Genomic DNA, 55,586 nt, shown 5'->3' on the forward strand with positions numbered 1-55,586 from the left:
AGATCGAGATCGCGCCGCTCGCCTTCATGCGCGGCCGAACCCTCACCAACGCGGTGGTGCTGCTCGACGAGGCGCAGAACACCACCTCCATGCAGATGAAGATGTTCCTCACCCGCCTGGGCGAGGGCTCGCGCATGATCATCACCGGCGATCCGAGCCAGATCGACCTGCCGCCGGGCCAGAAATCCGGCCTCGTGGAAGCGGTCAGCGTGCTGGAGGGCGTCGAGGGGATCGGGCACGTGCGGTTCAAGGACGTCGACGTGGTCCGCCACGACCTCGTCCGCCGGATCGTGACCGCCTACGAGCGCGCCGCCCACGGCAGCGCGGAGGCCGACCGCAACCCGAATCCCCGCCGCCGGCCCCTGGCGTGACCATGCCCCACGAGATCGACCTCGCCGTCGAGGACGCGCGCTGGGAGACGGCGGTTCCGGATCTCGAGGCCCTCGTCACCCGCGCCGTCGAGGCCGGGCTCGCCGTCGCCCCCGGGAGGCCGGACGGTCCCGTCGAGGTCAGCGTCCTGCTAACCGACGACGCCGCCGTCCAGGAACTCAACAGGACCTGGCGCGGCAAGGACAAGCCCACCAACGTCCTGTCCTTCCCGGCCGCCCCGCAGCCGCGGCATGCCGGGACCGCCGCGCCCCTCGGCGACGTGGTCCTTGCGTACGAGACCCTGGTGCGCGAGAGTGCGGAGCAGTCGAAGCCGCTCCAGAATCACCTCGCCCACCTCCTCGTCCATGGCACCCTGCATTGTCTCGGTCAGGACCACGAGATCGGCGAGGCCGAGGCCGATGCCATGGAAGCCCTCGAGGTCGCGGCACTCGCGACCCTCGGCATCCCGGATCCCTATGCCTGAGCGCGCGACGTCCGAGCGACCCCAGACCCGAGAGACATGAGCAACGATCGAAGTCGCGGCGCGGCCCTGGCCGCGCCCAGTTCCACCGAGGGCGAGTCCCAGCACCGGGAGCCCTGGTACGACCGCCTGCTCCAGGCGCTCCATCTCAAGCCGCGCGATTCGCTGCGCGAGGGTCTTGAGGAGGCGCTGGCGGAGCCGGACGCCGGCGAGAGCGGCCTCACCCCGCTCGAGCGCGTCATGCTCAAGAACGTCCTCGGCCTGCACAAGGTGCGCGTCGACGACGTGATGGTCCCCCGGGCCGACATCGTCGCCGTCTCGAACGACACGAGCCTCGGCGAGTTGCTCAAGCTGTTCCGCACGGCCGGCCATTCCCGGCTGCCGGTCTACGGCGAGACCCTCGACGATCCCCGCGGCATGGTCCACATCCGCGACCTCGTCGACCACATCGCCGCCAAGGCCGAGCCGGCCCGGCGCAGCGCGCCCGCCGTCTCGAAGCCCGCCGAGGTCGCGGCCGACGGCGCGGCGGACGCGCCGGCCGCGCCGCGCCCGCGCCGGCCGGCGTCGCGCCTGCCGCGCGGCCTGGACCTCGGCAAGGTCGACCTGACGACCACGCTGGCGGCGGCGCGCATCCAGCGGCCGGTCCTGTTCGTGCCGCCCTCCATGCCGGCGATCGACCTGCTGGTGCGGATGCAGGCGACCCGCACCCACATGGCGCTGGTCATCGACGAGTACGGCGGCACCGACGGGCTGATCTCCATCGAGGATCTGATCGAGGTCGTGGTCGGCGATATCGAGGACGAGCACGACGTTGCCGAGGACAAGTACGTCCAGCGCGTCGAGGGCGAGGGCGAGGTCTTCGTGGCCGACGCGCGCACGCCGCTGGCCGAGGTCTCCGAGGTGACGGGCGTCGACCTCGTCGCGGCCGTCGGCGAGATGGCCGAGGAGATCGACACGCTGGGCGGCATGATCGTGACGCTGGCGGGCCGCGTCCCGTCGCGCGGCGAGCTGATCGCCGGCCCCGGGGACCTCGAGTTCGAGGTGCTCGACGCCGATCCGCGCCGCCTGAAGCGGCTCCGGTTCCACAAGGGCGCGGCGCGCATCGGCAACGTCGTGCCGCTCGCCCTGCCGCCGCCCGCGAACGCCCCGGTCGCCGAGACGCCGCACCCGTGACGGTCGCGGCGTGACGGGTCTGGTGGACGGTTTCGCCCGGTCGCCCGCGGCGGCCGGCGCACCGATGCGCGGGCCGATCCCGGGTCCCATGTCCGATCCGGAGCGGGCGCGCGTCCCCGGCGCGGTGCTGGCGATCGCGCGCCTGACCGGCTGGCGCCGGCTCGGGCTGGCGTGGCTCGCCGGCGCCCTGGGCGCGCTGGCGATGCCGCCCTACGGGCTCCTCCCGGCCCTCGCAGTTTCCCTGACAATCGCGGTCTGGCTGCAGGACGGGGCGGCCGCCGGCCGGACGACACTCCGGCGGTTCGCGCCCTGCTTCCTCATCGGCTGGGCCTGGGGCTTCGGCTACCTCACCGCCGGTCTCTGGTGGCTGGGCCAGGCCTTCCTGGTCGAGGCCGACGAGTTCCTCTGGGCCCTGCCGCTCGGCGTGATCGGCCTGCCCTTCGTCCTCGGCCTGTTCTACGGCGCCGGTTTCGGCGCCGCGGGCCTGCTCTGGGGGCGGGGCGCGGCGCGGATCGCCGCCCTGGCCTTCGGGCTCGGCGCGGCCGACTGGCTGCGCGGCCACCTGTTCACGGGGTTCCCCTGGAACACCCTCGGGATGGCGCTGGCCCAGAACCTCTGGCTGATGCAGGGGGCGGCGGCGATCGGGCTCTACGGCCTGTGCATCCTGGCCGCGCTGGTCTGCGCGGCGCCCGCGACGCTCGCCACCGGCGCGCATCCGCGCGCCCGGTTCGGGCCGAGCGTCGCCGCCGCGATCGTGCTCGCCGGCCTGGCGCTCTACGGGGCCGAGCGGCTCGGTCCGCCCGACCCGGTGGTCGCGGGTGTCCGGCTGCGGCTCGTCCAGCCCAACCTGCCCCAGGACGCCAAGTTCAGGCCCGAGAACCGGGCCGACATCGTCGACCGCTACATCGAGCTGAGCCAGCGCCCGACGGAGGCCGGTGCGCCGGAGCCGACCCACATCGTCTGGCCGGAATCGGCCTTCCCGTTCCTGATCCAGCGCGACCCCGACGCCCTGGCCAAGGTGGCGGCCGGCCTCAAGCCCGGGCAGCACCTGATCACCGGGGCGGCCCGCGCCGAGGAGCCGCTGCCGGGCGAGCGCCTGCGCTTCTACAACGCCGTCCTGGTGATCGGCCCGGACGGCCGGATCTCCGACAGCTACGACAAGGTCCACCTCGTCCCGTTCGGGGAGTACCTCCCCGCGCCTCTCGACGCCGCCCTGCGGGCCGTGGGGCTGCGCCAGTTCGTGGCGATCCCCGGCGGGTTCTCGGCCGGGACGCTCGCCGGGCAGCGGATCCTGACGGTGCCGGGCCTGCCGCCGGTCGCGGCGACGATCTGCTACGAGGCGATCTTCCCGGGCGCGATCCTGCCCGCCGGGCACGCCGCGCCGTCCCCGCAGCCGCCGGGGCTGATCCTGAACGTCACCAACGACGCGTGGTTCGGCGACACGCCGGGGCCGCGCCAGCACCTGGCGCAGGCGCGCCTGCGCGCCGTCGAGGAGGGTCTGCCGCTCGTGCGCGACGCCAATACCGGGATCTCCGCGGTGATCGACCCGCACGGCCGCGTCGTCGCCCGCACCGCGCTCGACACCGAGACCTGGCTCGACGCCGACCTGCCCGCCCGCATCGTCGGCGGCACGCTCTACGGTCAGTTCGGCGACGCCGCCTTCGCGCTGATGCTGGCCGCCTGCCTCGGCGGGGCCGTGATCGCGCGGCGGCGCCCGTGAGCGCGGACCGGGCGACCGCCAACCGGTTCCTGCTCGGCCTCGCGCTGATGCTGGTCGCGTTCAACCTGCGCCCGGCGCTGAGCACGGTCGGCCCCCTGCTGGCGACGATCCGGGACGGCACGGGGCTCGGCGCCGGCGGCGCCGCCATCCTCACGACGCTGCCGGTCCTGTGCCTCGGCATCGCCTGCGCGCTGGCCGCGCCGCTGATCCGCCGGATCGGGCCCGACCTCGCCGTGCTCGCCGGCTCGACCATCCTCGTCGCCGGCCTGACGCTCCGCGGTCTCGGCGGCCTCGTGCCGCTCTTCGCCGGCACGGCGCTCGCGGCCATCGGGATCGGGCTCGACAACGTCCTGCTGCCGGCGCTGGTGAAGCGCGATTTCGCCGGCAACGGCGGCCTGATGACCGGCCTCTACACGATGACCCTGTGCCTCGGCGCGGCCGCGGGCGCCGGGGCCTCGGTGCCGGTGGAGCACGCCCTCGGGGGCGGCTGGCCCTCCGCCCTGGCGATCTGGTCGCTGCCCGCGCTGGTGGCGGCCTTCGTGTGGATCCCGTTCGCCCGCCGGACCGCCTCGACCGCCGCGCCCTCCGCCGGGCGGCTGCTCCGCAACCCGCTCGCGTGGTGGGTGACGGGCTTCATGGGCCTGCAATCCTCGCTCGCCTACATCCTGTTCGGCTGGCTGCCGCTGCTGCTGCAGGGCCGCGGGCTGACGCCGCTGAATGCCGGGCTCTACGCCTCGCTGGCGACGCTGGTTCAGGCGCCGGGCGCCCTGCTCGTTGCCATGCTGGCGGCCCGCGCCCGGGACCAGCGCGCCTGGATCGTCGTGATACCCGGCCTGACGGCCGCCGCCTTCGTGGTCCTCGCCTTCGGGGCGGATTCTCTGCGGATCCCCGCCGCCTGCGCGCTGGGCTTCGGGATCGGCGGCTGCTTCGGGCTGGGCCTGACCCTGATCGTGCTGCGCGCCGCGGACGCGGCGAGCGCCGCCGGCCTCTCGGCCATGGCGCAGGGCATCGGCTACACCTGCGCCGCGCTGGGGCCGCTGGTCTTCGGTCTCGCCCACGAGGCGACCGGCGGCTGGGCCGTGCCAGGCGCCCTGTTCGTCGGCATCACCGTCGCGGCGATCCTGATCGGGCTCGCCGCCGGACGCGACCGGAAGGTCAGCGCGGCCGAACCCGAGCCGCGGGATCCGGCCGCTCAGCCGCTGACCGAACTCCAGCCGGCGAACCCGGCCAGCGGTTCCTGATCGTAGCGGGCCATCAGGTCGGTCATCGCGGCGGCGTCGCCGAGCCGTCCCTCCGCTGCGAGGCGGGCCAGACCCTCGAAGAAGCCCTCGCGGCCGAGCGCCGGCGCGAAGCTCAGCGTGAAGCGCACCGTGCGGTCGCCGCGATTGGCGAAGGCGTGCGCGACGCCGGGCGGGATCAGCGCGAAGTCGCCGGGTCCGAGGTCGTGATCCGCACCGTCGACGTGCAGGGCGAGCCGGCCCGCCTCGACCGAGAAGGTCTCGGTCAGCCGGGCGTGGCGATGCAGTCCCGCGCCCGGCGTCCGGGGATCCATCGCGACGCGGTAGATGCCGAGGCCGTCGCCGGTCTCGTCGCTGCGCGCGAGATAGGAGACCCGCATGCCGCCGATGACGGCGTTCGGGCCGGGCCCGCGGTGCACGACACTCGCCATCTTCGCCCCCGTCCGTTCCGCAAACGAGAACCCCGCGCGGCCGGGTGACCGCGCGGGGCTGTGTCGATGAGCGCGCGCGCGAGGCTTACTCGGCGGCGACCCGGTGCGCCTGCGAGCCGTCGGTCAGGGTCTCGGACTGCAGGCGCTTGCCCGGGGCGGCGCGACCCGGCAGCGGCGGCAGGGCCTTGGCCTTCTCCAGATCGATCCCGGCGCCTTCGGCGACGCGGCGGCCGTAATCCTCGTCGGCGTGCCAGAAGTGCCAGACCATCCGCAGCTGGATCGGCTCGGGGCACTGCTTCATGTCGGCCACGAGGTTGGCGATCAGGTCGTCACGCTCCCAATCCTGGAACGAGCGGTACCGGACGCCGGCTTGGGTGTAGTCGTCCTCGGTCCGCGAGGTCTGGTAGCGGCCGAGGCGGCCCTCCACCGGCTGGTGGTAGTCCTTGGCGGGCTTCGGCGCCTCGCGCAGGCCCTCGGCCAGCGTCGACGGCTCGTAGTTGATGTGCTTGTTCGGGCCGGTGCCGTCGACCGTGTAGGCCATCTGACCGTCGCGCTGGTTCGAGTAGACCTTCACGCCGGGCTGCGGCGCGTTGATCGGCAGCTGGAGGTAGTTGGCGCCGACGCGGTAGCGCTGCGTGTCCGAGTAGGACAGCGTCCGCCCCTGCAACATCTTGTCGTCCGAGAAGTCGATGCCGTCGACCAGCACGCCGGTCCCGAAGGCCGACTGCTCGACCTCGGCGAAGAAGTTGTCCGGCACGCGGTCGAGCACCATGCGGCCCACCGGCAGCAGCGGGAACTGGTCCACCGGCCACAGCTTCGTGTCGTCCAGCGGGTCGAACGACAGGTGGTCGTTCGGGCCATCCGGCATGATCTGGACGCAGAATTCCCACTCGGGGAAATTGCCGGCCTTGATGTTGTCGTAGAGGTCGCGGGTCGCGTGGCCGACATCCTTGGCCTGGATCTCGGAAGCCTGCTGCGAGGTCAGGTTGCGCACGCCCTGCTTCGGCTCCCAGTGGAACTTGCAGAGCACCGCCTCACCCTGGTCGTTGACCAGCTTGTAGGTGTTGACGCCCGAGCCTTCCATCTCGCGGTAATTGGCCGGGATGCCCCAGGGCGACTTCAGGTGCGTCACCATGTGGATCGACTCGGGGTGCTGGGCCACGAAGTCGAAGAAGCGCCACGCCTCCTGCCGGTTCGTCACCGGGTCCGGCTTGAACGCGTGGATCATGTCGGGGAACTTGATCGCGTCGCGGATGAAGAAGACCTTGAGGTTGTTGCCCACGAGGTCCCAGTTGCCGTCGACGGTCTTGAACTTGACCGCGAAGCCGCGCGGATCGCGCTCGGTCTCCGGGCTCTCCTTGGCGCCGGCGACCGTCGAGAAGCGCACGAACATCGGCGTCTTCACGCCGGTCTCGTTCAGCACCCGGGCGCGGGTGTACTTGGAGGCCGGCTCGTCGCCGATCTTGCCGTAGGCCTCGAACCAGCCGTGGGCGCCGGCGCCGCGGGCGTGGACGACGCGCTCCGGGATCCGCTCGCGGTCGAAATGCGTGATCTTCTCGATGAACTGGTAGTTCTCGAGCGTGGCCGGGCCCCGCTCACCGACCGTGCGGGTGCTCTGGTTGTCGCGGACCGGATGGCCCTGGCGGGTGGTCAGGATCGGGCGTTGATCGCTCATGCGTACCGTCTCTCCGTACTGCGAAGGCTCTCGGTGGACATCGGAGTCAGCCTGGAACCGTTCTGGTGAAGGGTTATGACCGGGGCGTGACCCCGAGGCAAATGCATCGTCACAAAGGTTCTGATAGACGCAGCCTATGAATCTGGCCGGCCTCTCCCTCCGCGATCTCGAATACGTCGTCGCCGTCGCCGACGAGGGGCATTTCGGCCGGGCCGCCGAGCGCTGCAACGTCAGCCAGCCGACGCTGAGCGTGCAGGTCCGTAAGCTGGAAACCGCGCTCGGCCTGACTTTGTTCGAGCGCTCGAACCGGCGGATCCTGCTCACCGAGGCGGGCCAGGCCATCGTCCGGCAGGCGCGGGTCGTCCTGGCGGAGGCGCAGCGGCTCCTGGCGCTGGCCAGCGAGGGCCGCGGCTCGCCGCTCACCGGGCGTCTCGTGCTGGCGGCGATCCAGACGCTCGGCCCCTATTTCTTCCCGCTGGTGCTGCGGCCCCTGCGCGAGCAGTACCCGCTGCTGATGCTCTCGCTGTCCGAATCGCGCACGGCCGACATCGTCGAGGGGCTGCGCGACGGGCGCATCGACGCGGCCCTGGTCTCGCTGCCGCTGCCCTCGCACGGGCTCGCGGTCTCGCCGCTGTTCGTCGAGCCGTTCTGGCTCGCCTGCCCGGCCGAGCACACCCTCGCCCGGGGCGGCGCGCTCTCCGCCAACGAGATCGCTGGGCCGGACCTGCTGCTCCTCGACGAGGGCAACTGCCTGCGCGACCAGACGATCGCCGCCTGCGGCGCCGGCTCCTCGGTCGGCCGCCACGCGACCAGCCTGGAGACGCTCCGTTCGATGGTGGCGGCGGGCGCCGGATACACGCTGCTCCCGGCCCTGGCGGTGCCGGCGAGCCCCGATCCCAGCGGCCTGACGGTCACCCGCGCCTTCGACGTCGACGGTCCCGGTCGGACCATCGCGCTGGTCTGGCGCGCGAGCGATCCGCGGACCGCCGGCCTCGCGAGCCTGGCCGCCTTCTTCCGGGCGCACGCGCCAGCGGGCACGGCCGCCTGCCGCGACGGCGAGGCCGTCGCCTGAGCCGCCGCGGACGCCCACCTTGAGCGGTTGTGAATAGGAAGAGGAGCCGCGACCGGTCTATCAGGACGGGTGACGACAGGGAGCGGCTCGATGCGGAGCACGATGGTCTGGGCCGTACTGGCGCTGCTGATCCCCGCGGGCGCGCGCGCCGAGCCGAAGGACAGCTTCGCCCGGATCGACCAGATCAACCGCGCCTCCCTGGTGATGACGGTGGAGACCGGCATCGTGCCGCGGGCGCTGGGCGCGACCGTCGCCCGCACCCTCGACCAGGTCGCCGCCGACGCCGCCAAGCCGGGCGCCGAGCGGCCGGACGATTACCTGCGGATCGAGCCGCTGATCACCGCCATCGCGGGGGCCGACGCCACGCGGATGCATTCCGGGCGCAGCCGCCAGGACATCATCCCGACGGTGCTGAAGCTCGAGCAGCGCGACCGGCTCCTGAACCTGGCCAAGGCGCTCGACGAGACCCGGGCGGCCCTGCTGGCAGTGGCCGAGCGCGAGGCCGACACGATCGTCCCGGCCTACACCAACGGGGTGCAGGCCCAGCCGACGACGCTCGGCCACGTCTACCTGGGCTACGCATCCGTCCTCGCCCGCGATGCCGACCGCCTCCGGGAGACCTGGGCGCGGCTGAACCTGTCGCCCCTGGGCGCGGCCGCCCTCGGCACGTCGAGCTTCCCGGTGGATCGCGAGAGGCTGGCAGCGCTACTCGGCTTCGACGCGCCGGTGGAGAACAGCTACGATTCCGGCCAGCTCGCGCCCATGGACATGGGGCTCGAGCTGACCGGGCTCGCGGCGAACCTCGCCACCACGGCCGGCAGCTTCGCGCAGGATCTCTACGCGCAGTACCACCAGACCCGGCCCTGGATCCTGCTGCGGGAGGGCGCGCTCACCGGGCCGAGCAGCATCATGCCGCAGAAGCGCAACCCCGTCGCGCTCTACAGCCTGCGCATGAAGGCCAGCGACGTCGTGGGGGCCGCCCAGGCCTTCGTCGTCATGGCGCACAACGTCGATTCCGGCATGCCGGACTACAAGCGCAACCAGGCCGAGCCGCCGGGGCGGACCCTGGCCGAGGCCGCCGAGATGTGCCGGCGCTGGACGCGCGTCCTCGACGGGCTGGTCGTGGACCGGGCGCGCGCCGCCGACGAGGTCGCGGCGGACTACTCCACCACCACCGAGCTCGCCGACACGCTCCAGCGCCAGGCCGACGTGCCGTTCCGGCTCGGCCACCACTTCGCGTCCGAGCTCGTGAGCTACGGCCGCAGCCACGACCTGCGCCCGGCCGACCTGCCCTTCCCGGAGGTGCGGCGCATCTACGCCGAGGCCGCGGCGGGGTCGGGGCTGAAGCCGGACCTGCCCCTCGACGAGGCCCGCTTCCGGGCGGCGCTGTCGGCCCGCGGCATGATCGACGCCGCGAAGGGGCTAGGCGGCCCGCAGCCCGCGGAGGTCCGGCGGATGCTGGGCGCCGCGCAGGCGCGGCTGCGGACCGACCGCGACTGGCTCGACGCCCGCCGCAAGGGCCTGGCCGATGCCCGGGCGCGCCTCGACGCCGCCTTCGCGGCCCTCACGCGCGAGCCCTGAGTTCCGCGCGGGGGCGCCGTGCCGAAACTCTGCCGTGACAGGGCCAATATTGCGGTATAGCGCGCGCCTGACGCCTGCCGGCTGAAGCGGGCCTCTCCCGATCGGTCGCCTTGCCCCCTCTCCGCACCCTCGGCCTCTGGGCCGCCCTCGCCGCCGCGTCGGCGGCCGTGTCGTACGGCCTGATGCAGGCGCAGTTCCCGGCCGCGCTGCTGCTCGGGCCGATGATCGCGGCCATCGCCTTCGGCGTCGGCGGTTCGCGCCTGCGCGTCCCGCGGCCCGCGTTCCAGGCCTCCCAGGCGGCGATCGGCTGCCTCGTCGCGCACGCCGTCACCGGGCAGATCGCCCAGACCCTGATGGAGGACGGGCCGCTCATCGTCGCGGTCGTGCTGGTCACCGTCGCGGTCAGCGGCCTCGTCGGCTGGATCCTGACCCGCCTGCGCGTGCTCCCCGGGACCACCGCGGCCTGGGGCTCGTCCCCCGGCGGCGCCTCCGCCATGGTGGCGATGGCCGAGGATTTCGGCGCCGATCCGCGCCTCGTCGCCTTCATGCAGTACGTGCGCGTCGCCGCCGTGGTGTTCTCGGCCTCGCTGGCCGCCCGCTTCCTGATGGAGGCCCCGGTCCCGGGGGCGTCGGCCGGCGCCGGCGAGGTCACCGGTCCGCTCTCGCTGCTGGCGACGCTCGTTGTCGCCGCCGTCGGCGCGGGCGCGGCGCTCGCCCTGCGGGTTCCGGCCGGCGCGCAGATCGGGCCGATGGTGCTGGGCAGCCTGCTCCACGCTACCGGGCTCGTCCGGATGGCGCTGCCGGTGCCGCTCCTCGAACTCGCCTACGCCTGCATCGGGATCTACGTGGGGCTGCGCTTCACCCGTGAGACGCTGCGCCTGACCGTCACCGCCCTGCCGGGCATCCTGGCGGCGACCTTCTCGGTCATCGCCCTCTGCGCGGCGTGGGGCTGGGGACTGACCCTCCTGCTGCCCATCGACCTGCTGACCGCCATCCTCGCCACGAGCCCCGGCGGCCTCGACTCGGTGGCGATCATCGCGGTCGGCTCGAAGGCGGACGTCTCCTTCGTGCTGGCCGTCCAGACCCTGCGCCTGTTCGTGGTGCTGCTCACCGGCCCGCTGCTCGCCAAGTGGATCAGCCGGTCCGTGCCGGAGGCCGCCATCCGATGAACGCCCTGGTCCTCGCCTTCCTCAATTCCTGGCGCGGCCTGCGCCACGGCGCGCGCACCGAGCGGGCCGTGCGCCAGGAACTCGTGCTCCTGGCGCTCGGGATCCCGGTCGCGCTGTTCCTCGGCGCGACGCTCTGGGTGCGCGTCGCCCTGATGGTCAGCCTGCTGCTGATGCTGGCCGCGGAGTTCCTGAACACCGCCGTCGAGAAGCTCTGCGACCACGTCCATCCGGGCCATCACCCGATGATCGGGACCGTGAAGGACCTCGCCTCCGCCGGCACGTTCATGGCGCAGATGGCGGCGCTGCTCGTCTGGGTGGCGGCGCTGGTGGACCGTCTCGGCTGACCTGCCGCGCGCGGGGCGCGCTCGCATCCGCGGGCCGGAGGGTCTATCTGGCCGGCATCGCCCCGCGCATCGGCCGAGACTGCACACCGTGACGGACTACATCCGCAAGATCCTCACCGCCCGCGTCTACGACGTCGCGATCGAGAGCCCCCTCGATCCGATGCCGCGCCTGACGCAGCGGCTCGGCCGGCCGGTCCTGCTCAAGCGCGAGGATCTCCAGCCGGTTTTCTCGTTCAAGCTGCGCGGCGCCTACAACAAGATGTCGGGCCTGCACCCCGACCAGATCGCCCGCGGCGTCGTCTGCGCCTCGGCGGGCAACCACGCCCAGGGCGTCGCCCTCGCCGCCGCCAAGCTCGGCGCGCGGGCCGTCATCGTGATGCCGCGCACCACCCCCTCGATCAAGGTCGATGCCTGCCGGGCGCGCGGGGCCGAGGTCGTGCTGCACGGCGACGCCTTCGACGAGGCCCTGGCGCAGGCCAAGATCCTCGAGGCCGAGCAGGGCCTGACCTTCCTGCACCCCTTCGACGATCCGGACGTGATCGCCGGCCAGGGCACCATCGGCAAGGAGATCCTGGAGCAGCATACCGGACCGATCGAGGCGATCTTCGTGCCGGTGGGCGGCGGCGGGCTGGCCGCCGGGATCGCGACCTTCGTGAAGTACCTGAGGCCCGGCACCAAGGTGATCGGCGTCGAGCCCGAGGACGCCGCCTGCATGGCCGCCGCGCTCGCGGCCGACACCCGGGTCAGCCTGCCGAGCGTCGGCCTGTTCGCCGACGGCGTCGCCGTGCGGCAGGCCGGCGAGGAGACCTTCCGGCTCTGCCGCGAGCATCTCGACGAGGTCATCACCGTGGACACCGACGCCATGTGCGCCGCGGTCAAGGACATCTTCGACGACACCCGCGCGGTGTCCGAGCCCTCCGGGGCGCTGAGCCTCGCCGGCGCCAAGCTCTACGCGGAGCGCGAGGGCGGCGACGGCACGCTGATCGCCATCTCGTCGGGGGCGAACCTGAACTTCGACCGCCTGCGCCACATCGCCGAGCGCGCCGAGATCGGCGAGCAGCGCGAGGTCCTGATCGGCGTGACGATCCCGGAACGTCCGGGCGCCTATCGCGCCTTCATCCAGGCCCTCGGCCCGCGCGCCGTCACCGAGTTCAACTACCGCCACGCCCCGGGCTCCGAGGCGCAGATCTTCGTGGGCATCAACGTCGGCGGCGGCAAGCGCGAGAAGCAGGCGCTGATCGGCTCCCTGCGCGACGCCGGCTACCGCGTCCTCGACATGAGCGACAACGAGATGGCCAAGGTCCATGTCCGCTACATGGTCGGCGGCCGGGCCGTGGGGGTGGCGCACGAGCGCCTGTTCCGCTTCCAGTTCCCGGAGCGGCCGGGCGCGCTGATGAAGTTCCTCGAAGCGCTGGGCCCGGACTTCGACATCACGCTGTTCCACTACCGCAACCACGGCGCCGATTACGGCCGGGTGCTCGCCGGGATCGCGGTGCCGCCGGCCGAGCGCGCCCGCTTCGACGCCGTGATCGAGGCGCTCGGCTACCCGGCCACCGACGAGACCGAGAACCCGGCCTACCGCCTGTTCCTCGACGGCGAGGGCGCCGGGGCGCTCTGAGCCCCGGCGGCGGCTCGCACCGCATCACCCGCCGTCAGCTCTCCGCCACGTCGACGGAGGTGACGTCCGGCATCGCCCGCAGCTTCGCCGCGATGGTCTCGAAGCTCGTCCGCGACAGGCGCACGAAGGTGACGGTGACCTCGTCGAGGTCCGGGTCGGGGCCCGGATGGACCGTGAAGGTCCGGACGCGCGAGGCACGCTCGCCGGTCGCCGCCTGGAGGGTGTCGATCGACATGGTGCCGCGCTTGGCGGTCAGCCGCAGCGTCTGGGCGCGCATCCGGTCGCGCCAGCGCTCCTCGAAGGGCTTCACGCCGGCCAGGATGCCGACGATGAGCGCCGTCGCGGCGAGGGCCGGCACGTAGAGGCCGCTGCCGATCGCCAGCCCGATCGCCGCCACACCCCAGAGGCTCGCGGCCGTAGTGAGGCCCTTCACGACTTCGCCCCGCAGCAGGATCGTCCCCGCGCCGAGGAAGCCGATGCCGGAGACGACCTGCGCGGCGATCCGGGACGGGTCGAGGACGACGTGCTCGGCGCCCAGCACGTCGGCGAAGCCGAAGGCCGAGACTAGCATGATCAGGCAGGAGCCGACGCAGACCAGCATATGGGTCCGCAGGCCGGCCGCCCAGAGCAGCCGCTCGCGCTCCAGGCCGACCACACTGCCGAACAGCGCCGCCAGCGCCAGCCGGGCCACCATCTCGCCGTTGCCGATCAGGACCGCCTCCGTGCCTCCGCCCCGTGCGGATGGCGCGGATCCTTGCGGCTTTACCGCGGGCGGATCAAGCGATCCCGAGGGCCGCCTTCTCGACCTCGTAGGCGGCCCGCACCGCGGCGGCCCCGTAGGCGCGCTCCAGGCGCCGCACGGTGAAATGCGCCCGCGCGGTCGATTGGAAGTGGTTCATGAAGGCGGTGTTGACCGCCGCGCCGCCGAAGGCGCCGAGGATCGGCACCGCCTGCGCGGCGACCTTCTGGGAGACGACCAGACCGAAGCGCGCGGCGATCTGGGCGGTGAAGCGGATCAGCGCCGGCGCCGACTGGTCGAGGAGCGTCTTGCTCCCGGCGTAGCGCGCCGCCTCCGACAGGGTCTTGGCCAGCGCGGCGCGGACCGCGAAGTAGCCGCTCTCGGTGAGCGCCGAGCCCGCCTCGGTCTCCGCCATGGCCCGGCCGCCGAGGGCGAAGACCTGCACGCAGGCGAGCGCGCCTTCGGGGGTCTCGAGATCCTCCCCCTCCTCCCGGGCGATCTCGGCGATCGAGCGCAGCATCAGCGTGGTCGAGACCGGCAGCTCGACCGCCAGCGTCGCGAGGCCGAACGCGCCGCCGACCGCGCCCGAGAGCGCCGCCATCGCTCTGTGCTTGGCGTCGCCCGAGCCGAGCAGCCGCGCGAGACGGCTCTCGGCCTTCGCGGCCACACCGCCGAGACCCTCGCCCTCGGCGGGGACGAGTTCCTTGCGCGGCAGCGTCGCCAGCGCGACGCGCAGCGCGCCCCGCATGGCCACCTCGGTGCTGCGGCTGACGGCCTCGGTGACCGGGGTCGGCAGCGATCGGCCGATGATGTCGAGGGGCGCGCCGGCCGCCGCGGAGAGCCGCGCCGCGAGGCTCGGACGCTCTAGCACCTGCACGGCGCGGCGCAGGGCGGCGAGGTCCGCGTCGCTCAGCGCTATCTCTGGCGTCTCGGCCGGCAGCGTCTCGCCGGCGCGGGTGAGGTCGCTCGTGCTCATCCGTCGATCCCTGGATCTGTCCCGCTCACGCGGCCCCGGGGGCGCGCGCCGTGGTAGGAAGCTCGGGCCCCGGGATGCGGTTCCCCGGCTCCTGGGCGTCCCGCGCCGGGGCCGCGGCCTCCACCCGACCGCTCCGGCGCCCGACCGCGAGGCAGAGCACGAGGACGGGGATTCCCACGAGGGAGGTCATGACGAAGAAGGCCGGGTAGCCGATCGCCGCGACCACGAAGCCCGACGAGCCCGCGATCAGCTTGCCCGGCAGCGCGTAGAGCGAGGAGAACAGCGCGTACTGCGTCGCCGCGTAGGCCGGGCTGGTGAGGCTCGACATGTAGGCGATCAGCACGATCCCCGCGAAGGAGCCGCAGAAGTTCTCGATCGAGATGGCCACGGTCAGGCGCCAGATCTCGGGCGCGCCGGCCGCCAGCCACGCGAAGGCGAGGTGGGAGGCGGCGGCCAGGAAGGCGCCCAGCAGCAGCGTCGGGAACAGGCCGAAGCGGGCGAGCGCCCAGCCGCCCGCGAAGCCGCCCGCGATGCCGACCCAGATGCCGTAGAGCTTGGTGACGGTGGCGATCTCCTTCAGGTCGAAGCCCAGCGTCCGGTAGAGCGGGCTCGCCATGACGCCCGACAGGAAGTCGGGCAGCCGGAACAGGGCCACGAGCAGGAGGATGCCCCAGAGCGCGCCGCCGAACCGGCCGTGCAGCTCGGTCAGCGGCTCCAGGATGGCGCGGCGCATCGACCAGAACCGGGACCGGCCGGGCGTCTCGGCGGGGGCCGCGCGCGGTCTGTCGAAGGCCGGGGCCAGCAGGGCGGCGATCATCCCGACCAGCATGAGGGCGGCCATGATCAGGTAGGCCAGCGTCCAGCCCCCCGCGGAGGCGATGAACAGCGCGCCCGCGCCGGCGCTGATCAGGCCGAGGCGGTAGCCGAGGTTCGAGGTCGCCGCCAGGATGCCCTGGAAGTCGCTGCCGGCGGCGTCGATGCGCCAACCGTCGATCACGACGTCCTGGCTCGCCGCGCAGAACGCCACCAGGAAGGCCCCGAGCCCGAGGAGGGCGAGGTTGGTCTTCGGGTCCGAGAAGGCCATCAGGATCAGGCACAGGGCGACCGCGGCCTGCGTCGTCACCATCCAGGCGCGGCGGCGCCCGAGCCGGGCGCTCAGCACCGGCACGTTCAGGCGGTCGATCGCGGGCGCCCAGAGGAACTTCAGCGAGTAGGGCAGCGCCACGTAGCTGAACAGGCCGATCGCCCGCACGTCGATGTCCGAGAAGGCGAGGCGGAGCGTGAACGTCCCCAGCACCAGGAGCAGCGGCAGTCCGGACGAGAATCCGAGTGCCAGCATGAGCGCGATCCGCCGGTCCTCGACGATGTCGCGGAGCCGGAAGCGACGCGTCGCCTGTGGCTGGTTCGCCATGGCATGGAACTCCTGAGCGTTCGTGGCCTTGATCCCGCGAAATCGTGGCAGCCTTACGCCGCACCTGTCTCCGCTGGATCGTGCTGTCTTGCGCCCCAATCTTGGTAGAAGCTTGCTTAACGCGGTGTCCACGTCCCGCGGTCGGAGCGCGATGGTGGCGCCGCCGGACGAACGGGGCCACCGCCTGACTGTGGAATGATGCGTTGAGTGCCCGATCCGAGACCGGTCCGCCCCTCGCGACGCTGGTCGACGCGTTCGCGTCGAGCCCGTCGCCGATGGTCATCACCGATGCGCGCGCGCCCGACAACCCGATCGCCTGGGCGAACGACGCGTTCCTGAGCGCCACGGGCTACGCCGCCGACGAGATCGTCGGGCGCAACTGCCGCATGCTGCAGGGGCCGGCCACGGACCGGTCGACGATCCAGCGGATCCGCGCGGCCGTCGAGTCCGCCGAGGCGATCTCGGTGGAGCTGCTCAACTATCGCAAGGACGGGTCGTCGTTCTGGAACGCGATGACCATCACGCCGGTGCGCGACGCCGAGGGGCTCGCCTACTTCTACGCCGCGCAGGCGGACATGACCCATGTCCACCAGATGGAAGTGTCGATGCGCGGCACCAACGACGAGCTGGAGCGCCTCGTCGCGGCGCGGACCCAGGACCTGACATCGGCGCTGGAGCAGAAGACCGCCCTCCTCCACGAGGTCGACCACCGGGTGAAGAACAATCTCCAGGTGATCTCGTCGCTGATGCTCCTGAAGGCCCGGCGCACGCCCGAGGGCGAGGCGCGCGACGCGCTCCAGGGCATGGCGGAGCGGATCGGCGCCCTCTCGACCGCCCACCGGATGCTCTACTCCGAGGGCGACTGCACGCACTTCAACCTCGGCGACTTCGCGGCCGAGTTCCTGGCCGACATGAATGCCGGCCTGGACCCGGAGCGGCGCCGGGTGGAGGCCGATGTCGAGCCGATCGCGGTGGCCGCCGCGATGGCGGCGCCTCTCGCGCTGATGATCCACGAATTGACGGCCAACGCCCTGCGCCACGCCTTCCCGGGCGAGCGCGAGGGGCGCGTGTCGATCGTCGCCCGCCGCACCGAGGGCGGGATGCACATGACGATCCGCGACGACGGCGTCGGCGTCGCCGCGGCGGCCCCGAACCCGGCGGGGTTCGGGCGCAATCTCGTGGAGATGGTGGTTCGGCAGATGCGCGGGACCATCGCCTGGGCGGATGCCGGCCCGGGCACGACCGTCGAGATCGACATCCCGCTCCAGCAGCCGGCTTGAGAAATCGACGTGGAGGCATCAAGCTCGTCGGCCGCGGGGCCGGAGGACGAAGAGCGCATGGGGACCGGGAACGCCGCCGCGGACGCCGCCCTCCGCATCCTCGTGGTCGAGGACGAGGCCCTGATCGCCCTCGAGCTGGAATGCCTGCTGGACGATCTCGGGCACGTCACCGTCGGCGTCGCCGGCAACGCGACGGAGGCCATCGCGATGGGCCGGTCCACGGCGCCCGACGTCGCCCTCGTCGACATCCACCTCGTCGACGGCCCGACCGGCATCGACGTGGCCCGGGCGCTCTCGGCCGACCGGCGCACCACCGTGGTGTTCATGACCGCCAACGCCAAGCGCATCCCGGCCGATTTCGCCGGCGCGATCGGGGTGATCGCCAAGCCTTATTCCGAGCGCGTCGTGGCCAGCACCCTCGACTACGTGGCCGATCGCCGGGCCGGCCGCGACGGGCCGGCCTGCCCGGACGGGTTCTCGCCCGCGCCCGTCTGAGATTCTTCGGGTCAGGCCCCCGGCGCGCGGCCCACGGGTCTCAGCCCCGCGCCGCCCGCTCGCGCTTCAGCCGGTAGAGCGCGTCCAGCGCCTCGCGCGGCGTCAGCGCGTCCGGGTCGATCCCGTCGAGCAGCGCGCCCAGCGGATCCTCCGGCGGCGGCTCCGGCGGCGGGGGTGGCGCGAGGGCCGCGAAGAGCGGCAGGTCGTCGATCCGGGCGCGGGCGGGACGGCCCCGCTCGGCCTTCTCCAGGCTCTTGAGGATCGCCCCGGCCCGGGTCACGACGCTGCCCGGGAGGCCGGCGAGCCGTGCCACCTGCAGCCCGTAGCTGCGCTCGGCGACGCCCGGCACGACCTCGTGCAGGAACACGACGCCGTCCCGGTGCTCGGCCACCTTCAGGGTGGCGTTCTCCAGCCGCGCCAGCCGGTCGCCCAGCGCCGTCAGCTCGTGGAAATGCGTGGCGAACAGCGCCCGGCAGGCATTCACCTCGTGGAGGTGCTCCAGGCAGGCCCAGGCGATCGACAGGCCGTCGAAGGTCGCGGTGCCGCGGCCGATCTCGTCCAGGATCACCAGGGAGCGCCGGGTCGCCTGGTTGAGGATCGCCGCGGTCTCGACCATCTCGACCATGAAGGTCGATTGCCCCCGGGCGAGGTCGTCGGCGGCGCCGACGCGGGAGAACAGCCGGTCGACCCGGCCGATCCGCGCCTCCGCGGCCGGCACGAAGGCGCCGATCTGGGCGAGCACCGCGATCAGCGCGTTCTGGCGCAGGAAGGTCGACTTGCCGCCCATGTTGGGGCCGGTGATCAGGCGGATCCGGCCGCGCGTGTCGCCGGACAGGTCGCAGTCGTTGGCGATGAACGGCTCGCCGGCCCGGCGCAGGGCCGCCTCGACCACCGGGTGGCGGCCGCCGACCACGACGAAGCTGAGCGAGTCGTCGACCACGGGACGCCGCCAGTCGAGCTCGACGGCGAGTTCCGCGTGGCTCGCCGCCACGTCGAGCCCGGCCAGCGCCTCGGCCACCTCGGCGACGGGCTCGGCCTGGGCCAGCACACGGGCCGCGAGGTCGTCGAAGACGGCGGCCTCCAGGGCCAGGGCCCGGTCGGAGGCGCCCGAGATCTTCGATTCGAGCTCGCCCAGCTCGACGCTGGTGAAGCGCATCGCGTCCACCATGGTCTGGCGATGGACGAACTCGCTCTGCAGGCCCTTCAGGCAGGCCTCGCCGACCGATTGCGGGACCTCGATGAAGTAGCCCAGCAGGTTGTTGTGCTTGATCCGCAGGGTCCGGCAGCCGGTCTGCTCGGCGTAGCGCGCCTGAAGGGCCGCGATCACCTTGCGGGAATCCTGTCCGAGGGTCCGCGCCTCGTCGATCTCCGGGTGGTAGCCCGTGCGGACGAAGCCGCCGTCGCGCCGGCTCAGGGGCAGCTCGTCGGCGAGCGCCGCCGCCAGGGTCGCGATGAGCGCCCGGTCGGCCTCGGCCAGATGCTCGGCCAGCCGGGCGAGTTCCGCCGGGAGGCCGTTCATGGCGGCGAGGCGCGCGCCGAGATCCGCCGCGACCGCGAGGCCGTCGCGGATGGCCGCGAGGTCCCGAGGACCCGCGCGACCGAGCCCCGTCCGCGAGAGCGCCCGCGCGAGGTCGGGCGCGCGGGCCAGGGCGTCGCGCAGGAAGCCGCGCAGGCGCGCGTCCTCCACCAGATACGCCACCGCGGCGTGCCGCCGGGCGATGGCGTCGAGATGGGTCAACGGGCCCGCGAGGTGCTCGGCGAGCAGCCGCGCCCCGTTCGCCGTCACGGTCCGGTCGATCGTGGCGAGGAGGCTCCCGGCGCGCTCGCCCGACAGGGTGCGGGTGAGTTCGAGATTGGCCCGCGTCGCCGCGTCGATCGCCAGGGTGGCGCCGCCATCCTCGCGGGTCGGGACCGCCAGGGGCGGACGGGCCGCGAGCTGCGTCCGGGCGATGTAGAGCAGCGCCGCCCCGGCGGCCGCGATCTCGGCCCGGGTGAACTGGCCGAACCCCTCCAGGGTCGAGACCCCGTACTGCTCGCGCAGGCGCCGCTCGGCGGCCGCGGGCTCGAGCTCGGCCTGCGCCAGAGGTACGACGGCCGCGCGGCTCTCCTGCCAGAGGCGCGCCAGGGCCGGATCGGCGTGGATCGCCTCCGACAGGACGATCTCCCGCGGGTCGTGCCGGGCGATGGCGCCGGACAGGTCGCCGCCCGCGACCTCGCTGAGGGAGAAGCGGCCCGTGGAGATGTCCACCGCGGCCAGGCCGTAGGCGACCGCCCCCTCCCCCGTCTTCCGGCGGCCGATGGCCAGGAGGAGGTTGGCGCGGGCCGGGTCGAGGAGCCGGTCCTCGGTGATCGTGCCGGGCGTGACGAGCCGCACGACCTCGCGGCGGACCACGGATTTCGGCCCGCGCTTCTTGGCCTCGGCCGGATCCTCGGTCTGCTCGCACACCGCCACGCGGTGGCCGAGGGCGATGAGTCGGTTGAGATAGTCGTCGGACCGGTCGACCGGCACGCCGCACATCGGGATCTCGCCGCCCGCGTGCTTGCCGCGCTTCGTCAGGACGATGCCGAGGGCCCGGGACGCGATCTCCGCGTCCTCGAAGAACAGCTCGTAGAAGTCGCCCATCCGGTAGAACAGCAGGCAGTCCGGATTGGCGGCCTTGATCTCGATGTACTGCGCCATCATCGGCGTCGCGCCGGCCGGGTCCAGGCCGGGCGTGGGCGTCGTGTCGGCGGCGGGGCGGACGGCGGTTCTGGCCATGCCGCCTCTTAGCAGAGCGACGCCGGCGAATCAGGCCGGGCGAACCGATGCGACTGGGGAGAAGGCGCCCGGACTCCGCATCGCCGGTGGATGGCGCCCGGATCCGCCACAGCCTGCGCGGAATCCGGGCGCGGTCGCGATGTCAGTAGCGCGGGCCGCCCGTGGTGTTGCCGAGCTGCTGCTGGTAGCCCGGGCGCGACGGGTTGCGGGCGTTCGGGTTGCCGTGGCGCATCGTGTTCATGCGCCGCATCCGGCGCTCGTGCCGGGTCGAGTGATGGCGGTGCATCCGGTGATGATGCATGCGGTGATGGCGATGCATCGCCACGGTCTCGACCATGTCGGATCCGGCGAAGCCGGGCTGCGCGATCGCGGGCGCGGCCTGCGACGCGACGGTTCCGGCCAGGAGGCCGCCGAAGACCACACCCGCGGTCAGGAAAGAACGAAAAGACATCGTGGAGTAGCTCCGATCAGCCCTCATGGGCCACCACCAAGTGACAAGTGCTCGTCATGTTCCGGAGCGGCGAGCGAAAAATAGTACGTGGCTTCCGAGAAGCGAACGGATTACCGCACCGCCCGACGCGCGTCCGCACCCGCCGGCGCGGAGACTTGCGAGATCCGGCCGTGCATTGAATATCGCTCTACAACTTGCCCGCGTGGACCGGCCCGCTTTCACGCGGGTGCAAGGCGGCTAGCGGAGGAACGCGCCGAGGTCGGCGTTGACCGCCTCGGGCTCCTCGTGGGCGAGCCAGTGGCTGGCCCGCTCGTACCAGCGGAGCCGGCCGGCGTCGCAGTACGCGAGGCTCGCCTCCGCCAAGCCGGGCTGCAGCGCCGTATCCCGTCGCCCCCAGAGGATCAGCACCGGCACGCGCACCCGCGGCGGCCGCGCCCGGGGCAGCTGCACAAGGGCCCGGTACCAGTTCAGCATGCCGGTCATCGCGCCGGGCCGGAGCCACGCCGCGACGTAATGGTCGAGATCGGCCTGCGCGAAGGTGCCGGGCCAGCTGGAGGTCGTCAGCGCGCGCCGCAGGGCCCGGCCGCGATCCGCCGTGAGCAGCCGCTCGGGCAGGCGCGGGAGCTGGAAGAGGCCCACATAGGTGCTGCGCAGCCACTGACCGGGATGGCGGCGCATGTAGGCGCCGACGATCGCGGGATGCGGCGCGTTGAGGATCGCCAGCCGGTCGATCCGCTCGGGGTGGCGGCTCGCCACCCACCACGCGACGAGGCCACCCCAGTCGTGGCCGACGAGCCGCACCGTGGGCGCGCCGTAGGCGTCGGCCAGGGCCAGGACGTCGCCGGCTAGCCGGTCCAGGTGGTAGGCGGCGATCCCCGCCGGCTTGTCGCTGAGGCCGTAGCCGCGCTGATCCGGTGCGATGATCCGCAGCCCCGCCTCGGCGAGCGGCCCGATCTGGTGGCGCCAGCCGTACCAGGATTCCGGGAAGCCGTGCAGCAGGATCGTCGGCGGCCCCGTCTCGGGGCCTGCCTCGGCCACGTGCAGGCCGACCTCCGGCAGGGCGATCCGGCGAAACCTCACTCCCGCGACGGTCATCCTCGCGCGCGCTCCGTCATGTCGGGCCCCCCCGCGGCGGAGAACGCGCGCATCCTCCGGTCCGGTCCGCTCAGAAGCCGAGCGCGGCGCCGTCACCGGCGTCCGGGGAGAGCTGGTCGCGCAGACGCTCCGGCGCGGTCCGCGTCCAGAGGCACAGCAGCACGAAGGCGGCGCCGTGCAGGAGGGCGTGCGGCCCGGAATGGTCGGCTGCGGCGCGCCGGTCCGGCGCGGAACCGGGCACGGCGCCGGTCGGGGTCTTGGCAGGATGGGTCATGGTTCCGGTCTCCCGATGACGTGTTGCACCGGAGATCGTCGGCGGATGGTCCGGGTTACAGGGCCGCGGGCGCCGCGCGTGCGCCGCCGCACGCGGACATCTCAGCGCACCGGGTCAGAGCACCGGGTCAGCGCACCCGTTCAGCGCATCGGATCGAGCCAGCGCGCGAGGGTCCCGGTCGCGATGCCCGCGCGGGTCTCCCGGTAGCCGAGCTCCGCCGATTCCCGGAAGCGCGACCACGCCCGCAGGTCGATGCCGGAGAGCTGCGGCTTCAGCACGGCGGTCGCGTGGGCCGCCGCCATCAGGCTCTGCGCGTCGCTCGACACGGTGGCGGCGCGCAGGAGCAGCGGGGCCAGGCCCGGCATCGCCAGCGGCGAGCCGATCAGCCTGCGCATGAGCCGGCCGCTCCACCCGCGCCGCGGCATGTCCTGGAACGCCCGGTCGGTCCCGACATCGACGGCCAGGACCGGGCCGCGCTCCAGCCCGGCGGCGACGTCGGCCGGCAGGTTGTTCATCATGCCGCCGTCGACCAGGACGCCCTCGTCGCACAGCACGGGCGGCAGGAGGCCGGGGATCGCGATGCTGGCGCGCAGGGCCTTCGGCAGGTCGCCCGAGCGGTGCACCATGGTGTTGCCGGTCGTCAGGTTCGACGAGACGCAGAAGAACGGCAGCCAGAGGTCCTCGATGCGCACGCCGCCGTAGCGCGCCGCGAGGCCGGCATCGACCTTTGCGCCGCGGGTCAGCGCGTGCAGCGGCAGCGTGTAGTCGTTGATCGGGTTGCTGGTGGCGAAGAACGCCTCGATCTGGGCCTGGATCTCCGCGACGCTCCAGCCCATGGCGAGGCTCGCCGCGATGATCGCGCCCATGCTGGTCCCGCCCACGAAGTCGGGCGCGCAGGACACCTCGTCGAGGGCCTTGAGCACCCCGAGATGGGCGAGCCCCCGCGCCCCGCCGCCGCCGAGGACGAGGCCGCGCGCCGACCCGCTGGCGAGCCGCGCGAGGCGATGCAGATCCCCCCGGTCGCCGTCCCGGACCTGGATGCGCATCGCCGCGGGCAGCGCGGCGACCTCCGGATGCAGGGCCCTCGGGCGCCGGGCCGCGGGGTCCTGGCGCACGACGAGGTCCATGCGGATCCAGTCGGAGCGCACCCGGTCGAGATAGGCCGCCGCGCCCGGCCGGGGCGGCGCGCCGGGCTCGGCGAGGAGCAGGACATGGTCGCCCCGCCGCTGGCTCTGCCGGCACCAGGGGCAGTCGATGTCGTGCGCCGCGAAGATCGTGCGCGCGTGGGCGCCCTCGAAGGCCTGGAACCACGCCTCGTCGGCGCCCTCCGGCCAGTCGGTGAGGCAGCCGGTCTTCCCGGGCAGCAGGGCGTCGAAGGCGGCGGCGAGCTGCCGCGCCACCCGCGCCGGATCGGGCCCCTCGGTCACGGCCAGGATCGTGAAGATCCGCGGTGCGTGGTGGACCGAATGGCCGTCGTAGATCGCCCGCAGGCGGTCGGCGAGCATCCGGGCGAAATAGAGGAGCGTGTGCGGGTGCTCGGCGATCACCGCCTCGAAGGCGTCGCGGGTGAGTTGCAGGAGGTGCGAATCGCGCAGCGCCATAACGGTCGCCGCCCGCGGGGCGTCCGACAGCAGGGCCATCTCGCCGAAGGTCTCGGGCGGCCGCAGGCGCGCGATCCGGGTCGGCCGCCCGGCATGGTCGCGGGCCGAGACGCCGACCGCGCCGGAGACCAGCGTGTACAGGGCGTCCCCGGTCTCGCCCTGCTCGAACAGGGTCCGGCCGCCCGGCACCGCCACCGGCACCATCCGGGCCCGCACGGCCGCGACCGCCGGCGCGTCGAGGCCGGCGAGGAACGGGATCTCGGGGGCGCTCACGCCGGGACCGCCGCGTCGCCCGTCCCGAGCAGGCCTGCCGACGAACCCTGCCCCATTGTTCCGTTCCCGTCCCCGTGTCTTTCGACCACCATAGCGCATGGCGGCCGCCGGTACGCCCCGTGACCGCGGCCCGCATCTGAAACGCCGACGCCTTCGCGCGGCGGCGGCCATCCGCTACAGGCGGTGAAACACCGGAACCGGGAGGAACGCATGTCGGGGCTTGAGCGGATCGCGATCGTGACCGGGGCCGGGACGGGTGTCGGCAAGGCCGCCGCCCTGGCGCTCGCCGACGCCGGATGGCGCGTCGTCCTCTCGGGGCGGCGTCAGGCTCCCCTCGAGGAGGTCGCCGCGCGGATCGGTCACGGGGCCCTGGCGGTCCCGACCGACGTGACCGATCCCGACTCGATCGCCGCCCTGTTCACGCGCACCAAGGCGGAGTTCGGCCGGCTCGACCTGCTGTTCAACAATGCCGGGATCGGCGCTCCGGCGGTCCCGCTGGAGGATCTGCCCCTCGAGACCTGGCGGCAGGTGGTCGACACCAACCTCACGGCGCTGTTCCTGTGCACGCAGCACGCCTTCCGGATCATGCGCGACCAGGATCCCCGGGGCGGCCGGATCATCAACAACGGCTCGATCTCGGCCCACGCGCCCCGACCGAACTCCATCGCCTACACGGCGACCAAGCACGCCGTGACCGGGCTGACCAAGGCGACCTCCCTCGACGGCCGGGCCTACGACATCGCCTGCGGCCAGATCGATATCGGCAACGCCGACACGCCCATGGGCGGCAAGATGAAGGCCGGCGTCCCGCAGGCGGACGGCTCCCTGCGGGCCGAGGCGGTGATGGATCCGGACCATGTCGGTCAGGCCGTGCTGTCCATGGCGAGCCTGCCGCTGGAGGCCAACGTGCAGTTCATGACCATCATGGCCACCAAGATGCCGTTCGTCGGCCGCGGCTGAACCAACGCGGTTTCCGGGCCCGCGCGGCGACGCCGCGCTGAACTGCTTGGCGGTGCGGACACGCGATCCGGCCTGCCCTGATCCGATCGAGCGGACCGGTCATCGCCGCCGTGCCGATCGGCCGGCCGCGCCCCGTGGCCCACGCGACCCCATCGCGCCGACCGGCGATCGAATCCGGGCCTGAATCCGCGGCGCGCTCCACACACACCTGAGGCTGCGCCGCGAGACGGGGCGCCGCGCGTGCCGATTGACGGCCCGTTCTATAACTCATACAAATCGAATGCCCGAGCTTCTCAAGGTCCGGGCTTGGCCCTCGAAGAGGCTGCCGGCGGCGCCCGAATCGCGCCTCTGCCTGCCAACCCGGCCAAGCTTGCCGGATCGGCTCCCGCAGGGATATTCGGTCGGGCAGTGGATGGGTGTCGGCCATAGACAAGGTAAGTAAAACATCGAGTTTTAATTATAGAAAATAATCAATCGACAATAATGGAAGCACGGACTCGCTTCGATTGAAGTCGAAGTCCGGCTGCGAAGCGATAGGGGGGATTATGATCGCCAGGCAGACGGTTCTCAAATACATCCTGGGCCTGTCGCTCCTCGGCGTGTCCGCCGCGACATCCGCGCAGGCGGCCGGCGGGGATCCGATCGGGGTCGCCATGCCGACCAAGTCGTCGCAGCGCTGGATCGACGACGGCAACAACATCGTCAGGCTTCTGAAGGCCAAGGGCTACAAGCCGGATCTGCAATACGCGGACGACGACATCCCGACCCAGCTCGCCCAGATCGAGAACATGCTCACCACCGGCGTGAAGATCCTGGTGATCGCTTCCATCGACGGCACGACCCTCAGCGATGTGCTGTCCAAAGCGAGCGAGCGCGGCGTCAGGGTCATCGCCTACGACCGGCTCATCCGGGAGACGCCGAACGTCGATTACTACGCCACCTTCGACAACTACAAGGTCGGCGTTCAGCAGGCGACATCCATCGTCGACGCCCTCGGCCTGAAGGACGGGAAGGCGCCCTTCAACATCGAACTGTTCGGCGGTTCGCCCGACGACAATAACGCATACTTTTTCTACGACGGCGCCCTGTCGGTGCTGAAGCCCTACCTCGACGCGAAGAGGCTCGTTGTGCGCTCGGGCCAGTTCGGCATGGACAAGGTGTCCACCCTGCGCTGGGACGCCGCGACCGCCCAGGCGCGGATGGATAACCTGCTCTCGGCCTATTACGGCAACGCCCATCTGGATGCCGTGCTCTCGCCCTACGACGGCATCTCCACGGCGATCCTCTCGTCGGTGAAGAGCGTGGGCTACGGGTCGGGCGGCGTGAAGCTGCCGGTGATCAGCGGCCAGGACGCCGAGCTGCAATCGGTCAAGTCGATCATCGCCGGTGAGCAGACGGCGACGATCTTCAAGGACACCCGGGACCTGGCCAAGGTGACGGTGGCGATGATCGACGCCATCCAGGCGGGCCGACAGCCCGAGGTCAACGACGTGAAGACCTACGACAACGGCAAGAAGATCGTCCCGTCCTACCTGCTCACGCCGGTGATCGTCACCCGGGCCAACTGGAAGCCGGCCCTGATCGACACGGGCTACTACACGCTCGACCAGCTCAAGTGACCGATGCCGGGGCGGAGCCCGGTCGCTCCGCCCGATCCGATCCCCGCCGCGACGGCTGTCGCGCGGGCCGAACGTGCAGTCCGAGCTGGTAGGCGCCGTATGCAGCCCGTTCTCGAAATGCGGGGAATCACCAAGACCTTCCCCGGCGTGAAGGCCCTCTCCGACGTCAACCTGACCGTCGAGCCCGCCGAGATCCTCGCCCTGGTCGGCGAGAACGGCGCGGGGAAGTCGACGCTGATGAAGGTGCTGAGCGGCGTGTATCCCTACGGGTCGTACACGGGTGACATCACCTACGAGGGGCGGCCGGGCCGCTTCCGGGACATCACGGACAGCGAGCGCCTCGGCATCGTGATCATCCACCAGGAACTCGCCCTGGTGCCGTATCTGTCGATCGCCGAGAACATCTTCCTCGGCAACGAGCCGGCCCGGTTCGGGGTCATCGACCGGGATCGTGTCCAGGCCCGCGCCCGCGCGCTGATGGCGATGGTGGGGCTCGACGAGAGCCCCGACACCCTCGTCACACATCTCGGGGTCGGCAAGCAGCAGCTCGTGGAGATCGCCAAGGCGCTCTCCAAGGAGGTGAAGCTCCTGATCCTCGACGAACCGACCGCGTCGTTGAGCGAGACCGACAGCGAGGCCCTGCTGCAGCTCCTGCTGCGCTTCAAGGCGCAGGGCATCGCCTCGATCCTGATCTCCCACAAGCTCAACGAGATCGCCAAGGTGGCCGACCGGATCACGGTCCTGCGCGACGGCAGCACCGTCGAGACCCTCGACTGCCGCGGCGGCGCGATCGACGAGGACCGCATCATCCGGGCGATGGTCGGCCGCACGCTGGAGAGCCGCTACCCGGTCCGCACGCCGCGGATCGGCGCGGTGCTGATGGAGGTGCGCGACTGGACGGTCCACCACCCCGTCCACGCCGACCGGGCGGTGGTGCGCGACGTCGACCTGAGCCTGCGCCGGGGCGAGATCGTCGGGATCGCGGGCCTGATGGGCTCCGGCCGGACCGAGCTCGCCATGAGCCTCTTCGGCCGGTCCTACGGCCGGGACATCCGGGGCACGGTCCGGATCGAGTGCGTCGAGGTCGACGTCTCGACGATCGACCGGGCGATCGCGGCCGGCCTCGCCTACGTCACCGAGGACCGCAAGCAGCTCGGGCTCGTGCTGGGCGAGGACATCGCCCGGAACACCACCCTGGCGAACCTGCCCGGGATCTCCACCGCCGCGGTGATCGACGAGGCGGCCGAGCACCGGGTCGCGACCGGCTACCGCACCAAGATGCGCATCCGCTCCGTCGGGGTGACGCAGCAGACCGTGAACCTGTCGGGCGGCAACCAGCAGAAGGTCGTGCTGAGCAAGTGGCTGTTCACCCGGCCCAAGGTGCTGATCCTCGACGAGCCGACCCGCGGCATCGATGTCGGCGCGAAGTACGAGATCTACAGCATCATCAACGAGCTGGCCGAGGACGGCCGCGGCGTCCTCCTGATCTCCTCGGAGATGCCGGAACTGCTCGGCCTCTGCGACCGCATCTACGTGATGAACGAGGGGCGCTTCGTGGGCGAATTCGACCGCGCCGAGGCCAGCCAGGAAGCGATCATGCGCGCGATCATGCGCTCCAGGGGTCTGAACGAATGACCGACATCACAGTGAGCAAGTCCGTGAGCCCCGGCCACGACATCGTCCCGGCGGGTGCGGCCGGGGTCCGGCGCGGCCGCCTGCCGATGGCGCAGCTGCGCGCCTACGGGCTCGTCGTCGCGCTGGCGGCGATCACGCTGTTCTTCGAGGTCGCGACGGGCGGCGTCCTGTTCCAGCCGCTGAACCTGACCAACCTGATCCTCCAGAACAGCTACGTCGTCGTGATGGCGCTCGGGATGCTGCTGGTCATAGTGGCCGGGCATATCGACCTGTCGGTCGGCTCGGTGGTCGGTTTCGTGGGGGCGCTCGCCGCCCTGCTGATGGTCCGCTTCCACGTCGACTCGTTCTCTGCGGCCGTCCTGTGCCTCGCGGTGGGCGCGGTCATCGGCGGTCTGCAGGGCTACTTCGTGGCCTACCTCGCCATCCCGAGCTTCATCGTCACCCTGGCCGGCATGATGGTGTTCCGCGGCCTGACGCAGGTGCTGCTGCAGGGGGCCTCCATCGGACCGTTCCCGGAGGTGTTCCAGCTCCTCGCCAAGGGCTTCCTCGTCAACGGCGCCGGACCCTGGACCGCAGTCCTGATCGCCGCCGCGCTGGTCGCGACGCTGACCGGGCTGAACTGGCGACGGCGGCAGGCTCGGCTGCGGAACGGGAGCCCGGCCGAGTCCCCGGCGGCGTTCATCGGCCGCAACGGCGTGACCGCCATCCTGATCCTGGCCTTCGCCTGGCAGATGAGCGCGTACCGGGGCCTGCCCAACGTGCTCCTCGTGCTGCTGGCGCTGGTGACGCTCTACGGCTTCGTGACGACGCGGACGACGATCGGGCGCCGGATCTACGCGCTGGGCGGGAACATCAAGGCCGCGCGCCTCTCGGGGATCAAGACCGAGCGGCTGACCTTCCTGACCTTCGCCAACATGGGCGCGCTGGCGGGCCTCGCCGGCATGATCTTCGTCGCCCGGCTCAACACCGCGAACTCGAAGGCCGGCGTCGGGATGGAGCTCGACGTGATCGCGGCCTGCTTCATCGGCGGCGCCTCGGCGGCGGGCGGCATCGGCAAGGTCTCGGGCGTCGTGATCGGCGCCTTCATCATCGGAATCATGAACAACGGCATGTCGATCCTGGGGATCGGCGTCGACTGGCAGCAGGTGATCAAGGGTGTCGTCCTGCTCGCCGCCGTGTGCCTCGACGTCCACAACAAGACCAACCGGCTCTGACCGGCGCCGCGCGCTCCGCGGTCCCGCCTCCGGTTCGGATGGCCCCGATCGGGACGGCGCGGGTCCGCCTCGCGGAGGGTGTCGATCCGGCGGTGCCGCGATCGCTTGTGGCGTGCCCCGCGTGGTCGTGGCGCAGTGTTCGCGGAGGTCGGGCCGCCGGGCCCGGCCCGGCCGCCCGAGGCGGCGGCCGGGTTTCCGCCGCCCGGCGCGATCAGGTCTTGCGGGCGACCGTGAAGCGGGCGGCGTCGCGCAGGACGCGGGCGCCCTCCCCCCAGGACGACACCGCGTCCTCGCAGACGCCGACGAGGCGGTCGCACTCGGCGCGGGCCCCGTCGATGCCGAGACGGTCGACGAGCGTCGCCTTGCCGGCATCCTTGTCCTTGCCGGTGGCCTTGCCCATGGCCTCGGGCGAGGCCTCCCGGTCGAGGATGTCGTCGGCGATCTGGAAGGCCTGCCCCAGGGCGAGGCCGTAGCGCAGGAGTGCGGCCTGCTGGTCCTTGTCGGCACCGCCGACGATCGCGCCGGCCTCCACCGAGAAGGCCAGGATCGCGCCGGTCTTCATCGCCTGCATCCGCAGGGTGTCGTCCACGTCCATGTTGGCCGCGCCGAACCGGCCCTCGGCGGTGAGGTCGAGGAGCTGGCCGCCGACCATGCCGCCGAGGCCCGAGGCCCGGGCGAGGCCGAGCACGAGGTCGGCGCGGATGCGCGCATCCGGCTGCCAGGTCGGGTCGGCCACGATCTCGAAGGCCAGCGTCTGCAGGGCGTCGCCGACGAGGATGGCGGTGGCCTCGTCGTAGGCCTTGTGGACCGTGGGCTTGCCGCGGCGCATGTCGTCGTCGTCCATCGCCGGCAGGTCGTCGTGGACGAGGCTGTAGCAGTGGACCAGCTCGACGCCGGCACCGGCGGCGAGGGCGGCGGCCTCGGAGCCGCCGAGCATCCGGGCGGTCTCGATGGCGAGGAACGGCCGGAGACGCTTGCCGCCGCCGAGCACGGCGTGCCGCATGGCCTCCATCAGGCGGGGCGGCCGGGCGATCTCGCCGGCGCCGACCGCGGGGCCGAGCCGCTCGACCAGGAAGGTCTCGACCGTGCCGGCGACCTCCGTCAACCTGTGGGTAAAATCGGCGGCCGGCGTGACTGCCTTGACCGAACCGGTCGGTGCCTGCGTTGAGGGGGTCGGGGTCATCGGGCTTACGTCCGGTCCTGGCCTTGCGAAAACCAATCGGGTGTCAGTTGGGCGGGGACGGACTCACGGTGGACGGGGCTCGACGCAGGCGGGAGACGGCAGGTCGCGACCTCCCGCTCGCGCGCCCGCGCCGTTCCCGTCGCGTCCGACAGCTTGTGGGAGCGCTGCTGCTGCTCCCCGCCGTCGGGTTCGTCCTCGCGCTGACGTTGGCGCTCGTCTATAGCGCGGTGATGCCGCCGTCGACCCTGATGCTGGGACGGTGGTTGACGCTTCAGCCGGTGAGTTGGGATCCGGTCCCGCTCTCCGCCATCGCGCCGGTCCTGCCGCAGGCGGTGATCGCCTCGGAGGATCAGCGCTTCTGCCTGGATCACGGGGTCGATTTCGGCGCGATCCGCGACGTGGTCGAGGACGAGGATTCCCCGAGCCGCGGCGCCTCCACGATCGCCATGCAGACGGTGAAGAACGTCTTCCTGTGGCCCGGCCGCTCCTACATCCGGAAGGCCATCGAGATCCCGCTGGCGCTGGCGCTCGACACGCTCTGGGGCAAGCGCCGGATGATGGAGATCTACCTCAACGTCGCCGAGTGGGGCGACGGGATCTACGGCGCGCAGGCCGCGAGCCGGCACTGGTTCGGCAAGGACGCGAGCCGGCTGACCCGCAACGAGGCCGCCCTCCTCGCCGCCGTGCTGCCGAACCCGATCACCCGCAGCGCCGGCCGGCCCTCCCCCGGGGTGCGCCGCCGGGCCGCGCGGATCCAGGCGATGATGGGACAGATCGACGGCCTCACGGGCTGCTTGCGGCGGTAGCAGGGGGCGACTCGCCTCTGTAAGACGGGCCTTCCAAGCGTGAGAGCCGGGACCGATACACGATGAGCGATGCCGTCTACGACCTGAGCCTGGAGCGCATCGCCCTGATCCGCCGGATGGTCGTCGCCTGGGACGGCGCCGAGCCGGGGGCGCCGACCATCCACCCGGCCGCCCCCTATGGCAGCCTCGACCGCGACGGCGACATCGCCAACGTCACCGGCGACGACGAGGGCGCCGAGGAGGAGCACCGGTCGCTCGAGGACGGCCTCGCCGTCTTCGTCCAGAACGGGCAGCTGAAGCCGGGCCGGTACCAGTACCACAATGGTCTGGCCAAGCTCGATCCGGGCGCCGTGGGCGACGTCTTCCGGGACGCGGCCACCGGCGAGACCCCGGACGTCATCACCTTCGCGGTGACGCCCGAGCACCTCGCGCTGATCCCGCAGCTGAATATCGGGTGGAACGCCGAGCAGGGGGTGCCGCGCGTCGACCCGGAGCGGCCCTACGGCGCGGACGGCGCCTACACCGCGGCCATGAAGCGCCTTCTCGCCGCCGTGCCGGGCGCGGCCGCGAACGACGACGAGGACGCGGAGACGCGGCTCGTGCGCCTCCATCGCGAATTGCAGCCGGCCCTGCAGATCTTCCTGCGCTACGCCGATCTCGGGCCCGGCGACTTCCGTCGGGCCGCCGAGCGCTGGCTCCCCGCCTGACGGCTACCTCCGGTCGCTGCCGCCCGCGCGGCGGCGACCGGCAGCGGGCTCAGCCCTCGCGCTTCCTGCGCTGGGCCAGCGTGCGAAGCCGCAGGGCGTTGAGCTTGATGAAGCCCGCCGCGTCGCGGTGATCGTAGGCGACGGCGCCCTCCTCGAAGGTCACGAGGTCCTGGTCGTAGAGCGAGTGCGGACTCTCGCGGCCGATCACGTGGACGCCGCCCTTGTAGAGCTTCAGCCGCACCGTTCCGGTGACCTTCTCCTGGCTCTTGTCGATCAGGGCCCGGATCATCTCGCGCTCCGGCGAGAACCAGAAGCCGTTGTAGATCAGCTCGGCGTATTGCGGCATGAGCTGGTCCTTGAGGTGCGCGGCCCCCCGGTCCAGCGTGATCGACTCGATGGCGCGGTGCGCCGGCAGCAGGATCGTGCCGCCGGGCGTCTCGTACATGCCGCGGCTCTTCATGCCGACGAAGCGGTTCTCCACCAGGTCGAGCCGGCCGATGCCGTTGGCGCGGCCGAGCTCGTTGAGCTTGGTCAGCAGGCTCGCGGGCGACAGAGCCTCGCCGTCGATCGAGACGGCGTCGCCGCGCTCGAACCCGATCGTGATGACCGTCGGCTGGTCGGGCGCCTCCTCGGGGGAGAGGGTGCGCGAGTAGACGTAGTCCGGCACCTCGACGGCCGGATCCTCCAGCACCTTGCCCTCCGAGGAGGCGTGCAGGAGGTTGGCGTCCACCGAGAACGGGCTCTCGCCGCGCTTGTCCTTGGCGATCGGGATCTGGTGCTGCTCGGCGAAGGCGATGAGCTGCTCGCGCGAGCGCAGGTCCCACTCGCGCCAGGGCGCGATCACCGTGACGTCGGGCTTGAGCGCGTAATAGCCGAGCTCGAACCGGACTTGGTCGTTCCCCTTGCCGGTGGCGCCGTGGCAGACCGCGTCGGCGCCGACGCGCTCGGCGATCTCGATCTGCTTCTTGGCGATCAGCGGCCGGGCGATCGAGGTGCCGAGCAGGTAGACGCCCTCGTAGACGGCGTTCGCCCGGAACATCGGGAAGACGTAGTCGCGGACGAATTCCTCGCGCAGGTCCTCGATGTAGATGTTCTCGGGCTTGATGCCGAGCAGCTCCGCCTTGCGGCGCGCGGGCTCCAGCTCCTCGCCCTGGCCGAGATCGGCCGTGAAGGTGACGACCTCGCAGCCGTAGGTGGTCTGCAGCCACTTCAGGATGATCGATGTGTCGAGGCCGCCGGAATAGGCCAGCACGACCTTCTTCACGGGGCTCTTCGCGGGAACGGACATGGGACTTCCGGAACTGGGCGAGGGATCTGGCTCGGCGTTTGCGGCTTATCGCGGGTGTCACCGGCCTGCAACCGGCGCGCCGCCTCGCGCGTAGCCGAGATGCCGGAGGATCGGCCGCGTTTCGCCTCACGACGGCCTTGCGGTTGTGTCAGAAACGGCGCGGGCGTTGCAGGTCGTCATCGCCGCGAGAGTGCATCGGAGAAGCGAAGTCTATGGCGCGCCAGCCAATTCTGGAGTTCTGGTACGAATTCGCCTCCACCTACTCCTACCTCGCGGCCATGCGCGTCGAGGCCGCCGCCGCCGAGGCGGACGTGGCGATCCGGTGGCGCCCCTTCCTGGTCGGGCCGCTCTTCGCCGCGCAGGGCTGGACCACCTCGCCGTTCAATCTCTACGCGGCCAAGGGCAAGAACATGTGGCGCGACGTCGAGCGCGAGGCCGCGCGCCTCGGCCTGCCGCCGGTGACGCGCCCCGCCCAGTTCCCGCAGAACAGCCTCAGCGCGGTGCGGGTCGCGATCCTCGGCCAGGACCAGCCCTGGCTGGTGCCGTTCTCGAAGGCGGTCTTCACCGCGAGCTTCGCCGAGGGCCGCTCGATCGCGGAACCGGCGGCCGTCGCGGAGATCCTCGATTCGCTCGGGCTCGACGGCACGCAGACCGTGCGGGCCGCCGCCGCCGAGGCCAACAAGACGAAGCTGCGGGTCAGCGTCGAGGAGGCGCGCTCCCGCGGGATCTACGGGGCGCCGACGTTCCTGGTCGACGACGGCGAGCTGTTCTGGGGCAACGACCGGCTCGAGCAGGCCCTGGCCTGGGCGACCGGCGACCGGCCGAAGGGGCTGCGCTAGGCCGCGCCCGCCGCGCGGTAGCGCGACGTTCACGGCCGCTCGGCCATGAAACCGACTCGACCCCCTGGTTCTGGTCCGGCTCCGCTTCGGCGCGGCCGGAGCGGGACAGCGATGCCCCGGACGAGTCCCATGCCTGTTTCGAAGCCTGTCTCGCGACGTCTCCTGCTCGCCGCAGCCGCCACCTTCGGTGCCGGCCTGACCGGCGCCTCCGCGCAATCCTACGGCCAGCGGGTCGCGGTGACGGGCGACGACGGGCGCGCGGTGGCGAACTCGATCCTGCCGGGCGAGATCACCGGGCAGATCCCGGCCCTGCGCGGCGTGACCTATGTCGGGCCGCGGGATGCCGGGACCACGCTCTACGAGTTCTTCGACTTCAACTGCCCGTACTGCCGGAAGGCGGCCGCCGACGTGGTCGCCCTGCACGACAGCGATCCGGAGCTGCGGATCGGGCTTGTCCACAACCCGATCCTGTCGCCGCAATCCGCCCAGGCCGCCAAGGTGATGCTGGCGGTGCAGCGCAAGCTCGGCTCCGAGGCCGCGTGGCGCTTCTACCAGACGCTGCTGGGCAAGCCCGGCCGCATCGACGGGCCCGGCGCGCTCGCCGTCGCCGCCACGATGGGGATCCCGCAGGCGGAGGTCGAGGAGATCGCCGACAGCGAGGAGGTGCGCGCGGCGCTGAAGAGCCAGATGCGGATGGCCGCGGATCTCGGCCTCTACGCGACGCCGTCCTACGTGATCGGCAACAGCGGGATCCTCGGGCATCCCGGCGCCGGCGCCATGGCCAAGATGATCGCGAGCGTGCGGCGCTGCGACCGGCTCGCCTGCTGAGGCGGGACCCGCGTCACACTTCCGCCGTCCTGACGCGCAGCGACGCGCGCCTGCCGTGTTGCGCGCGGCCATGCTGGCATGCTAGGCGGTCGCCGCGCCGCGAGGACAGTTCTCGACCTGTCCGTTGCCGGCGCGATCCCACGTCCCGAACGGTCTCGCACCGCGCTCCAGCCGGAGCGCGCGGAGCGGACGGGCAACCAGAGAAGAGAGCGACGGGTGGCGCAGAACGGTTCCGAGGCTGGTCCCCTGGTCGCAGGCGTGGCGGGCCGGTACGCTTCCGCCCTGTTCGAGCTCGCGCGCGACGAGCGCCAGGTCGACGCGGTCGCCGAGTCCCTCGATCAATTCGACACGCTGCTGAAGGAGAGCGCGGATCTCCGCCGCCTCGTCCGCAGCCCGGTCTTCAGCGCCGAGGAGCAGGCGGCCGCCATCGGCGCCGTGCTCGACAAGGCGGGCATCGGCGGCCTCGCCGGCAACTTCATCCGCCTCGCGGCCTCGAACCGCCGGCTCTTCGCCCTGCCCGACATGATCGACGCGTTCCGGACCCTGGTCCAGGACTCGAAGGGCATCGTGCGCGCCCAGGTCCGGGTGGCCGAGAAGCCCTCCGACGCGGTGATCGAGGAGATCAAGGCGTCGCTGCGCGACATCGCCAAGGCTGAGGTTGCCGTCGACCTCGTGATCGACCCGAGCCTGATCGGCGGCCTCGTCGTGAAGATGGGCTCGCGCATGGTCGACGCCTCTCTCAAGACCAAGCTCAACGGTATCCGCCTCGCGATGCGGGCCGCGCGGTAAGCGCCCCCATCCGACCCGAACACGCATAAACGCATCAGCGACAGAGGCCCGAGTATGGACATCCGCGCCGCCGAGATCTCCGCGATCCTGAAAGAGCAGATCAAGAACTTCGGCGAAGAGGCCGAGGTCTCCGAGGTCGGACAGGTCCTGTCCGTCGGCGACGGCATCGCCCGCGCCTACGGCCTCGACAACGTCCAGGCTGGCGAGATGGTCGAGTTCGAGTCGGGCGTGCGGGGCATGGCCCTCAACCTCGAGCAGGACAACGTCGGCATCGTGATCTTCGGCTCCGACCGCGAGATCAAGGAAGGCCAGACCGTCAAGCGGACCGGCGCCATCGTGGACGTGCCGGTCGGCAAGGGCCTGCTCGGCCGCGTCGTCGACGCCCTCGGCAACCCGATCGACGGCAAGGGTCCGATCGTCTCCACCGAGCGCCGCCGCGTCGACGTGAAGGCCCCGGGCATCATCCCGCGCAAGTCGGTGCACGAGCCGATGGCCACGGGCCTCAAGGCGATCGACGCCCTGATCCCGGTGGGCCGCGGTCAGCGCGAGCTGATCATCGGCGACCGCCAGACCGGCAAGACTGCCATCGCCCTCGACACGATCCTGAACCAGAAGCCGGGCCACGCCGCCGGCGGTGACGAGAAGGCCAAGCTCTACTGCATCTACGTCGCCATCGGCCAGAAGCGCTCGACGGTGGCCCAGTTCGTGAAGGTCCTGGAGGACCAGGGCGCGCTGGAGTACTCGATCGTCATCGCCGCCACGGCGTCCGACGCGGCCCCGATGCAGTTCATCGCGCCGTTCGCCGGCTGCGCCATGGGCGAGTACTTCCGCGACAACGGCATGCACGCCGTGATCGTGTACGACGATCTGTCCAAGCAGGCCGTGGCCTACCGTCAGATGTCGCTGCTGCTGCGCCGCCCGCCGGGCCGCGAGGCGTATCCGGGAGACGTGTTCTACCTCCACAGCCGCCTGCTCGAGCGCGCCGCCAAGATGGGCGACGCCGCCGGCAACGGCTCGCTGACCGCCCTGCCGGTCATCGAGACCCAGGCCAACGACGTCTCGGCCTACATCCCGACCAACGTGATCTCGATCACCGACGGCCAGATCTTCCTCGAGACCGACCTGTTCTACCAGGGCATCCGCCCGGCGGTGAACGTCGGCCTCTCGGTGTCGCGGGTGGGCTCCTCGGCCCAGACCAAGGCGATGAAGAAGGTCGCCGGCAAGATCAAGGGCGAGCTCGCGCAGTACCGCGAGATGGCCGCCTTCGCGCAGTTCGGCTCGGATCTCGACGCCTCCACCCAGGCCCTCCTGAACCGCGGCTCGCGGCTCACCGAGCTCCTGAAGCAGCCGCAGTTCTCGCCACTGAAGATGGAAGAGCAGGTCGCGGTGATCTACGCCGGCGTGAACGGCTATCTCGACAAGATGCCGGTGACCAAGGTCCGCCCGTTCGAGGACGCGCTGCTCTCGACCCTGCGCTCCAAGCACAAGGACCTGCTCGACTCGATCGCCGCCTCCAAGGACCTGTCGGACGAGAACGCCGGCAAGCTGAAGAGCGTCGTCGAGAGCGTCGCCAAGTCGATCGGCTGATGTGAGGCCCCTCCCCTCGGGGAGGGATCTTGGGTGGTGCGGGGGGATCCCGGTCCCCGCCGCACCGCCCGAACTTCCGGCTCCTTCCCGCCGAGGGAAGGAGAGGCCCATAGAACGGACCTGGACCTCACCCGATGGCGAGTTTGAAGGACCTGCGCAACCGCATCACCTCGGTGAAGGCGACGCAGAAGATCACCAAGGCCATGCAGATGGTCGCCGCCGCCAAGCTGCGCCGGGCGCAGATGGCCGCCGAGGCGGGCCGTCCCTACGCCGAGAAGATGTCGGCGGTGCTCGGCAACCTCGCGGGCAACCTCGTCGGCGGCGTCGGCGCCCCGCGGCTCCTGTCCGGGACCGGCTCCGAGCAGACGCACCTGCTCGTGGTGTGCACCGGTGACCGCGGCCTCGCCGGCGCGTTCAACTCGTCGATCGTCCGCCTCGCGGTGCGCGAGTACGCCCAGAAGCTCGCCGCCGAGGGCAAGACCGTCAAGATCATGACGGTCGGCAAGAAGGGCCTCGACGCGCTGCGCCGGCAGTACCGCGACCAGATCGTCGAGAGCATGGACATCCGCGGCAACCGCCCGGTGGATTACGAGTTCGCCGCCTCGATCGCCGACAAGATCCTGACCCGCTTCGAGAACGGCGAGTTCGACGTCGCGACCCTGTTCTACTCCGAGTTCCGCTCGGTCATCTCGCAGATCCCGACCGCGCAGCGCCTGATCCCCGCGGAGCTGCCGGCGGTCGACACGACCGCGAAGGCGGCGGCCGGCAACGCCGCCCTGGAATTCGAGCCGTCCGAGGAGGCGATCCTCGAGACGCTGCTGCCGAAGAATCTGACGGTGCAGATCTACCGGGCGCTCCTGGAGAACGCCGCCTCCGAGCAGGGCGCGCGCATGAGCGCCATGGACTCGGCGACCCGCAACGCGGGCGAGATGATCAAGAAGCAGACGCTGATCTACAACCGGACGCGTCAGGCCATGATCACCAAGGAACTCATCGAGATCATCTCGGGTGCGGAAGCCCTCTGAGGCACCGCGACCCGACCGCACAGCTTGAAGGGTAGGTTAACGATGGCGAACACCGCAATCCCCGGCACCGGCTCCAACAAGGTCGGCAAGATCACCCAGGTCATCGGCCCCGTGGTCGACGTGCAGTTCGAGGGCCACCTGCCCGAGATCCTGAACGCGCTGGAGACCAAGAACAACGGCGCCCGCCTCGTCCTCGAGGTCGCCCAGCAGCTCGGCGAGAACACCGTCCGCTGCATCGCCATGGACACGTCCGAGGGCCTGACCCGCGGCCAGGAGTGCACCGACACCGGCGAGCCGATCAAGGTTCCGGTCGGCATGAACACCCTCGGCCGCATCATGAACGTCATCGGCGAGCCGATCGACGAGGCCGGTCCGGTCCAGGCCGACACGTTCCGCGCCATCCACCAGCCGGCCCCCTCCTACGCCGAGCAGTCGACCGAGGCCCAGATCCTCGTCACCGGCATCAAGGTGGTGGACCTGCTCGCCCCCTACGCGAAGGGCGGCAAGATCGGCCTGTTCGGCGGCGCCGGCGTCGGCAAGACCGTGCTGATCATGGAGCTGATCAACAACATCGCCAAGGTGCACTCGGGCTACTCGGTGTTCGCCGGCGTGGGTGAGCGCACCCGCGAGGGCAACGACCTCTATCACGAGATGATCGAGTCCAAGGTGAACGTCGACCCGAAGGAGCACGGCTCCGCCGAGGGTTCGAAGTGCGCCCTGGTCTACGGCCAGATGAACGAGTCGCCGGGCGCCCGCTCGCGCGTCGCCCTGACCGGCCTCACGATCGCCGAGCAGTTCCGCGACGACGGCCAGGACGTGCTGTTCTTCGTCGACAACATCTTCCGCTTCACGCAGGCGGGCTCCGAGGTGTCGGCGCTCCTCGGCCGCATCCCGTCGGCGGTGGGCTACCAGCCGACGCTCGCCACCGACATGGGCGCCCTCCAGGAGCGCATCACCACCACGACCAAGGGCTCGATCACCTCGGTGCAGGCGATCTACGTGCCGGCCGACGACCTGACCGACCCGGCGCCCGCCGCCTCGTTCGCTCACCTCGACGCCACGACCGTGCTGTCGCGCTCGATCGCCGAGAAGGGCATCTACCCGGCGGTGGACCCGCTGGACTCGACCTCGCGCATGCTGTCGCCGGCGATCCTCGGCGAGGAGCACTACGACGTCGCCCGCCGCGTCCAGCAGACCCTGCAGCGCTACAAGGCACTCCAGGACATCATCGCGATCCTGGGCATGGACGAGCTGTCCGAGGAGGACAAGCTGACCGTGGCCCGCGCCCGCAAGATCGAGCGCTTCTTCTCGCAGCCCTTCTCGGTGGCCGAGGTGTTCACCGGCTCGCCGGGCAAGCAGGTCGCCCTCGAGGACACCATCAAGGGCTTCAAGGGCCTGGTGAACGGCGACTACGACGACCTCCCGGAGGCCGCCTTCTACATGGTCGGCACCATCGAGGAGGCCCAGGAGAAGGCCAAGAAGCTCAAGGCCGCGTAAGACGACACCCCCTTCCCCGCGCGGGAAGGGGACAGAGGCCGCGCGGGCGACCCTGACCGGTGCCGTCCGCGCAGCCTTTTTCCGAGACGCTCCGCCCGCTTGGCGGGGCGCGCGCCGCCGATCCGGGAACACGTCAGGCCATGGCCACCTTCCACTTCGATTTTGTCGGCCCCGAGCGGACGCTGTATTCCGGCGAGGTGACCGCCGTTCAGCTGCCCGGCACTGAGGGCGAGATGACCGTGATGCCGGGCCACGCGCCCGTGCTGACCTCCCTCCGGGTCGGCGTCATCGTGATCACCGAGAGCCAGGGCAGCGGCAAGCGGATCTACGTCCGCGGCGGCTTCGCCGATATCGGCCCGACGGCCGTGACCGTGCTGGCCGAGCGCGCCGCCCCGATCGAGGAGCTGACGCACGAATCCCTCGATCGCGACATCGAGGCGATCGAGATGCAGCGCGACGCCACCGAGGACCTGCAGAAGCGCGAGGAGCTGAACGGCCAGATCGTCCAGCTCCAGGAGACCAAGGCGCTCCTGAAGCTCTGAGCCTTGTTCAGCGGGCGCTCTCCAGCGCCCGCGCCAGCAGGTCGGCCCGCGCTGCCGCGTCCGTCGGGCAGCCCCGCTCCAGCCAGATTCTCCGCGCCGCGGCCAACCCGCGCCCGATCCCGGGCCCCGGCGCCACCCCGGCCGCGACGAGATCCGCCCCCGCCAGGGGAAAGGCCGGCGTCGCCCCCTCCCCCTCCAGGGCCCGCAGGGCCGCCCGCGCCGCCTCCGTCACGGCGGGCCGCGGCTCTCCGGCCAGGATCGCCAGCGCTTCGGCCAGGCACGACAGGCCGTGCTCCGCCGCCAGGGCCCGCGCCGCGACCGCGTCCAGCACCGCGCATCCGTGGAGATCGGCCAGCGCCGCGGCGTAGCCGAGCAGCTGCCCGTGCTCGCTCTTCGACAGGCGCAGCCGCTCGCGCAGCCGGTCGGCGTCGTACCGGGCGCCGACGGCGAGGGCCGCGAGGCGCGTCACCGGAGGCAGGCCCGCGGCTGCGGCCCGTTCCAGCCGCCCGAGCTCCCCGACGCCGCCGGTGATCCGCGGCAGCAGCCCGGTCGTGCTCAGCGTCGTCACCATGGCCGCGCCGCCGGGGGCCGCGAGCAACTTCAGGAATTCCGCGCGCACGCGCTCGCGAGAGAGCCGGTCCAGGCTGTCACGCGCGGCCACGCAGGCCGCCAGGGCCGCGGCGTCGGGCGCGCCGGCTCCGAACCGCGCATGGAAGCGGAAGAAGCGCAGGATCCGCAGCGCGTCCTCGCGGATCCGGGTCGCGGGGTCGCCGATGAAGCGCACCCGCCCGGCCGCGAGGTCGGGCCTGCCGCCCACCGGGTCGTGCAGGGTTCCGTCGGCACCGAGGGAGAGCGCGTTGACGGTGAAGTCGCGGCGCTCGGCGTCGCGGAGGAAGTCGCTGCCGAAGCGGACGACGGCGTGACGCCCGTCGGTCTCGACGTCCTCGCGCAGGGTCGTGACCTCGATCGGCCCGTCCTCGGTCACTAGCGTGATGGTGCCGTGCTCGATGCCGGTCGGCACCGCCTTGAGGCCGGGCGCTCGCTGCGCCGCCCGCATCACCGCCTCGGGCCGGTGCGTCGTCGCCATGTCGATGTCGGCGGTCGGCGCGCCGAGGAGCGCGTCGCGGACGCAGCCGCCGATCAGCCGGGTCTCCGCGCCCGGCGCGTCCAGGGCCGCGAGGACGCGGCGCACGCCCGGGCGTTCGAGCAGGGCCGCCAGCCCCGCCGGATCGAGGGCGCGGCTCACCGGAAGCCACCGGGTACGAGGCGGCCGTTCTCCATGTGGGTCGGCACGTAGCCCCCGGGACGGCGCTCCGAGAACAGGCCCTCGTAGACGAGGGTGCCGATCACCACCGCCAGCCCGGCCAGGACCAAGCGGAACAGGTGCGCGTCCCAGTGCACCCGGCGCAGGGGATTGCGACCGGACAGCAGCAGGTAGACGAGGAACAGCGCGAAGGGGATGAGGAAGAGGCCGAACTCTTCGAGGATGCGGCGGAGCATGCGGTCAGCCTAACGCGCCGCGCGGTCGGCGTCGCCGGGCGTCGCCTCCGGGTAGAGCCGTTCCCGCAGATTGTTCAGGATCCCGGCGGTGACGCCCCAGATCAGCCGCTCGCCGAAGGTCAGGGCGTAGAACCAGCGCTCGCGGCCCTGCCACGCGCGGGAGCGCAGGCGGTAGCGCTCCGGATCCATGAGGAACGGGAGCGGCACCTCGAAGACGTCGGCCACCTCGTCCGGGTTCGGCGTCAGGACCGCGCCGGGATCGACCAGGCCGATGACCGGGGTCACGAGGAAGCCGGTGCCCGAGAGGTACGGGTCGAGATAGCCGAGGAACCGCACCGCCTCGGGCGGCAGCCCGATCTCCTCGTAGGCCTCCCGCAGGGCCGCGTCCGCAGGCCCGGGATCGGAGGGATCGATCTTGCCCCCCGGCAGCGCCACCTGCCCGGAATGGTCGCGCAGGTTGGCGGCCCGCATCGTCAGGATCAGGGTCGGACCGTCCGCGCGCGGCACGACCGGCACGAGGACGGCGGCCCGGCGGTGCGGCGGCGGCGGGATCACGGCCGTCCCGTCCGGATCGAGGCTGTGGTCGCCCCGGGGATTGGAGGTCGGATCGTCCGGTCCGGGCGGGTCCGGCGACAGGCCGGCGGCGGCGCGGGCGAGGAAGTCGGCGAGCGGGTCGCTCACGCGGCGGCGACCGGTGCGATCGTGTGGAAGGCGCCGCCGGCCCACAGGCCGAGCCAGGGCTTCCCGTCGACCAGACGCTCCTCGGCGAGGTCCACGAGGTCGTAGGTGAGCGCCCGGGTCACGAGCGCCCACAGCCCGCGGCGGACATGGAGGTAGGGCTTCAGCGCCCCGTCCGGCGCCTCCTCGAAGCGGAGGGCGTGCTCGGCGTCGACGCTCACCAGGTCGTCGACGTTGGTCCGGAACGAGACCCGCCGGTCCGCCCCGCTCCCGTCCACCGCCATCTCGACGGCCACGAAGGCCGCGTCGTCCACGGTGATGCCCACGCTCTCCACCGGCGTGACCAGGACGGTCCGGCCGTCCGGCTCGCGCCGCAGGATGGTGGCGAACAGCTTGACCAGCTTGTCCCGTCGGATCGGCGAACCGTTGTGGAACCACGTCCCGTCCGCGGCGATGCGGATGTCGATGGCGCCGCAATAGGGTGGGTCCCACCGCTCGACCGGCGGCATCCCGCGCCTCGGCAGATCCCCGAGGGCCGCGCTGAGGCGGCTCAAGGTCGGGTCGGGGGCGGGATCCTCGCTCATGCCCGTGACAGATAGCGTCGCGATGCCCGATCAGCCATGGCCGAGAGGAGGATCGGCGCCGGTTCCGTCCCGGATCGCAGGTGCGCGATCCTAGGCCGGCCCGGCGCCCTGGGTATTCACCGTCAGGGCGTAGAGCGACTGGCTCGCCGCCATGAACAGGCGGTTGCGCTTGGGGCCGCCGAAGGTGAGATTCCCGCACACTTCCGGCAGGCGGATCCGACCGATGAGCTTGCCCTGGGGCGTCCAGACGATGACGCCGTTGTAGCCCACGGCCCGGCCGGCATTGCTCGACACCCAGAGATTGCCGTCGACGTCGGTCCGCAGGCCGTCGGGCCCGCATTTCACCCCGTCCACGACGCAGTCCGAGAAGAGGCGCTTGTTCGAGAGCGCCGCCCCGGCCCCGACGTCGAAGGCATAGATCTCGCCCTTGCCGCCGGGTCCGGTATCCCCGGGACCCTTGCCGGTGGAGCAGACGTAGAGCGTCCGGTGATCGGGCGAGAAGCACAAGCCGTTGGGGTCTGGCACCTCGTCGTCGGTAAGCACCCGGTCGACCCGGCCGGACGGGTCGATGCGGTAGACCGCGTTCGGGAGCACGCGTCGCCGCGGGACGGTCCCGGCGGGCTGGCCGAGCCGCGGATCGAGATGGCCCTGCCGGTTGCTCGGGCCGCCGGCGACGTCGGGCAGGCCCTCGTAGAGCAGCGCCCCGTAGGGCGGATCGGAGAACCAGTAGGCGCCGTCCGGGTGCTGGACGACGTCGTTGGGCGAGTTGAGCGGCTTGCCCTCGAACGAATCGGCGAGGACCGTCGCCGAGCCGTCGAGCTCGTAGCGGACGACCCGCCCGGTGGCGTGCTCGCAGGTAAGCTGTCGCCCCTGGCGATCGAAGCTGTTGCCGTTGGAGTTGTTGCTCGGCATCCGGAAGGTGGAGACGTGCCCGTCCTCCTCCAGCCAGCGCATCTGCCGGTTGTTCGGGATGTCGCTCCAGACCAGGTAACGGCCGACCGAGTTCCAGGCCGGTCCCTCCGCCCAGAGGGCGCCGGTCCAGAGCCGGCGGATGGCGCTGTTCGGCACGATGTAGGGCTCGAACGCCGGGTCGACCGTGACGATGTCCGGATCGGTGAAGTAGGTGGTCGGGGCGGCGCCAGGACGGAAGTCGCGCGGCGGGCTCGTCACCGTGCTGGGCGGTTCCGGTCGGGCCGCCGCGTCGCCGGCAGTGACGGCCAGGGCCCCCAGGCCCGCGAGGATCGTGCGCCGGGATCGCGGGGCGGACCCGCGTTCAGCCGCGATCCCGGATGCATCGGTCGGCGACGGTCGCATGCGATCCTCCCCCGCGCATCCGGCCAGGGCGCCGCGATGCGCGTGGGCAGGTTAGGACCGGCGTCCTGCGCGGGTCAATCGGGACGCCGCCGCAGGATCTTCCAGACGCCGTCCGCCGAGGCGAGGAGACGGGTGCCGTCGCGGACGTCGCCGCGCATGAACACCAGGGAGCCCGTGCGCTTGACCACCTGCGGGCTGATCTCGATCCAGCCGCCGAGGCGGCCGACATCGATGAACTTCATCTCCAGCTGGATGGTCACGCAGTTGGCGCCCCCGGCGGCGCGCATCGCGGTCTCGCCGAGGGCGCGGTCGGCGAAGCTCATCAGCATGCCACCGTGGACCACGCCGATCAGGTTGGCGTGCTTCTGATCGGCCCGGAAGGCATAGGCGCCGTCCGCGCCGCGGACGCGCAGCGGCCCGACATGGGCGATGAAGCCCTTGTCCTCCACCAGCGTCCAGCCTTCGGCGGGGTCGTGGGCGGCGGGGTCGTGGGCATCCGTGTCGGTCGTCATCGCGTCGGGTCCGTTCGTGTCGGGGTTTCGGAGGGCGGCTGTCAGGTTCCCCGGGGCTTGGCCCGGCGGGTCGGGGCCTCGCTGAGCGGGTCCTCCGGCCAGGGATGGCGCGGGTAGCGCCCGCGCATCTCGGACCGCACGGCCGCCCAGGATCCGCGCCAGAAACCCGGCAGGTCCCGGGTGATCTGGATCGGTCGCTGCGCCGGCGACAGCAGGTGCAGGACCAGCGGGCGCCCGCCAGCCCTGGGATGCCGGTCGAGGCCGAACAGCTCCTGCACCCGGACCGCCAGCGCCGGCTCCTCCGCCGTGTAATCGACCGGGATGCGCGAGCCGGTCGGCACCTCGACATGGGTCGGCGCCTCCGCGTCGAGCCGCGCGCGCAGGTCCCACGGCAGCAGGGCCTGGAGGGCGTCCGCGAGGTCGCTCGCCGTGACCGACGCCAGGGCGGCGCGCCCCACCAAGACGGGCGCCAGCCACGTCTCCGCCGTGCGAGCCAGGGCGTCGTCCGACAGGTCAGGCCAGGCCGAGACGTCGGCGGCGTGCAAGAAGGTCACCCGGGCCCGCCACTGCGCCAGGGCCGGCGTCCACGGCAATCGGTCGATCCCGAGATCGGCGATGCCGCGCGCCAGGATCGCGGCGCTGTCCGTATCGGGCGGCACCGGCAGCGGCCGTGACCCGAGACTGACCGCGCCGAGCCGCCGGACCGCCCGCGCCCGCAGGGCGGCCGCCTGCGGATCGAAGGCGATCTCGGTGCGCGACTCGATCCGGTCGGCGAAGAGGCGCTCGATCGCCTCGGTGCCGATCGCCGCCGCGGCCAGGATCCGGGCGTTACCGGCCGATCCGGCGAGGTCGGCGATCACCAGATGGGTCTCGCGGGCGAGCGGGCTCGCCGGGTCGAGGCGCCCGGCCCGACCGCTCGCCATCACGAACTCGCCCTCGCGGCCGCGCGCCCGGGCGACCCGGTCGGGATAGGCGAGTGCCAGGAGCGGCCCGGCGGCGGCCGGGCCGGCATCCGGACTCGCCGGCCCGTCGGCCCCGGCGCTCCGGGCCCAGTTCTCGGCGAGCCGGCGCATGTCGGCGGCGCGCCCGCCCCGGTCGCGGCGGAAGCGCTCGACCCGGTCGTCGAGGTCGACCCCGTCGCCCCCGAGGCCCCGCTCCGCCAGCACGGCGGCGAGGTCGGCCGCGGCCCGCGCCTGGCCGGTACCGGCCGCGACCGTCACCATCCGGGCGAGCCGCGGCGGCAGCGGCAGCGCCCGCAGGCGCGCGCCGACCGGCGTCAGGCGGCCGTCGGCGTCGAGGGCGCCCAGCTCACTCAGCAGGGCGCGGGCCTCCGCCAGGGCCGGCGCCGGCGGCGGGTCGAGGAAGGCGAGCGCGCCCGGGTCGGTCACGCCCCAGGCGGCGCAGTCGAGGAGCAGCCCGGCGAGGTCGGCCGACAGGATCTCGGGCCGCGTGAACGGCTCCAGGGCGTTGGTGCCGGCCTCGGACCAGAGCCGCCAGCACAGGCCGGGCTCGGTGCGGCCGGCGCGGCCCCGGCGCTGGTCCACCGAGGCGCGGGAGGCGCGGGCCGTGACCAGCCGGGTCAGGCCGAGGCCCGGCTCGTAGACCGGGACCCGCGCCAGCCCCGAATCGACCACGATCCGGACGCCCTCGATGGTCAGGGAGGTCTCGGCGATGCTGGTCGCGAGAACGACCTTCCGGGTGCCGGCGGCGGCCGGCGCGACGGCGCGGTCCTGCTCGGCGGGCGTCAGCGCGCCGTAGAGGGGCGCGACCTGCACGTCGGGGCCGACCTTCTCGGCCAGCAGGTCGGCGGTCCGGCGGATCTCCGCCTGCCCGGGCAGGAACACCAGGATCGAGCCCGGATCCGCCCGCAGGGCGCGCAAAGTGACCTCGGCGACCGAGTCCTCGATCCGCCGGTTCGGATCGCGCTCCGCGTAGCGGGTCTCCACCGGGAAGGCGCGCCCCTCGGAGGCCACGACCGGGGCGTCGCCCATCAGCCGCGCGACCCGGGCGCCGTCGAGGGTCGCCGACATGACGAGGATCCGCAGATCTTCCCGCAGGCCGCCCTGCGCGTCGAGCGCCAGCGCGAGGCCGAGATCGGCGTCGAGGGAGCGCTCGTGGAACTCGTCGAACAGGACGGCGCCGATCCCGGAGAGTTCCGGATCGTCCAGGATCATCCGGGTGAACACGCCCTCGGTGACCACCTCGATCCGCGTGCGGCCCGAGATCTTCGAGCCGAGACGGACCCGCAGGCCGACCGTGCCGCCGACCGGCTCGCCCGAAGTCTGGGCCATCCGCGCGGCGGCGGCCCGGGCCGCGAGGCGGCGCGGCTCCAGCAGGACGATCTTGCGCCCGTCGAGCCAGGGCGCCGCGAGCAGGTCGAGGGGCACGCGCGTCGTCTTGCCGGCGCCGGGGGGCGCCACCAGGACGGCGGCGTTCCGCGCGGCGAGCGCGCGGCGCAGATCTGGGAGCGCCGCCTCGATCGGCAGCACGGGTGCGGGACCGGCCATCGCGGCCGCTGATGGCGCGGTGCGGCGCCGAGCGCAACCGCGCCGGGCCCGGGACCGCGACGCGTCCGGCATTCCCGTGACGCCGCGCGCGATTCGACACGGGCTTGCCGCCCCGGGCCCTGGTGGCCGCGCGGCGCCGCCGCGATCGTGCGGCGCGACTGCACAGATCCAACGGGAGCGAAACGATGACCCTCCGCCGCCGCGCGCTGACTCTAGCCGCCCTCGCCCTGGCCCTGCCGCTGGCGACCCCGCTGGCGACCGTGGCGGCGCGGGCGCAGGACCGGCTGCCGACCATCCCGCCCCAGGACTACACGCCCGAGCAGAAGCAGGCGGCCGAGGCCTTCGCGCAGGCGCGCGGCAAGCCGCCCTTCGGGCCGTTCGAGCCGCTCATGTACTCGCCGGAGGTGATGACGCTCGCCCGGTCGATGGGCGACTACCTCCGCTTCAAGCCGAAGATCGGCACCACGCTCTCGGAGCTGGTGATCCTGATGACCGCCCGCCGCTGGACGCAGGACTACGAGTGGTACGTCCACGCGCCGATCGCCGAGAAGGCCGGCATCTCCGCCGACATCATCGCGGCGATCCGCGACGGCCGCCGGCCGGCGAAGATGAGCGACGACGAGACCTTCGTGTACGATTTCACCGCCGAGCTCCAGGACACGAAGCGCGTCTCCGACGCGACCTTCGCGCGCGCCGAGGCCCGGTTCGGCAAGCCCGGCGTCGTCGATCTGGCGGCGATCTCGGGCTACTACACGTTCCTGGCGATGGAGCTGAACGCGGCCCGCTACCCGATTCCCGCCGACGGCAAGCCGCTGCCGCGCATGCCCGAGTGAGCCGGCTTATCCACAGTCGTCCGGCAGCGAAAACGACGTTGTCCACAGGGTTTGGCAGGTCACGCGCGGCCGGCCCGGCCGCCGTTGACGGAACGTTAACCCTTATGGCTTGTTCTCTTTTCGTTCCCGGACGCCACGAAAGAGAACCCGATGCTGACCCAGGTCCTGGCCCAGCGCGACGATCACGTATGCCCCGTCGAAGCGATCAGCACCGCGTATCTCGGCTTCGCGGGCGGCGATGCCGGGATCGCTCTGCGCTGCGCGATCGCCGACGCCCTGTCCGACCTGATGGAGGCCGAGCGGCGCACGCGCGAGCGCAGTCGCCTGATCTCCCGAGGCTACATCCGCATTGCCCCCGACACGGAGGCCGGACCGGCAAGCTGAACCGTGGCTGCAGGCCGGCTTCAGCATCGGTGCAGCGCGGGCGCGGCATTGTCCCTCGTGTGATCCGGGGCGCCGCAGGCGCTCCCCGCACCCACCGGAGACAGGTCATGACACGCATCGCTCTGCTCTCGGCCGCCGCGCTGATCGGCGCGGGCACCCTGGCCTCCACTGCCGCCGAGGCCCGCGGCGGCGGCGCCATCGCGGCCGGCATCATCGGCGGCCTCGCGGCCGGCGCCCTGATCGGCGCCGCGACCCAGGCCCACGCGGCGCCCGGCTACGGCTACGGATACGCGGATTACGGCTACGCCCCGGCTCCCGTGGTCGTGCGGCGGTCCCCGGTCTACCGCGTCTACGAGGAGGACGCGCCGGTCTACGCCACCCGTCGGACCGTGACCTACGAGCGGGTCCCGGTCGGCTACGGCCCCGCCCGCCACTGGGGCGGGGATTACGAGGGCGGCTACGGCTATCGCGGCTGGTGAGCCGGGGGTTGCGCCCGGCGCCGTGACGGCGCCCGGGCGCGTGGCTTAAGACGGTGGCGGCGCCGACCGAATCGGGTTTCCGGCACCCCACCGACGGGTCATCGACGGGTCCATGCTGGTCCACGAAGGCGAGACGCGCACCCCCGAGGCCGACAGGGCGCTCGCCCTCTCCCTCGCCGGGGTGGCCGGCGCGCTGAACACCGCCGGCTTCTACGCGGTGGGCCTCTACGCCTCGAACATGACCGGGAACGTCTCGGCCATCTCGGACAGGACCGGCACGGGCGACCTGCTCCTCGCCGCGCAGGCCGGTCTGCTCGTCGTACTGTTCGTGCTCGGCGCCGCCACCGCGACGCTGCTGATCCGCCGCCGCCGCCGCGGGCACCGACCGGGCGCCTACGCCTACGGGGTCTGCGCGGAGGCGATCCTCCTCGTAGGCGTCGGCCTGGTCGTGCTGCCGCTCCACGAGCCGGCGCGGAGCCACGCCCTAGTGCTCGGCCTGAGCTTCGTCCTGGGCCTCCAGAACGCGGCCGTGACCAAGATCTCCGAATCGCGGGTGCGGACCACGCACGTGACCGGCATGATCACCGACATCGGCATCGAGCTCGCGCGCTGGCTGGACCGCGGGACGCCCGGCGCGGATCCACTCAAGCCCCACGATCCGGAGCGGCTGCGGCTGTACCTGCTGACCGTCGGCGCCTTCCTGGCGGGCGGTGTGGTGGGGGTCGTGGCCTACCGCCTCGTCGGCGTGGCCCTGCTCTTCGCGGCGGCCGCGATCCTGGCCGGACTCGCCCTCCCCGCTCTCAGGCGGTGACGTCGAGGAGCTGACCCATCATGCGGTCGGCGGAGCGCGCCACAGCGGCGTTCAGCGCGAAGGCCGACCGCGACCCGATGAGGTCCAGCGCGGCCCCCGACAGGTCCACCTGCGCGGCCGGCGGCAGAGCCGTGTAGCCGGTGGGCGCGCCGCTCGCCGCGATGGTCTCGGCCGCTCTCCCGAGCCGGTCGGTGGCCCGGGTCATGCCGGTCGCGGCGGTCTGAAGGGCGTCGATCATACCGGAATCTCCCCGCCGCCACTCTGGCAGGGACACGACAAGGGCCGGTTTCGGCGATCGCTCAAATGCGATCCATCCCGAGCGACGGCCGCCGCGTCCGCCTCACCCCTTCGGCGCGCACACGGTCACCGGAGAGGCGCCGCCGTAGGGCCGCTCCGCCTCGGCGATCTGCTTCGCGGCGGCCTCGCAGGCCTGTTTCGTGTTGAACTCGACCGATCCGATCGCGGAGCCCGAGCCGGCGAGCATGATGATGAGCACGTAGACCACGCCATTCCCCTCCGGCATCCCGGTCCGGCGTCGCGCTGCGTGCTGGTGCGGACGGCGGGACTCGAACCCGCACGGCCTCGCGGCCGCAAGATTTTAAGTCTCGTGCGTCTACCGGTTCCGCCACGTCCGCATGCACCCTCGGTAGCGGGGGCGGCGGGTCCGATCAAGCGGGGGGCGTCCAGCCATACAGCCAGGCGTAGCGGTCGCGCATGCCGTCCGGGCCGAGACGGGCCATCACGGCGTTGCGCAGGAACGCCACCACGCCGCCGGCGTGGTAGGTCCGGCCGTTGCTCCGCGCCGCTTTCTGAACCCGTCGCACCCGTGCGGTCCGCGCGCCCGAGAACGCAGCGAGCGCGGCCGGCACGTCCGCGTGGTCCGCCAGCGCGCGGGTCAGGACCGCGGCGTCCTCGATCGCCAGGGCGGCCCCCTGCGCGAGATAGGGCAGCACCGGGTGGCCGGCATCGCCGATCAGCGCGAGCCGGTCGCGGGCGAGCGGGCGCGCCACGGCCCGGTCGGCAAGCGACCAGACCAGCCAGGAATCCGGCAGGCTCAGGAGGTCGCGCAGGGGCGCGGCGCTGCCGCGCAGATGCCCGCGCAGCACGGCCGGCTCCCCGAGCCGGCCCCAGCCCTCGTCGCCCACCGCCTCGGGCACCACCGCCACCACATTCAGGAACTGGCCGTCCCGCACCGGGTAATGCACGACGTGCCGGCCGCGGCCGAGCCACAGGCCGGTGGCGCCGCCGCGCAGGTCCTGCGGGACCGCCTCCATCGGGATGAGCGCGCGCCACGCCGCGGCCTGACCCGGGCGGAGCGGCGCCGAATCGAGATGCGCGCGCAGCCGGGACCTCAGCCCGTCCGCGCCGATCGCGAGGTCGAAGGCGACCGGCTGGGCCCCGCTCGCGCCCTCGACGGTGAGGACGGCCTCGGACGCGGTCTGGGACACGGCGGTGACGGTGCGCCCCATCAGCAGGCGGATCGTCGAGCGGCTCCGGAGCGCGTCGAGCAGCAGCGTCTGCAGGTCGGCGCGGTGGATCACGTAGTAGGGCGCGCCGAAGCGGCTCTGCGCCTGCGCGCCGAGCGCCACGCCGCCGATGCGGCGGCCGCTGTCCAGGGCCCGCACCTCGACGGCGGGCGGCTCGCTCGCCGCCCGGCGCAGCGCCGCGGAGAGCCCGAGGCCCGCCAGAACCCGGCTCGCGTTGGGCGAGATCTGGATCCCGGCCCCGACTTCGCTGAAGCCGGTCCGGCGCTCGATCACCGTGACGGCGTGGCCGGCATCCGACAGCGCCAGCGCCGCCGTCAGGCCGCCGATCCCGGCCCCGACGATCCCGATCCGCAGTGATGGACTGCCAGAAGGCACGGTGGGCGGCGCCTACTCCGCCGCGACCTTGGCGTCGTCCCGCCACACGCAGGCCTGCGGCTCCGCCTCGTCGGCCTTCAGGCCGGCCCGGTAGCGGTAGAGCGTCGAGCAGTACTGGCAGATGATCTCGCTGTCGGCGCCCATGTCGAGGAACACGTGCGGGTGGTCGAACGGCGGCAGCGCGCCGATGCACATGAACTCCTTCACGCCCACGGTGATCACCGGCACGCCCGGCTCGTTGTGGAAGTGCGGTACCGCCTTGCCTGCCATCCGGCCCTCGCCTGTCCCGCGACCGACCGCGCGGCGAATCTGCCAGCGCGCTCCCGGGCGTCTCGCGGCCGCTTATGCCGCCAGCCCCGCGACCGGCGCAAGCCTCGCCCGACCTACGACCGATGCGGCTTGGACTCGCGGGCCCCGCGCCGTACATAGGGCGAAGCCCGATTGACGCCGCCGCGAAAAAAGTCCCGATCATGCAGCAGGAACAGGCCAGTGCGCAGGGTGCGCGCCGCGCCCCGGAACCGCCGATCCACGGTCCCGAGGGCTTCGAGGGCATGCGCCGGGCGGGGCGGCTCACCGCCGAGGCCCTCGACCTGCTGATGGAGGCGACGCAGCCCGGCGTCACCACCGAGGAGCTCGACAGGCTCGCCTACACCTTCGCCATGGATCACGGCGCCTATCCGGCCTCGCTGCTCTACCGCGGCTATCCGAAGTCGATCTGCACCTCGATCAACCACGTGGTCTGCCACGGCATCCCCAACGACAAGCCGCTGCGCGAGGGCGACATCGTCAATCTCGACATCTGCCTGATCCTCGACGGCTGGCACGGTGATTCGAGCCGGATGGCCTATGTCGGCGAGGTGCCGCGCAAGGCCCAGCGCCTGTGCGAGATCACCTACGAGGCGCTGATGCGGGGCGTCGCCGCCGTGAAGCCCGGCGGATCGACCAACGACATCGGCCGGGCGATCCAGTCCTACGCCGAGGGCGAGCGCTGCTCGGTGGTGCGCGATTTCTGCGGCCACGGCCTCGGGCGCACCTACCACGACGCGCCCACGATCCTGCACTACGTCGAGGCCAGCTACGACGTGCCGTTCAAACCCGGCCAGTTCTTCACGATCGAGCCGATGATCAATCTGGGCCGGCCCGCCGTGAAGGTCCTGGGCGACGGCTGGACCGCCGTGACCCGCGACCGCTCGCTCTCCGCCCAGTTCGAGCACACGGTCGGTGTCACCGAGACCGGCGTCGAGATCTTCACGATCTCGCCGAAGGGGCTGCACCAGCCCGTCAACCCGGCCGCCTGACCGGCCGTGCCCGAGCGGCAGGACGACGGTGAGGCGGGGCTGTTCGCCGACAGCGCCGCCCCGTCGCCTGTCGAGAAGGAGACGCCGCACTACCACGGCCATCGCGACCGCCTGCGGGAGAAGTTCTCCGCCGCGGGGCCCGACGCGCTGCCCGATTACGAGCTGCTGGAGCTCGTCCTGTTCCGGGCGATTCCCCGGCGCGACGTGAAGCCCCTCGCCAAGGCGCTGGTCGCCCGGTTCGGCAGCTTCGCCGAGGTGATCAGCGCCGAGCCGGCGCGGCTCATGGAAGTGGAGGGCGTGAGCGCCGGGGTCGCGTCCGACCTCAAGGTGATCGAGGCCGCGGCGCGGCGGCTCGCCCGGGGCGCGATCCGCGAGCGCGCGCTCCTGGGCTCGTGGAGCGCCCTGCACGAGTACCTGCGCGCCACCATGGCGTTCGCCCCGCGCGAGGAGTTCCGCGTCCTCTTTCTCGACAAGCGCAACCACCTCATCGCCGACGAGGTGCAAGGGCGCGGCACCGTCGACCACACGCCGGTCTACCCGCGCGAGGTCGCCCGCCGGGCGCTCGAACTGTCGGCGACGGCCATCATCCTGGCCCACAACCACCCGTCCGGCGACCCGGCCCCGTCGGCGGCCGACGTGGCGATGACCCGCGAGATCGTGGCCGTCCTGGCGCCGCTCAAGATCGTGGTCCACGACCACGTGATCCTCGGCCGAAACGGTCACGCCAGCCTGAAAGGCGTGAAGTTGATCTGATCCTCCGGCCTCCTTGAGCGTTATCGCCCGCGGATATAGCCATGATCGGGTGGCGCGCCTCTTGCCTCAAGAGCGGGAGCGTACGGGAGGAGCGAGATGGCGGTGACGGCCTTCGACGAGATGAACGGGATCGGCGCGGCCGATCCGGCGGCCGTCCGCGACGCCTACGGCCAGCTCAAGGCCTGGCTCGACTCCACGCCGCCCGAGCATTTCAACACCCGCCGCAGCCAGGCCGAGCTGCTGTTCCGCCGGATCGGCATCACCTTCGCGGTCTACGGCGACAACGAGTCGACCGAGCGGCTGATCCCGTTCGACATCATCCCCCGGGTGATCACCAAGCCGGAATGGGCCTTCCTGGAGCGCGGGCTGACGCAGCGGGTCACCGCCATCAACCTGTTCCTGAAGGACATCTACGGCGCCCAGGAATGCATCAAGGCCGGCATCATCCCGGCCGACCTCGTCTACCGCAACGCCCATTACCGCATGGAGATGCGGTCCTTCCGCGTGCCGCACGACCTCTACGTGCACATCGCCGGCATCGACATCGTCCGGACCGGCGAGAACGACTTCTTCGTGCTGGAGGACAACGCCCGCATCCCGTCGGGCGTCTCCTACATGCTGGAGAACCGGGAGGTCATGCTGCGCCTGTTCCCGGACCTGTTCTCGAAGCACCGGGTCGCGCCGGTGGAGAACTACCCGGACGCCCTGCTCGCCACCCTGCGCAGCCTCGCGCCGGGCTCGGCGACCCGGGACCCGACCGTCGTGCTGCTGACCCCCGGACGCTACAATTCCGCGTTCTACGAGCACTCATTCCTGGCCGACAAGCTCGGCGTCGAGCTGGTGGAGGCGTCCGACCTCTTCACCAAGGACGACGTCGTCTACATGCGCACAACCGAGGGGCCGCGGAAGGTCGACGTCATCTACCGCCGCCTCGACGACGACTTCCTCGACCCGCTGGTCTTCCGCCCGGACTCGGTGCTCGGCGTGCCCGGCCTGATGAACGCCTACGAGCGCGGTTCGGTCACCCTCGCCAACGCGGTCGGGACCGGCATCTCGGACGACAAGGCGGTCTACAGCTACATGCCGGAGATCGTGAAGTTCTTCACCGGCGAGGAGCCGATCCTGCACAACGTGCCGACCTATCGGTGCCGCGAGAAGGACGCGTTCGCGTACGTGATGGACAACCTGTCCGACCTGGTGGTGAAGGAGGTCAACGGCTCGGGCGGCTACGGGATGCTGGTCGGGCCGCATGCCAGCAAGCGCGAGCTCGACGACTTCGCCAAGAAGCTCAAGCACGCCCCGGACGGGTTCATCGCCCAGCCGACGCT

55 protein-coding genes and 1 tRNA gene (2 of these 56 cut by a window edge) are annotated in these 55,586 nt (G+C 72.1%); 32 read left to right on the plus strand and 24 right to left on the minus strand.

Annotated elements, in window-relative coordinates; genetic code table 11:
• The 5 genes from BMY19_RS15345 to BMY19_RS15365 all read left to right on the plus strand — a co-directional run.
• Positions 1-371, plus strand: partial view of a PhoH family protein gene (locus tag BMY19_RS15345; protein ID WP_244534931.1) — the 3' end only. Its footprint begins 646 nt before the window's first position; 371 of the gene's 1,017 nt are visible here — the last part of the coding sequence; its start codon lies off the left edge, out of view; its stop codon occupies positions 369-371.
• 2 nt (positions 372-373) lie between these two features.
• Positions 374-853: an rRNA maturation RNase YbeY gene (gene ybeY / locus BMY19_RS15350; RefSeq protein ID WP_100252188.1), complete on the plus strand. Its 480-nt coding sequence runs from the start codon at positions 374-376 to the stop codon at positions 851-853.
• Between the two features lie 36 nt (positions 854-889).
• Positions 890-2,023, plus strand: coding sequence for a hemolysin family protein (locus BMY19_RS15355; protein ID WP_020093469.1), 1,134 nt, complete (start codon positions 890-892; stop codon positions 2,021-2,023).
• 88 nt (positions 2,024-2,111) lie between these two features.
• Complete coding sequence (lnt, locus tag BMY19_RS15360; protein ID WP_244534924.1) at positions 2,112-3,743, plus strand: apolipoprotein N-acyltransferase; 1,632 nt, start codon at positions 2,112-2,114, stop codon at positions 3,741-3,743.
• The gene (locus BMY19_RS15365; RefSeq protein WP_100252190.1) at positions 3,740-4,984 is read left to right on the plus strand and encodes an MFS transporter; all 1,245 of its coding nucleotides are present in this window, start codon (positions 3,740-3,742) and stop codon (positions 4,982-4,984) included. The genes lnt and BMY19_RS15365 overlap by 4 nt, the downstream gene beginning before the upstream one ends.
• Here BMY19_RS15365 and BMY19_RS15370 read toward each other — a convergent pair.
• Together BMY19_RS15370 and BMY19_RS15375 are read right to left on the minus strand one after the other, a co-directional pair.
• The gene (locus BMY19_RS15370; protein WP_091977050.1) at positions 4,936-5,412 is read right to left on the minus strand and encodes a cupin domain-containing protein; all 477 of its coding nucleotides are present in this window, start codon (positions 5,410-5,412) and stop codon (positions 4,936-4,938) included. The genes BMY19_RS15365 and BMY19_RS15370 overlap by 49 nt on opposite strands.
• Before the next feature lie 85 nt (positions 5,413-5,497).
• Positions 5,498-7,087 (minus strand): catalase, encoded by a 1,590-nt coding sequence (locus tag BMY19_RS15375; RefSeq protein ID WP_020093473.1) that lies wholly within the window; start codon positions 7,085-7,087, stop codon positions 5,498-5,500.
• A gap of 136 nt (positions 7,088-7,223) precedes the next feature.
• Between BMY19_RS15375 and BMY19_RS15380 the strand changes: the two genes are divergently transcribed.
• From BMY19_RS15380 to ilvA, 5 genes are all read left to right on the plus strand, one after another.
• Positions 7,224-8,159, plus strand: coding sequence for a LysR substrate-binding domain-containing protein (locus BMY19_RS15380; RefSeq protein WP_100252191.1), 936 nt, complete (start codon positions 7,224-7,226; stop codon positions 8,157-8,159).
• Positions 8,160-8,249: 90 nt separating this feature from the next.
• Complete coding sequence (locus tag BMY19_RS15385) at positions 8,250-9,740, plus strand: argininosuccinate lyase (RefSeq protein WP_100252192.1); 1,491 nt, start codon at positions 8,250-8,252, stop codon at positions 9,738-9,740.
• A gap of 110 nt (positions 9,741-9,850) precedes the next feature.
• On the plus strand, positions 9,851-10,909 hold the full coding sequence (locus tag BMY19_RS15390) for an AbrB family transcriptional regulator (RefSeq protein ID WP_100252193.1): 1,059 nt from the start codon (positions 9,851-9,853) through the stop codon (positions 10,907-10,909).
• Entirely contained in the window at positions 10,906-11,253 is a 348-nt protein-coding gene (locus BMY19_RS15395) for a diacylglycerol kinase (RefSeq protein WP_020093477.1), read from the plus strand. The genes BMY19_RS15390 and BMY19_RS15395 overlap by 4 nt, the downstream gene beginning before the upstream one ends.
• A 25-nt stretch (positions 11,254-11,278) precedes the next feature.
• Positions 11,279-12,871, plus strand: coding sequence for a threonine ammonia-lyase, biosynthetic (ilvA, locus tag BMY19_RS15400; protein ID WP_280141636.1), 1,593 nt, complete (start codon positions 11,279-11,281; stop codon positions 12,869-12,871).
• Between the two features lie 34 nt (positions 12,872-12,905).
• On the opposite strand, the gene BMY19_RS15405 is transcribed toward ilvA, so the two are convergent.
• From BMY19_RS15405 to BMY19_RS15415, 3 genes are all read right to left on the minus strand, one after another.
• The gene (locus BMY19_RS15405) at positions 12,906-13,565 is read right to left on the minus strand and encodes an MgtC/SapB family protein (RefSeq protein ID WP_020093479.1); all 660 of its coding nucleotides are present in this window, start codon (positions 13,563-13,565) and stop codon (positions 12,906-12,908) included.
• An 82-nt stretch (positions 13,566-13,647) separates the two neighbouring features.
• Complete coding sequence (locus tag BMY19_RS15410; protein ID WP_100252195.1) at positions 13,648-14,586, minus strand: EcsC family protein; 939 nt, start codon at positions 14,584-14,586, stop codon at positions 13,648-13,650.
• Between the two features lie 25 nt (positions 14,587-14,611).
• Positions 14,612-15,997: an AmpG family muropeptide MFS transporter gene (locus BMY19_RS15415; protein ID WP_056522528.1), complete on the minus strand. Its 1,386-nt coding sequence runs from the start codon at positions 15,995-15,997 to the stop codon at positions 14,612-14,614.
• Positions 15,998-16,200: 203 nt separating this feature from the next.
• On the opposite strand from BMY19_RS15415, the gene BMY19_RS15420 reads away from it, so the two are divergent.
• The gene (locus tag BMY19_RS15420; RefSeq protein WP_100252196.1) at positions 16,201-17,277 is read left to right on the plus strand and encodes a histidine kinase dimerization/phosphoacceptor domain -containing protein; all 1,077 of its coding nucleotides are present in this window, start codon (positions 16,201-16,203) and stop codon (positions 17,275-17,277) included.
• Between the two features lie 57 nt (positions 17,278-17,334).
• Positions 17,335-17,772, plus strand: coding sequence for a response regulator (locus BMY19_RS15425; protein WP_020093483.1), 438 nt, complete (start codon positions 17,335-17,337; stop codon positions 17,770-17,772).
• 40 nt (positions 17,773-17,812) lie between these two features.
• On the opposite strand, the gene mutS is transcribed toward BMY19_RS15425, so the two are convergent.
• The 5 genes from mutS to BMY19_RS15450 all read right to left on the minus strand — a co-directional run bounded on the left by mutS (position 17,813) and on the right by BMY19_RS15450 (position 24,224).
• A complete protein-coding gene (mutS, locus tag BMY19_RS15430) occupies positions 17,813-20,530 on the minus strand; it encodes a DNA mismatch repair protein MutS (protein WP_100252197.1) in 2,718 nt (905 codons plus the stop codon).
• A gap of 142 nt (positions 20,531-20,672) precedes the next feature.
• On the minus strand, positions 20,673-20,981 hold the full coding sequence (locus BMY19_RS15435) for a hypothetical protein (RefSeq protein ID WP_026604979.1): 309 nt from the start codon (positions 20,979-20,981) through the stop codon (positions 20,673-20,675).
• 237 nt (positions 20,982-21,218) lie between these two features.
• Positions 21,219-22,076: an alpha/beta fold hydrolase gene (locus tag BMY19_RS15440; RefSeq protein ID WP_100252198.1), complete on the minus strand. Its 858-nt coding sequence runs from the start codon at positions 22,074-22,076 to the stop codon at positions 21,219-21,221.
• 70 nt (positions 22,077-22,146) lie between these two features.
• Positions 22,147-22,350 (minus strand): hypothetical protein, encoded by a 204-nt coding sequence (locus BMY19_RS15445; RefSeq protein ID WP_020093487.1) that lies wholly within the window; start codon positions 22,348-22,350, stop codon positions 22,147-22,149.
• A 140-nt stretch (positions 22,351-22,490) separates the two neighbouring features.
• Complete coding sequence (locus tag BMY19_RS15450; protein WP_100252199.1) at positions 22,491-24,224, minus strand: patatin-like phospholipase family protein; 1,734 nt, start codon at positions 24,222-24,224, stop codon at positions 22,491-22,493.
• A gap of 210 nt (positions 24,225-24,434) precedes the next feature.
• Here BMY19_RS15450 and BMY19_RS15455 point away from each other — a divergent pair, with 210 nt between their 5' ends.
• The 4 genes from BMY19_RS15455 to mmsB all read left to right on the plus strand — a co-directional run bounded on the left by BMY19_RS15455 (position 24,435) and on the right by mmsB (position 29,652).
• Complete coding sequence (locus BMY19_RS15455) at positions 24,435-25,184, plus strand: SDR family oxidoreductase (RefSeq protein WP_100252200.1); 750 nt, start codon at positions 24,435-24,437, stop codon at positions 25,182-25,184.
• A gap of 545 nt (positions 25,185-25,729) precedes the next feature.
• On the plus strand, positions 25,730-26,803 hold the full coding sequence (gene chvE, locus BMY19_RS15460; protein ID WP_100252201.1) for a multiple monosaccharide ABC transporter substrate-binding protein: 1,074 nt from the start codon (positions 25,730-25,732) through the stop codon (positions 26,801-26,803).
• A gap of 99 nt (positions 26,804-26,902) precedes the next feature.
• Positions 26,903-28,438: a multiple monosaccharide ABC transporter ATP-binding protein gene (gene mmsA / locus BMY19_RS15465; protein WP_100252202.1), complete on the plus strand. Its 1,536-nt coding sequence runs from the start codon at positions 26,903-26,905 to the stop codon at positions 28,436-28,438.
• 86 nt (positions 28,439-28,524) lie between these two features.
• The gene (gene mmsB / locus BMY19_RS15470; RefSeq protein WP_244534933.1) at positions 28,525-29,652 is read left to right on the plus strand and encodes a multiple monosaccharide ABC transporter permease; all 1,128 of its coding nucleotides are present in this window, start codon (positions 28,525-28,527) and stop codon (positions 29,650-29,652) included.
• A gap of 211 nt (positions 29,653-29,863) precedes the next feature.
• On the opposite strand, the gene BMY19_RS15475 is transcribed toward mmsB, so the two are convergent.
• Positions 29,864-30,835, minus strand: a complete 972-nt coding sequence (locus tag BMY19_RS15475; RefSeq protein ID WP_026604982.1) for a polyprenyl synthetase family protein — start codon at positions 30,833-30,835, stop codon at positions 29,864-29,866.
• A gap of 155 nt (positions 30,836-30,990) precedes the next feature.
• Here BMY19_RS15475 and mtgA point away from each other — a divergent pair, with 155 nt between their 5' ends.
• Positions 30,991-31,641, plus strand: a complete 651-nt coding sequence (mtgA, locus tag BMY19_RS15480) for a monofunctional biosynthetic peptidoglycan transglycosylase (RefSeq protein ID WP_244534926.1) — start codon at positions 30,991-30,993, stop codon at positions 31,639-31,641.
• A gap of 62 nt (positions 31,642-31,703) precedes the next feature.
• The gene (locus BMY19_RS15485) at positions 31,704-32,348 is read left to right on the plus strand and encodes a hypothetical protein (RefSeq protein ID WP_091977071.1); all 645 of its coding nucleotides are present in this window, start codon (positions 31,704-31,706) and stop codon (positions 32,346-32,348) included.
• Between the two features lie 49 nt (positions 32,349-32,397).
• Here BMY19_RS15485 and BMY19_RS15490 read toward each other — a convergent pair whose 3' ends face one another.
• Positions 32,398-33,636, minus strand: a complete 1,239-nt coding sequence (locus tag BMY19_RS15490; RefSeq protein WP_100252204.1) for an argininosuccinate synthase — start codon at positions 33,634-33,636, stop codon at positions 32,398-32,400.
• Positions 33,637-33,848: 212 nt separating this feature from the next.
• On the opposite strand from BMY19_RS15490, the gene BMY19_RS15495 reads away from it, so the two are divergent.
• From BMY19_RS15495 to BMY19_RS15525, 7 genes are all read left to right on the plus strand, one after another.
• Positions 33,849-34,475 carry a 2-hydroxychromene-2-carboxylate isomerase gene (locus BMY19_RS15495; protein ID WP_056522500.1) on the plus strand — a complete coding sequence of 209 codons (627 nt, stop codon included), beginning with the start codon at positions 33,849-33,851 and terminating at the stop codon, positions 34,473-34,475.
• Between the two features lie 129 nt (positions 34,476-34,604).
• On the plus strand, positions 34,605-35,303 hold the full coding sequence (locus BMY19_RS15500; protein ID WP_056522497.1) for a DsbA family protein: 699 nt from the start codon (positions 34,605-34,607) through the stop codon (positions 35,301-35,303).
• A gap of 216 nt (positions 35,304-35,519) precedes the next feature.
• Complete coding sequence (locus BMY19_RS15505) at positions 35,520-36,092, plus strand: F0F1 ATP synthase subunit delta (RefSeq protein WP_100252205.1); 573 nt, start codon at positions 35,520-35,522, stop codon at positions 36,090-36,092.
• 54 nt (positions 36,093-36,146) lie between these two features.
• On the plus strand, positions 36,147-37,679 hold the full coding sequence (gene atpA, locus BMY19_RS15510) for a F0F1 ATP synthase subunit alpha (protein ID WP_100252206.1): 1,533 nt from the start codon (positions 36,147-36,149) through the stop codon (positions 37,677-37,679).
• Between the two features lie 134 nt (positions 37,680-37,813).
• Positions 37,814-38,704: a F0F1 ATP synthase subunit gamma gene (locus BMY19_RS15515; protein ID WP_056522491.1), complete on the plus strand. Its 891-nt coding sequence runs from the start codon at positions 37,814-37,816 to the stop codon at positions 38,702-38,704.
• A 42-nt stretch (positions 38,705-38,746) separates the two neighbouring features.
• Complete coding sequence (gene atpD, locus BMY19_RS15520) at positions 38,747-40,201, plus strand: F0F1 ATP synthase subunit beta (RefSeq protein ID WP_100252207.1); 1,455 nt, start codon at positions 38,747-38,749, stop codon at positions 40,199-40,201.
• Between the two features lie 140 nt (positions 40,202-40,341).
• Positions 40,342-40,743, plus strand: coding sequence for a F0F1 ATP synthase subunit epsilon (locus tag BMY19_RS15525; protein WP_020093503.1), 402 nt, complete (start codon positions 40,342-40,344; stop codon positions 40,741-40,743).
• Between the two features lie 7 nt (positions 40,744-40,750).
• Here BMY19_RS15525 and BMY19_RS15530 read toward each other — a convergent pair whose 3' ends face one another.
• The 7 genes from BMY19_RS15530 to hrpB all read right to left on the minus strand — a co-directional run bounded on the left by BMY19_RS15530 (position 40,751) and on the right by hrpB (position 47,838).
• Positions 40,751-41,989: a CCA tRNA nucleotidyltransferase gene (locus BMY19_RS15530; RefSeq protein WP_100252208.1), complete on the minus strand. Its 1,239-nt coding sequence runs from the start codon at positions 41,987-41,989 to the stop codon at positions 40,751-40,753.
• Entirely contained in the window at positions 41,986-42,243 is a 258-nt protein-coding gene (locus tag BMY19_RS15535; protein ID WP_020093505.1) for a DUF6111 family protein, read from the minus strand. Before BMY19_RS15535 ends, BMY19_RS15530 begins: the two co-directional genes overlap by 4 nt.
• A 9-nt stretch (positions 42,244-42,252) precedes the next feature.
• The gene (locus BMY19_RS15540) at positions 42,253-42,924 is read right to left on the minus strand and encodes a CoA pyrophosphatase (RefSeq protein WP_100252209.1); all 672 of its coding nucleotides are present in this window, start codon (positions 42,922-42,924) and stop codon (positions 42,253-42,255) included.
• On the minus strand, positions 42,921-43,505 hold the full coding sequence (locus BMY19_RS15545) for a DUF1285 domain-containing protein (RefSeq protein WP_100252210.1): 585 nt from the start codon (positions 43,503-43,505) through the stop codon (positions 42,921-42,923). The genes BMY19_RS15540 and BMY19_RS15545 overlap by 4 nt, the downstream gene beginning before the upstream one ends.
• A gap of 90 nt (positions 43,506-43,595) precedes the next feature.
• On the minus strand, positions 43,596-44,819 hold the full coding sequence (locus BMY19_RS15550; RefSeq protein ID WP_100252211.1) for an SMP-30/gluconolactonase/LRE family protein: 1,224 nt from the start codon (positions 44,817-44,819) through the stop codon (positions 43,596-43,598).
• Positions 44,820-44,893: 74 nt separating this feature from the next.
• The gene (locus BMY19_RS15555) at positions 44,894-45,331 is read right to left on the minus strand and encodes a PaaI family thioesterase (RefSeq protein ID WP_100252212.1); all 438 of its coding nucleotides are present in this window, start codon (positions 45,329-45,331) and stop codon (positions 44,894-44,896) included.
• 41 nt (positions 45,332-45,372) lie between these two features.
• Positions 45,373-47,838: an ATP-dependent helicase HrpB gene (gene hrpB, locus BMY19_RS15560; protein WP_100252213.1), complete on the minus strand. Its 2,466-nt coding sequence runs from the start codon at positions 47,836-47,838 to the stop codon at positions 45,373-45,375.
• Positions 47,839-48,023: 185 nt separating this feature from the next.
• Here hrpB and BMY19_RS15565 point away from each other — a divergent pair, with 185 nt between their 5' ends.
• The 4 genes from BMY19_RS15565 to BMY19_RS15580 all read left to right on the plus strand — a co-directional run bounded on the left by BMY19_RS15565 (position 48,024) and on the right by BMY19_RS15580 (position 50,345).
• Positions 48,024-48,671, plus strand: a complete 648-nt coding sequence (locus BMY19_RS15565; protein WP_100252214.1) for a carboxymuconolactone decarboxylase family protein — start codon at positions 48,024-48,026, stop codon at positions 48,669-48,671.
• Positions 48,672-48,821: 150 nt separating this feature from the next.
• Entirely contained in the window at positions 48,822-49,055 is a 234-nt protein-coding gene (locus BMY19_RS15570; RefSeq protein ID WP_100252215.1) for a hypothetical protein, read from the plus strand.
• A gap of 107 nt (positions 49,056-49,162) precedes the next feature.
• Positions 49,163-49,534 carry a hypothetical protein gene (locus BMY19_RS15575; RefSeq protein ID WP_100252216.1) on the plus strand — a complete coding sequence of 124 codons (372 nt, stop codon included), beginning with the start codon at positions 49,163-49,165 and terminating at the stop codon, positions 49,532-49,534.
• Between the two features lie 112 nt (positions 49,535-49,646).
• Positions 49,647-50,345, plus strand: coding sequence for a YoaK family protein (locus BMY19_RS15580; protein ID WP_100252217.1), 699 nt, complete (start codon positions 49,647-49,649; stop codon positions 50,343-50,345).
• Here the strand turns inward: BMY19_RS15580 and BMY19_RS15585 are convergent.
• From BMY19_RS15585 to BMY19_RS15605, 5 genes are all read right to left on the minus strand, one after another.
• Positions 50,335-50,583, minus strand: coding sequence for a flagellar protein (locus tag BMY19_RS15585; RefSeq protein ID WP_100252218.1), 249 nt, complete (start codon positions 50,581-50,583; stop codon positions 50,335-50,337). The genes BMY19_RS15580 and BMY19_RS15585 overlap by 11 nt on opposite strands.
• Before the next feature lie 102 nt (positions 50,584-50,685).
• On the minus strand, positions 50,686-50,868 hold the full coding sequence (locus tag BMY19_RS15590) for a hypothetical protein (protein ID WP_020093516.1): 183 nt from the start codon (positions 50,866-50,868) through the stop codon (positions 50,686-50,688).
• Positions 50,869-50,893: 25 nt separating this feature from the next.
• Positions 50,894-50,980: transfer RNA gene (locus tag BMY19_RS15595), tRNA-Leu, on the minus strand.
• A 33-nt stretch (positions 50,981-51,013) separates the two neighbouring features.
• Complete coding sequence (locus tag BMY19_RS15600) at positions 51,014-52,207, minus strand: FAD-dependent monooxygenase (RefSeq protein ID WP_100252219.1); 1,194 nt, start codon at positions 52,205-52,207, stop codon at positions 51,014-51,016.
• A 12-nt stretch (positions 52,208-52,219) separates the two neighbouring features.
• Positions 52,220-52,477 (minus strand): zinc-finger domain-containing protein, encoded by a 258-nt coding sequence (locus BMY19_RS15605; RefSeq protein ID WP_020093518.1) that lies wholly within the window; start codon positions 52,475-52,477, stop codon positions 52,220-52,222.
• 197 nt (positions 52,478-52,674) lie between these two features.
• Between BMY19_RS15605 and map the strand changes: the two genes are divergently transcribed.
• From map to BMY19_RS15620, 3 genes are all read left to right on the plus strand, one after another.
• Positions 52,675-53,505, plus strand: coding sequence for a type I methionyl aminopeptidase (map, locus tag BMY19_RS15610; RefSeq protein WP_170855148.1), 831 nt, complete (start codon positions 52,675-52,677; stop codon positions 53,503-53,505).
• Between the two features lie 6 nt (positions 53,506-53,511).
• The gene (gene radC / locus BMY19_RS15615) at positions 53,512-54,258 is read left to right on the plus strand and encodes a RadC family protein (RefSeq protein WP_100252220.1); all 747 of its coding nucleotides are present in this window, start codon (positions 53,512-53,514) and stop codon (positions 54,256-54,258) included.
• A gap of 96 nt (positions 54,259-54,354) precedes the next feature.
• Positions 54,355-55,586, plus strand: the 5' portion of a protein-coding gene (locus BMY19_RS15620) for a circularly permuted type 2 ATP-grasp protein (RefSeq protein ID WP_020093520.1). It continues 202 nt past the right edge of the window; only the first 1,232 of its 1,434 coding nucleotides appear in the window; it begins with the start codon at positions 54,355-54,357; its stop codon lies beyond the right edge, outside the window.

The sequence above is a fragment of the Methylobacterium sp. UNC300MFChir4.1 genome, assembly GCF_900110155.1.
Classification (GTDB): domain Bacteria; phylum Pseudomonadota; class Alphaproteobacteria; order Rhizobiales; family Beijerinckiaceae; genus Methylobacterium.

Bases quoted from the DNA above. Each gene is read 5' to 3' on its own strand.
- ybeY (WP_100252188.1), top strand. From the start codon at position 374: ATGCCCCACGAGATCGACCTCGCCGTCGAGGACGCGCGCTGGGAGACG.
- BMY19_RS15355 (WP_020093469.1), top strand. From the start codon at position 890: ATGAGCAACGATCGAAGTCGCGGCGCGGCCCTGGCCGCGCCCAGTTCC.
- lnt (WP_244534924.1), top strand. From the start codon at position 2,112: ATGTCCGATCCGGAGCGGGCGCGCGTCCCCGGCGCGGTGCTGGCGATC.
- BMY19_RS15370 (WP_091977050.1), bottom strand. From the start codon at position 5,412: ATGGCGAGTGTCGTGCACCGCGGGCCCGGCCCGAACGCCGTCATCGGC.
- BMY19_RS15375 (WP_020093473.1), bottom strand. From the start codon at position 7,087: ATGAGCGATCAACGCCCGATCCTGACCACCCGCCAGGGCCATCCGGTC.
- BMY19_RS15380 (WP_100252191.1), top strand. From the start codon at position 7,224: ATGAATCTGGCCGGCCTCTCCCTCCGCGATCTCGAATACGTCGTCGCC.
- BMY19_RS15385 (WP_100252192.1), top strand. From the start codon at position 8,250: ATGCGGAGCACGATGGTCTGGGCCGTACTGGCGCTGCTGATCCCCGCG.
- BMY19_RS15395 (WP_020093477.1), top strand. From the start codon at position 10,906: ATGAACGCCCTGGTCCTCGCCTTCCTCAATTCCTGGCGCGGCCTGCGC.
- BMY19_RS15405 (WP_020093479.1), bottom strand. From the start codon at position 13,565: ATGGTGGCCCGGCTGGCGCTGGCGGCGCTGTTCGGCAGTGTGGTCGGC.
- BMY19_RS15410 (WP_100252195.1), bottom strand. From the start codon at position 14,586: ATGAGCACGAGCGACCTCACCCGCGCCGGCGAGACGCTGCCGGCCGAG.
- BMY19_RS15415 (WP_056522528.1), bottom strand. From the start codon at position 15,997: ATGGCGAACCAGCCACAGGCGACGCGTCGCTTCCGGCTCCGCGACATC.
- BMY19_RS15425 (WP_020093483.1), top strand. From the start codon at position 17,335: ATGGGGACCGGGAACGCCGCCGCGGACGCCGCCCTCCGCATCCTCGTG.
- mutS (WP_100252197.1), bottom strand. From the start codon at position 20,530: ATGGCCAGAACCGCCGTCCGCCCCGCCGCCGACACGACGCCCACGCCC.
- BMY19_RS15435 (WP_026604979.1), bottom strand. From the start codon at position 20,981: ATGTCTTTTCGTTCTTTCCTGACCGCGGGTGTGGTCTTCGGCGGCCTC.
- BMY19_RS15440 (WP_100252198.1), bottom strand. From the start codon at position 22,076: ATGACCGTCGCGGGAGTGAGGTTTCGCCGGATCGCCCTGCCGGAGGTC.
- BMY19_RS15445 (WP_020093487.1), bottom strand. From the start codon at position 22,350: ATGACCCATCCTGCCAAGACCCCGACCGGCGCCGTGCCCGGTTCCGCG.
- BMY19_RS15455 (WP_100252200.1), top strand. From the start codon at position 24,435: ATGTCGGGGCTTGAGCGGATCGCGATCGTGACCGGGGCCGGGACGGGT.
- chvE (WP_100252201.1), top strand. From the start codon at position 25,730: ATGATCGCCAGGCAGACGGTTCTCAAATACATCCTGGGCCTGTCGCTC.
- mmsA (WP_100252202.1), top strand. From the start codon at position 26,903: ATGCAGCCCGTTCTCGAAATGCGGGGAATCACCAAGACCTTCCCCGGC.
- mmsB (WP_244534933.1), top strand. From the start codon at position 28,525: ATGGCGCAGCTGCGCGCCTACGGGCTCGTCGTCGCGCTGGCGGCGATC.
- BMY19_RS15475 (WP_026604982.1), bottom strand. From the start codon at position 30,835: ATGACCCCGACCCCCTCAACGCAGGCACCGACCGGTTCGGTCAAGGCA.
- BMY19_RS15485 (WP_091977071.1), top strand. From the start codon at position 31,704: ATGAGCGATGCCGTCTACGACCTGAGCCTGGAGCGCATCGCCCTGATC.
- BMY19_RS15490 (WP_100252204.1), bottom strand. From the start codon at position 33,636: ATGTCCGTTCCCGCGAAGAGCCCCGTGAAGAAGGTCGTGCTGGCCTAT.
- BMY19_RS15495 (WP_056522500.1), top strand. From the start codon at position 33,849: ATGGCGCGCCAGCCAATTCTGGAGTTCTGGTACGAATTCGCCTCCACC.
- BMY19_RS15500 (WP_056522497.1), top strand. From the start codon at position 34,605: ATGCCTGTTTCGAAGCCTGTCTCGCGACGTCTCCTGCTCGCCGCAGCC.
- atpA (WP_100252206.1), top strand. From the start codon at position 36,147: ATGGACATCCGCGCCGCCGAGATCTCCGCGATCCTGAAAGAGCAGATC.
- BMY19_RS15515 (WP_056522491.1), top strand. From the start codon at position 37,814: ATGGCGAGTTTGAAGGACCTGCGCAACCGCATCACCTCGGTGAAGGCG.
- atpD (WP_100252207.1), top strand. From the start codon at position 38,747: ATGGCGAACACCGCAATCCCCGGCACCGGCTCCAACAAGGTCGGCAAG.
- BMY19_RS15525 (WP_020093503.1), top strand. From the start codon at position 40,342: ATGGCCACCTTCCACTTCGATTTTGTCGGCCCCGAGCGGACGCTGTAT.
- BMY19_RS15535 (WP_020093505.1), bottom strand. From the start codon at position 42,243: ATGCTCCGCCGCATCCTCGAAGAGTTCGGCCTCTTCCTCATCCCCTTC.
- BMY19_RS15545 (WP_100252210.1), bottom strand. From the start codon at position 43,505: ATGAGCGAGGATCCCGCCCCCGACCCGACCTTGAGCCGCCTCAGCGCG.
- BMY19_RS15550 (WP_100252211.1), bottom strand. From the start codon at position 44,819: ATGCGACCGTCGCCGACCGATGCATCCGGGATCGCGGCTGAACGCGGG.
- BMY19_RS15555 (WP_100252212.1), bottom strand. From the start codon at position 45,331: ATGACGACCGACACGGATGCCCACGACCCCGCCGCCCACGACCCCGCC.
- hrpB (WP_100252213.1), bottom strand. From the start codon at position 47,838: ATGGCCGGTCCCGCACCCGTGCTGCCGATCGAGGCGGCGCTCCCAGAT.
- BMY19_RS15565 (WP_100252214.1), top strand. From the start codon at position 48,024: ATGACCCTCCGCCGCCGCGCGCTGACTCTAGCCGCCCTCGCCCTGGCC.
- BMY19_RS15570 (WP_100252215.1), top strand. From the start codon at position 48,822: ATGCTGACCCAGGTCCTGGCCCAGCGCGACGATCACGTATGCCCCGTC.
- BMY19_RS15575 (WP_100252216.1), top strand. From the start codon at position 49,163: ATGACACGCATCGCTCTGCTCTCGGCCGCCGCGCTGATCGGCGCGGGC.
- BMY19_RS15580 (WP_100252217.1), top strand. From the start codon at position 49,647: ATGCTGGTCCACGAAGGCGAGACGCGCACCCCCGAGGCCGACAGGGCG.
- BMY19_RS15585 (WP_100252218.1), bottom strand. From the start codon at position 50,583: ATGATCGACGCCCTTCAGACCGCCGCGACCGGCATGACCCGGGCCACC.
- BMY19_RS15590 (WP_020093516.1), bottom strand. From the start codon at position 50,868: ATGCCGGAGGGGAATGGCGTGGTCTACGTGCTCATCATCATGCTCGCC.
- BMY19_RS15605 (WP_020093518.1), bottom strand. From the start codon at position 52,477: ATGGCAGGCAAGGCGGTACCGCACTTCCACAACGAGCCGGGCGTGCCG.